The organism is Arthrobacter sp. StoSoilB20 (assembly GCF_019977295.1).
In the GTDB taxonomy this organism is placed as follows: Bacteria; Actinomycetota; Actinomycetes; order Actinomycetales; family Micrococcaceae; genus Arthrobacter; species Arthrobacter nicotinovorans_A.
The window spans coordinates 3,677,575-3,735,245 of record NZ_AP024651.1 but is presented as its reverse complement, the minus strand read 5'-3'; the positions used below and the strand labels follow the sequence as shown (position 1 = coordinate 3,735,245).

The 57,671-nt window shown below is 62.2% G+C and carries 49 protein-coding genes (2 of these 49 only partly in view); 34 read left to right on the top strand and 15 right to left on the bottom strand.

All coding sequences use genetic code 11. The annotated features are described in order from the left end of the window. The 9 genes from LDN85_RS16960 to paaZ form a co-directional block, all read left to right on the top strand. Positions 1-615, top strand: the 3' portion of a protein-coding gene (locus LDN85_RS16960) for a pentapeptide repeat-containing protein (RefSeq protein ID WP_223943614.1). 42 nt of this gene lie to the left of the window's left edge; 615 of the gene's 657 nt are visible here — the last part of the coding sequence; its start codon lies off the left edge, out of view; its stop codon occupies positions 613-615. Between the two features lie 132 nt (positions 616-747). Continuing rightward, a complete protein-coding gene (locus LDN85_RS16955; RefSeq protein WP_026541285.1) occupies positions 748-1,974 on the top strand; it encodes an acetyl-CoA C-acyltransferase in 1,227 nt (408 codons plus the stop codon). Further along, entirely contained in the window at positions 1,974-2,789 is an 816-nt protein-coding gene (locus tag LDN85_RS16950; protein ID WP_026541284.1) for an enoyl-CoA hydratase/isomerase family protein, read from the top strand. The genes LDN85_RS16955 and LDN85_RS16950 overlap by 1 nt, the downstream gene beginning before the upstream one ends. After that, a complete protein-coding gene (locus LDN85_RS16945) occupies positions 2,786-3,649 on the top strand; it encodes a 3-hydroxyacyl-CoA dehydrogenase family protein (RefSeq protein WP_223943613.1) in 864 nt (287 codons plus the stop codon). The genes LDN85_RS16950 and LDN85_RS16945 overlap by 4 nt, the downstream gene beginning before the upstream one ends. 36 nt (positions 3,650-3,685) lie before the next feature. Next, positions 3,686-4,282: a GNAT family protein gene (locus LDN85_RS16940; RefSeq protein ID WP_026546487.1), complete on the top strand. Its 597-nt coding sequence runs from the start codon at positions 3,686-3,688 to the stop codon at positions 4,280-4,282. Positions 4,283-5,020: 738 nt separating this feature from the next. Then, positions 5,021-5,908, top strand: coding sequence for an SGNH/GDSL hydrolase family protein (locus LDN85_RS16935; RefSeq protein ID WP_223943612.1), 888 nt, complete (start codon positions 5,021-5,023; stop codon positions 5,906-5,908). A 342-nt stretch (positions 5,909-6,250) separates the two neighbouring features. Further along, positions 6,251-6,991: a tyrosine-protein phosphatase gene (locus LDN85_RS16930; protein ID WP_091549734.1), complete on the top strand. Its 741-nt coding sequence runs from the start codon at positions 6,251-6,253 to the stop codon at positions 6,989-6,991. Further along, positions 6,988-8,004, top strand: a complete 1,017-nt coding sequence (locus LDN85_RS16925) for a glycosyltransferase family 2 protein (RefSeq protein ID WP_223943611.1) — start codon at positions 6,988-6,990, stop codon at positions 8,002-8,004. Before LDN85_RS16930 ends, LDN85_RS16925 begins: the two co-directional genes overlap by 4 nt. Before the next feature lie 139 nt (positions 8,005-8,143). Then, a complete protein-coding gene (gene paaZ / locus LDN85_RS16920) occupies positions 8,144-10,243 on the top strand; it encodes a phenylacetic acid degradation bifunctional protein PaaZ (RefSeq protein WP_223943610.1) in 2,100 nt (699 codons plus the stop codon). Between the two features lie 690 nt (positions 10,244-10,933). On the opposite strand, the gene LDN85_RS16915 is transcribed toward paaZ, so the two are convergent. Genes LDN85_RS16915 through LDN85_RS16905 form a run of 3 tightly spaced genes read right to left on the bottom strand, consistent with a single transcriptional unit; the run spans position 10,934 to position 13,390 of the window. Further along, positions 10,934-11,536: a TetR/AcrR family transcriptional regulator gene (locus LDN85_RS16915; RefSeq protein WP_026546483.1), complete on the bottom strand. Its 603-nt coding sequence runs from the start codon at positions 11,534-11,536 to the stop codon at positions 10,934-10,936. 30 nt (positions 11,537-11,566) lie between these two features. Continuing rightward, on the bottom strand, positions 11,567-12,916 hold the full coding sequence (gene paaK, locus LDN85_RS16910) for a phenylacetate--CoA ligase PaaK (protein WP_223943609.1): 1,350 nt from the start codon (positions 12,914-12,916) through the stop codon (positions 11,567-11,569). A 9-nt stretch (positions 12,917-12,925) separates the two neighbouring features. After that, positions 12,926-13,390, bottom strand: a complete 465-nt coding sequence (locus LDN85_RS16905; RefSeq protein WP_223943608.1) for a hotdog fold thioesterase — start codon at positions 13,388-13,390, stop codon at positions 12,926-12,928. 108 nt (positions 13,391-13,498) lie between these two features. On the opposite strand from LDN85_RS16905, the gene LDN85_RS16900 reads away from it, so the two are divergent. Next, the gene (locus tag LDN85_RS16900) at positions 13,499-14,077 is read left to right on the top strand and encodes a GNAT family protein (protein WP_026541274.1); all 579 of its coding nucleotides are present in this window, start codon (positions 13,499-13,501) and stop codon (positions 14,075-14,077) included. Here the strand turns inward: LDN85_RS16900 and LDN85_RS16895 are convergent. Further along, entirely contained in the window at positions 14,070-15,623 is a 1,554-nt protein-coding gene (locus LDN85_RS16895) for an EAL domain-containing protein (RefSeq protein WP_223943607.1), read from the bottom strand. The two genes, LDN85_RS16900 and LDN85_RS16895, sit on opposite strands and share 8 nt — an antisense overlap. Positions 15,624-15,625: 2 nt before the next feature. Continuing rightward, the gene (locus LDN85_RS16890) at positions 15,626-16,678 is read right to left on the bottom strand and encodes a hypothetical protein (RefSeq protein WP_035760890.1); all 1,053 of its coding nucleotides are present in this window, start codon (positions 16,676-16,678) and stop codon (positions 15,626-15,628) included. A 107-nt stretch (positions 16,679-16,785) separates the two neighbouring features. Between LDN85_RS16890 and LDN85_RS16885 the strand changes: the two genes are divergently transcribed. After that, entirely contained in the window at positions 16,786-16,956 is a 171-nt protein-coding gene (locus tag LDN85_RS16885; protein ID WP_162150362.1) for a hypothetical protein, read from the top strand. Positions 16,957-17,117: 161 nt separating this feature from the next. Here the strand turns inward: LDN85_RS16885 and LDN85_RS16880 are convergent, their stop codons facing one another. Continuing rightward, on the bottom strand, positions 17,118-18,755 hold the full coding sequence (locus LDN85_RS16880) for an ATP-binding protein (RefSeq protein ID WP_223945481.1): 1,638 nt from the start codon (positions 18,753-18,755) through the stop codon (positions 17,118-17,120). Between the two features lie 216 nt (positions 18,756-18,971). Here LDN85_RS16880 and LDN85_RS16875 point away from each other — a divergent pair, with 216 nt between their 5' ends. Further along, a complete protein-coding gene (locus LDN85_RS16875) occupies positions 18,972-19,355 on the top strand; it encodes an STAS/SEC14 domain-containing protein (RefSeq protein WP_026541270.1) in 384 nt (127 codons plus the stop codon). Between the two features lie 19 nt (positions 19,356-19,374). After that, positions 19,375-20,184, top strand: a complete 810-nt coding sequence (locus LDN85_RS16870; RefSeq protein ID WP_223943606.1) for a class I SAM-dependent methyltransferase — start codon at positions 19,375-19,377, stop codon at positions 20,182-20,184. A gap of 12 nt (positions 20,185-20,196) precedes the next feature. Here LDN85_RS16870 and LDN85_RS16865 read toward each other — a convergent pair whose 3' ends face one another. Continuing rightward, positions 20,197-22,416, bottom strand: coding sequence for a S9 family peptidase (locus LDN85_RS16865; RefSeq protein WP_223943605.1), 2,220 nt, complete (start codon positions 22,414-22,416; stop codon positions 20,197-20,199). Positions 22,417-22,685: 269 nt separating this feature from the next. Here LDN85_RS16865 and LDN85_RS16860 point away from each other — a divergent pair, with 269 nt between their 5' ends. From LDN85_RS16860 to LDN85_RS16830, 7 genes are all read left to right on the top strand, one after another. After that, a complete protein-coding gene (locus tag LDN85_RS16860; protein WP_035760889.1) occupies positions 22,686-23,408 on the top strand; it encodes a glycosyltransferase in 723 nt (240 codons plus the stop codon). Beyond that, positions 23,405-24,847 carry a glycosyltransferase family 4 protein gene (locus LDN85_RS16855; protein WP_223943604.1) on the top strand — a complete coding sequence of 481 codons (1,443 nt, stop codon included), beginning with the start codon at positions 23,405-23,407 and terminating at the stop codon, positions 24,845-24,847. Before LDN85_RS16860 ends, LDN85_RS16855 begins: the two co-directional genes overlap by 4 nt. A gap of 34 nt (positions 24,848-24,881) precedes the next feature. Next, the gene (locus LDN85_RS16850) at positions 24,882-27,920 is read left to right on the top strand and encodes a hypothetical protein (protein ID WP_026541265.1); all 3,039 of its coding nucleotides are present in this window, start codon (positions 24,882-24,884) and stop codon (positions 27,918-27,920) included. Positions 27,921-27,922: 2 nt separating this feature from the next. Next, entirely contained in the window at positions 27,923-29,068 is a 1,146-nt protein-coding gene (locus LDN85_RS16845; protein WP_223943603.1) for a glycosyltransferase family 4 protein, read from the top strand. Positions 29,069-29,098: 30 nt separating this feature from the next. Further along, positions 29,099-29,878 (top strand): PIG-L family deacetylase, encoded by a 780-nt coding sequence (locus LDN85_RS16840; protein ID WP_035760927.1) that lies wholly within the window; start codon positions 29,099-29,101, stop codon positions 29,876-29,878. A 193-nt stretch (positions 29,879-30,071) separates the two neighbouring features. Then, on the top strand, positions 30,072-31,262 hold the full coding sequence (locus LDN85_RS16835; protein ID WP_026541262.1) for a glycosyl hydrolase family 28-related protein: 1,191 nt from the start codon (positions 30,072-30,074) through the stop codon (positions 31,260-31,262). 197 nt (positions 31,263-31,459) lie between these two features. Continuing rightward, complete coding sequence (locus LDN85_RS16830; RefSeq protein WP_026541261.1) at positions 31,460-32,698, top strand: hypothetical protein; 1,239 nt, start codon at positions 31,460-31,462, stop codon at positions 32,696-32,698. A 57-nt stretch (positions 32,699-32,755) separates the two neighbouring features. Here the strand turns inward: LDN85_RS16830 and LDN85_RS16825 are convergent, their stop codons facing one another. Together LDN85_RS16825 and LDN85_RS16820 are read right to left on the bottom strand one after the other, a co-directional pair. Next, the gene (locus LDN85_RS16825) at positions 32,756-33,667 is read right to left on the bottom strand and encodes a diguanylate cyclase (protein ID WP_026541260.1); all 912 of its coding nucleotides are present in this window, start codon (positions 33,665-33,667) and stop codon (positions 32,756-32,758) included. Then, positions 33,664-37,122 (bottom strand): response regulator, encoded by a 3,459-nt coding sequence (locus tag LDN85_RS16820; protein WP_223943602.1) that lies wholly within the window; start codon positions 37,120-37,122, stop codon positions 33,664-33,666. Before LDN85_RS16820 ends, LDN85_RS16825 begins: the two co-directional genes overlap by 4 nt. Positions 37,123-37,331: 209 nt before the next feature. Between LDN85_RS16820 and LDN85_RS16815 the strand changes: the two genes are divergently transcribed. Next, on the top strand, positions 37,332-37,745 hold the full coding sequence (locus LDN85_RS16815) for a VanZ family protein (RefSeq protein ID WP_223943601.1): 414 nt from the start codon (positions 37,332-37,334) through the stop codon (positions 37,743-37,745). Here the strand turns inward: LDN85_RS16815 and LDN85_RS16810 are convergent. Together LDN85_RS16810 and LDN85_RS16805 are read right to left on the bottom strand one after the other, a co-directional pair. Continuing rightward, positions 37,742-38,371: a low molecular weight phosphatase family protein gene (locus LDN85_RS16810; RefSeq protein WP_223943600.1), complete on the bottom strand. Its 630-nt coding sequence runs from the start codon at positions 38,369-38,371 to the stop codon at positions 37,742-37,744. The genes LDN85_RS16815 and LDN85_RS16810 overlap by 4 nt on opposite strands. Beyond that, positions 38,368-39,897 carry a polysaccharide biosynthesis tyrosine autokinase gene (locus LDN85_RS16805; protein ID WP_051420711.1) on the bottom strand — a complete coding sequence of 510 codons (1,530 nt, stop codon included), beginning with the start codon at positions 39,895-39,897 and terminating at the stop codon, positions 38,368-38,370. The genes LDN85_RS16810 and LDN85_RS16805 overlap by 4 nt, the downstream gene beginning before the upstream one ends. A 232-nt stretch (positions 39,898-40,129) precedes the next feature. Between LDN85_RS16805 and LDN85_RS16800 the strand changes: the two genes are divergently transcribed. The 10 genes from LDN85_RS16800 to LDN85_RS16755 all read left to right on the top strand — a co-directional run bounded on the left by LDN85_RS16800 (position 40,130) and on the right by LDN85_RS16755 (position 49,403). Then, a complete protein-coding gene (locus tag LDN85_RS16800; RefSeq protein WP_223943599.1) occupies positions 40,130-40,918 on the top strand; it encodes a helix-turn-helix domain-containing protein in 789 nt (262 codons plus the stop codon). 189 nt (positions 40,919-41,107) lie between these two features. Continuing rightward, entirely contained in the window at positions 41,108-41,752 is a 645-nt protein-coding gene (locus LDN85_RS16795; RefSeq protein ID WP_223943598.1) for a hypothetical protein, read from the top strand. Between the two features lie 147 nt (positions 41,753-41,899). After that, entirely contained in the window at positions 41,900-43,024 is a 1,125-nt protein-coding gene (locus LDN85_RS16790) for a hypothetical protein (protein ID WP_223943597.1), read from the top strand. Between the two features lie 107 nt (positions 43,025-43,131). Continuing rightward, positions 43,132-43,752, top strand: coding sequence for a signal peptidase I (gene lepB / locus LDN85_RS16785; protein ID WP_263422069.1), 621 nt, complete (start codon positions 43,132-43,134; stop codon positions 43,750-43,752). Continuing rightward, positions 43,749-44,996 carry a polysaccharide pyruvyl transferase family protein gene (locus LDN85_RS16780; RefSeq protein ID WP_223943595.1) on the top strand — a complete coding sequence of 416 codons (1,248 nt, stop codon included), beginning with the start codon at positions 43,749-43,751 and terminating at the stop codon, positions 44,994-44,996. Before lepB ends, LDN85_RS16780 begins: the two co-directional genes overlap by 4 nt. A gap of 71 nt (positions 44,997-45,067) precedes the next feature. Continuing rightward, a complete protein-coding gene (locus LDN85_RS16775) occupies positions 45,068-46,210 on the top strand; it encodes a hypothetical protein (protein WP_263422068.1) in 1,143 nt (380 codons plus the stop codon). Positions 46,211-46,213: 3 nt separating this feature from the next. Then, positions 46,214-47,158: a nucleotidyltransferase family protein gene (locus tag LDN85_RS16770; RefSeq protein ID WP_223945479.1), complete on the top strand. Its 945-nt coding sequence runs from the start codon at positions 46,214-46,216 to the stop codon at positions 47,156-47,158. Continuing rightward, entirely contained in the window at positions 47,155-47,439 is a 285-nt protein-coding gene (locus tag LDN85_RS16765; RefSeq protein ID WP_223943594.1) for a PqqD family protein, read from the top strand. The genes LDN85_RS16770 and LDN85_RS16765 overlap by 4 nt, the downstream gene beginning before the upstream one ends. 184 nt (positions 47,440-47,623) lie before the next feature. After that, positions 47,624-48,643, top strand: a complete 1,020-nt coding sequence (locus LDN85_RS16760) for a glycosyltransferase (protein ID WP_223943593.1) — start codon at positions 47,624-47,626, stop codon at positions 48,641-48,643. After that, positions 48,636-49,403: a WecB/TagA/CpsF family glycosyltransferase gene (locus LDN85_RS16755; protein WP_223943592.1), complete on the top strand. Its 768-nt coding sequence runs from the start codon at positions 48,636-48,638 to the stop codon at positions 49,401-49,403. The genes LDN85_RS16760 and LDN85_RS16755 overlap by 8 nt, the downstream gene beginning before the upstream one ends. Before the next feature lie 13 nt (positions 49,404-49,416). Here LDN85_RS16755 and LDN85_RS16750 read toward each other — a convergent pair whose 3' ends face one another. From LDN85_RS16750 to LDN85_RS16735, 4 genes are all read right to left on the bottom strand, one after another. Further along, on the bottom strand, positions 49,417-50,712 hold the full coding sequence (locus LDN85_RS16750; RefSeq protein ID WP_223943591.1) for a hypothetical protein: 1,296 nt from the start codon (positions 50,710-50,712) through the stop codon (positions 49,417-49,419). Between the two features lie 52 nt (positions 50,713-50,764). After that, the gene (locus LDN85_RS16745; protein ID WP_223943590.1) at positions 50,765-52,228 is read right to left on the bottom strand and encodes a sugar transferase; all 1,464 of its coding nucleotides are present in this window, start codon (positions 52,226-52,228) and stop codon (positions 50,765-50,767) included. A 483-nt stretch (positions 52,229-52,711) separates the two neighbouring features. Then, the gene (locus LDN85_RS16740; RefSeq protein ID WP_051420707.1) at positions 52,712-53,788 is read right to left on the bottom strand and encodes an LCP family protein; all 1,077 of its coding nucleotides are present in this window, start codon (positions 53,786-53,788) and stop codon (positions 52,712-52,714) included. A 193-nt stretch (positions 53,789-53,981) separates the two neighbouring features. Continuing rightward, on the bottom strand, positions 53,982-55,655 hold the full coding sequence (locus tag LDN85_RS16735; RefSeq protein ID WP_223943589.1) for an alkaline phosphatase D family protein: 1,674 nt from the start codon (positions 55,653-55,655) through the stop codon (positions 53,982-53,984). Between the two features lie 125 nt (positions 55,656-55,780). On the opposite strand from LDN85_RS16735, the gene paaA reads away from it, so the two are divergent. The 3 genes in view from paaA to paaC are tightly spaced (each overlapping or abutting the next) and all read left to right on the top strand, a layout consistent with a single transcriptional unit that may run on beyond the window. After that, the gene (gene paaA / locus LDN85_RS16730; RefSeq protein ID WP_026541248.1) at positions 55,781-56,776 is read left to right on the top strand and encodes a 1,2-phenylacetyl-CoA epoxidase subunit PaaA; all 996 of its coding nucleotides are present in this window, start codon (positions 55,781-55,783) and stop codon (positions 56,774-56,776) included. Then, on the top strand, positions 56,773-57,201 hold the full coding sequence (gene paaB / locus LDN85_RS16725) for a 1,2-phenylacetyl-CoA epoxidase subunit PaaB (protein WP_026541247.1): 429 nt from the start codon (positions 56,773-56,775) through the stop codon (positions 57,199-57,201). Before paaA ends, paaB begins: the two co-directional genes overlap by 4 nt. Beyond that, positions 57,198-57,671, top strand: partial view of a 1,2-phenylacetyl-CoA epoxidase subunit PaaC gene (gene paaC / locus LDN85_RS16720; protein ID WP_223943588.1) — the 5' portion only. It continues 456 nt past the right edge of the window; the window shows 474 of its 930 coding nt (coding positions 1-474); it begins with the start codon at positions 57,198-57,200; the stop codon falls past the right edge of the window. The genes paaB and paaC overlap by 4 nt, the downstream gene beginning before the upstream one ends.

Below are 57,671 nucleotides of genomic sequence, written 5' to 3'. Positions count from 1 at the left end.
CGCCTGGAAGAACTGCGCGACGACGACGCCCCCGACTTCCAGCGCGGCGAACGGTATGACGGTGTCCGGTGGACCAAGGTCTCCGCTGACGGGGAGGAACTGAGTGGTTCGGACTTTATCGAGTGTGAGCTGAACGGTGTCTCCTTCAATGAAGCCCAGCTGCGCGGGGCCACGTTCCGTGAGTGCATTCTGGCCGAACCTTACGCGCCCATCTTCACAGCGGCGCGAAGCTCGTGGCAGGACGTGGAGATCAGCAACCCGCGATGGGGTTCGGCCGAACTCTACGAGGGAAACTGGCGCTCCGTCCGGATCGACGGCGGCAAGCTGGACTATGTAAACCTCCGGGGCTCCAAGCTGATGGATGTGCAGATCTCCGATTGCATCATCAATGAGTTGGACCTCGGTGCCTGCGCCGGGACCAGAATCGCGCTGAAGAACTGCACCATCGGCACCTTGGATGTCACGGGAGCCAAGCTGAAGGACGTGGACCTGCGGACCTCCGAGTTCCGGGGCATCAACGGACTGGCTGGCTTGGCGGGCGTCATTATTGACGACTATCAACTGAGCCTCATGGCGCCCCTTTTGGCGGGCCACCTGGGGATCCGGGTGGTTTGATCCGGCTGTGGGCCGGTGCAGCAGATGACGCCAGCTGTTGACCGGTCCGCCTGGCCGTGTAACCTTTATAGAACGAACGGTCGGTATATTATTCCGCGCCGGTCCCTTTCACTTTTCGCGAAGGATGTTCTCATGGTCGAGGCTTTTCTTGTTGGCGGCGCACGAACGCCTGTAGGTCGCTATGGCGGGGCTCTGTCCTCGGTCCGTCCCGACGACCTCGCAGCACTGGTGGTCCGGGAAGCAGTGGCGCGTGCCGGCGTCGACCCTGACTCCATCGATGAGGTGATCCTCGGCAACGCCAACGGCGCCGGCGAGGAAAACCGGAACGTTGCCCGCATGGCCACGATCCTGGCCGGACTTCCCCTCCACATCCCCGGCATCACCGTGAACCGCCTCTGTGCCTCGGGCCTCAGCGCGATCATCATGGCCAGCCACATGATCAAGTCGGGAGCGGCGGACATCGTGGTGGCCGGTGGCGTTGAGTCCATGAGCCGGGCCCCTTGGGTGCAGGAGAAGCCGACCACCGCGTTCGCCAAGCCCGGCCAGATCTTCGACACCTCCATCGGCTGGCGCTTCGCCAACCCGCTCTTCAGCAAGGGCGAGCTCTCCCGGGACGGCAAGATGACCTACTCCATGCCCGAAACGGCGGAGGAAGTGGGTCGTGTGGACAACATCTCCCGGGAAGACGCTGACGCCTTTGCTGTCCGCTCCCATCAGCTGGCCCTCGCAGCCATCGCCGGCGGACGGTTCAAGGATGAAATCGTTCCCGTGACCGTCAAGACGAGGAAGTCCGAGACCGTGGTGGACACCGACGAGGGCCCCCGCGAGGGCACCACCATGGATGTCCTGGCAGGGTTGCGACCCGTCGTCCCCGGTGGATCCGTGGTCACGGCCGGCAACTCCTCCTCGCTCAATGACGGCGCCTCAGCCATCATCGTCGCCTCCGAAGCGGCCATCAAGAGGTTCGGACTGACACCGCGCGCACGGATCATCGACGGCGCGTCTGCCGGGTGTGAGCCCGAAATCATGGGCATTGGCCCGGTTCCGGCCACGCAAAAGGTCCTGGCCCGCACCGGCCTCACCGTGGACCAGCTGGGGGCCGTGGAACTCAACGAAGCCTTCGCCACGCAGTCGCTTGCCAGCATGCGCCGCCTCGGCTTGAACCCGGAGATTGTGAACAACGACGGCGGCGCCATCAGTTTGGGTCACCCCCTCGGTTCCAGCGGCTCACGGATCGCAATCACATTGCTTGGCCGGATGGAACGCGAGCTCACCTCTACTACGGGACCGAAGCTTGGACTGGCGACGATGTGCATCGGCGTTGGACAGGGAACCGCGATGCTGCTGGAAGGCATGTAATGGCACTGAACCCGGAAGACTTCACCACCCTCTTGCTCGAGGACCGCGAAGACCGCCTCACGGTTCTGCTGAACCGCCCCGAGGTCCGTAACGCGATTGACCAGACCATGGTGGACGAACTCCACCAGGTCTGCGCCGAGCTGGAGAGGAACCCCAAAGTACTGATCATCGCCGGGACCGACGGTGTTTTCGCCTCCGGAGCCGATATTGGGCAGCTGCGCGAACGTCGCCGCGATGACGCCCTGCAAGGAATCAACTCCACCATTTTTGTGCGCATCGCCAAACTTCCCATGCCCGTTATCGCGGCCTTGGATGGCTATTGCCTGGGTGGTGGCGCTGAGCTCGCCTATGCAGCGGACTTCCGCATTGGTACTCCGAGTGTCCGGATTGGAAACCCGGAGACGGGACTGGGGATCCTCGCCGCGGCGGGTGCCAGTTGGCGACTCAAGGAACTCGTGGGAGAGCCAAAGGCCAAGGAAATCCTCTTGGCCGGGACTGTGCTGCGGGCAGAAGAAGCCCTCCGGATCAGCCTCATCACAGAGATTCATGAAGCTCCGGAGCTGATGGATGCGGCGCACAAGCTGGCCGACCGGATTGGACGCCAGGATCCCTTGGCGGTCCGCATCACCAAATCCGTCTTCCATGCCCCCGCCGAGGCCCACCCGCTCATCGACACTCTCGCCCAGGGAATTCTCTTCGAGTCCCAGGCCAAGTTCGACCGCATGCAGGCGTTCCTCGACAAAAAGTCGGCCAAGGCTTCGCAAGATTCCGCAACCGATGATGCCGACCCGACTCACGACAGGACCCAGAAATGACCGTTGTTCCAGCCATCCCGCACGTCGTTGGAGTCCTCGGTGGTGGCCGGATGGGTGCCGGAATCGCACACGCATTCCTCACTAAAGGTGCCACCGTGATCGTGGTGGAACGCGATCACGAGGCAGCAGCCGGAGCGCAGGATCGCGTTGCTGACGCCGTCACCAAGTCCGCCGCCCGCGGCACCCTGAATGAAACTCATGAACAGGCGATGTCCCGCTTCAGCACCTCCACGGACTACACATCGTTCATCCACTGCGGACTGGTGGTGGAAGCGGTGCCGGAGGATTACGATCTCAAAGTCAAGGAGCTGAAGGCTGTGGAGGAACACCTATCCGCCGATGCCTTCCTGGCGTCGAACACCTCCTCGCTTTCCGTCACTGGACTGGCCAACGAACTTCGCCGGCCCGCCAACTTTGTGGGGCTGCACTTCTTTAACCCGGTGCCCGCATCCACCCTCATTGAGGTGGTGCTGGCCAAGGAGACGTCTCCCGAACTCGCTGCTGCGGCCAAAAACTGGACTGAGGCACTCGGCAAGACCGCCGTCGTCGTCAATGACGCTCCCGGCTTCGCGTCCTCAAGGCTCGGCGTCGCCATTGCCCTTGAAGCTATGCGCATGGTGGAGGAGGGCGTGGCATCGGCCGAGGACATCGATGCCGCCATGGTCCTCGGTTACAAGCACCCCACGGGCCCGCTGAAGACCACGGACATTGTGGGCTTGGACGTCCGGCTGGGCATTGCCGAATACCTGCACTCGACTCTTGGTGACCGTTTCGCTCCGCCGCAGATCCTCCGGGACAAAGTGGCTCGCGGTGAACTCGGGCGCAAGACGGGCAAGGGTTTCTTCGACTGGAACGACTGACCTCCGGCTTGCCCCGCAGGCGGTTAGGCTAGCCGGGTGACTTCAATTGAACCCATCACCCTGACCGGAAAATTCGTGACACTGGAACCCTTGAGCCAGGAACACCATGACGGGATGGTGGAGGCGGCCCGTGATGGCGACCTTTGGAAGCTTTGGTACACCTCCGTGCCGACGCCGGAGGGCATGGCTGCTGAAATCGATCGCCGCCTGGGCCTCCAAGCGGAGGGGTCCATGCTGCCTTTTGCTACGCGATCCAACGCCACGGGCAAGCTCATCGGCATGACCACGTACATGAACATCGACGCTGCCACTCCGCGGTTGGAGATCGGCTCCACCTGGAACGCCGCGTCGGCGCACGGTACGGGGACCAATCCGGATTCCAAGCTGCTGCTCCTGGGGCATGCCTTCGAAACGCTGGGTTGTGTAGCTGTTGAATTCTGCACGCACTGGATGAACCAGCAGTCCCGCGAAGCCATTGCCCGGCTCGGCGCCAAGCAGGACGGCGTGCTCCGAAGCCACTCCCGCAGCAAGGACGGCGCCCTTCGCGACACCGTGGTGTTCTCCATCCTCGAGCACGAGTGGCCCGCTGTGCGCAACGGGTTGGAGTTCCGGCTGGCCAAGTACGCCGCGTAGGTTCTTGTCGCCCCGCCGAGGGGTGAGCTCTCGCCCCTTTACGTGCTCTGAGGGGTGAGTTCTCGGCTTTATGGGGTTGGGGATTGTGCTGGGATCTAACCCCTCGGCGAGCGTGGTGGGGGAGTACGTGCGCCGAGGGGTGAACTCTCGCCTTTATGGGGTTGGGGATTGTGCTGGGATCTAACCCCTCGGCAAGCGTGGTGGGGGAGTGTGCGCGGTGAGGGGTGAGCTCCCGCCCTTTACGTGCGCTGAGGGGTGAGCTTTCGGCTTTATGGGGTTGGGGATTGTGCCGGGATCTAACCCCTCGGCGGCCATGTGGAGGGGGTTGTATGTCGAGGGGTGAGCTCTCGCCCCTTTACGTGCGCTGAGGGGTGAGCTCTCGCCTTTATGGGGTGGGGATTGTGCCGGGATCTAACCCCCTCGGCAAGCGTGGTGGGTGAGTGCGTGCGGTGAGGGGTGAGCTCTCGCCTGTATGGGGTGGGGATTGTGCCGGGATCTAACCCCTCGGCAAGCGTGGTGGGGGAGTGCGTGCGGCGAGGGGTGAGCTCTCGGCTTTATGTGTGGGGCTATGTGCTGGGATCTAACCCCTCGGCGGCCAGGGAGGTCTGTTCGCAGCTCTCCCGCAGGCGTACTCTGGCCACACATTGCCCCGGTATGCGGCCGAATGGTGGGGCGAGCCGTGACCTCCGCACTTTCGGAGTGCCGGAGCCCCATTTGAGCATTATGAAGGGGAAAATCATGGCAACTCATCAAGCACGACGACGGCTGGCTGCTTTGGCGGGCGGGCTCGCTGTCCTGGGACTTTCGCTGGGGTTCGTGGGGAGTCCGGCTACCGCGGCTCCGCCGCCATCCGTTGACTATGTGGCCCTTGGCGATTCTTACACTGCAGGTACGGGAGCTGGTGGCCTGTACAGGGACGCGCCTTGCTGGCAGAGCCACCCTGGCTATGTGGACGTGGTTGCTGGTACTGGCCGGGTCAATCTACTGTCCAACCTCGCCTGCCACGGGGCACTGTTGACCTTTGATCCGGAATTTCCGAGTCCCTTCTATAACGGCGCACCAACGGTTCTGGAGCAGATCGCACTGGGCCAGACCGCACTCCACAACGCAGAACTAGTGAGCATCACTGCCGGGGCCATAGATGCTGGGAGCCTTCTGGCGCTCCAGGCCTGCGCGTCGCCGGATACTGTGGGTTGCGCAGGGACCGTTAATGCGATCATCGCCAACCTCCCGGTGCTCGAAGCCGGCCTCGAGGGTATCTACCAGACCATCCAGGCAACAGCCCCGCAGGCAACCATTGCTGTGGTGGGTTATCCGCGGCTCTTCGATCCTGCCAATGGTCTGCCGGTCATTCCCGTGGAGAACCAGGCCAACGTCAACAAGGCCACTGACGCCCTCAACTCGGCCATCGCCAAAGCAGTCGCTGACAGCCGGACCAACGCCAAGTTTGTTGACGTTACCAAGAGGTTCGCCGGGCATGCAGCGAATTCCTTGGATCCATGGATAGTGCTGGACTTCCGGCTGCCGCTCCCTGACGCCAACTTCCATCCGAATGTCGCCGGGCACCAGGCATACGCCGCGGCATTGGTCTCGACGGTCAAACCCGCCCAACTCGCGAAGCGGTAAGACCAACCCGTTCGCCGAGGGGCGGGCTCTCGGCAGTATGCGAGCTTGAATGTGCCGAGAGCTAACCCCTCGCGGGCCTCAAAGTGCCGAGAGCTAACCCCTCGGCGGCCAGGAGGGGTGAGAGCTAACCCCTCGGGGGCCAGGCGGGGTGAGAGCTAACCCCTCGCGGGCCTCAAAGTGCCGAGAGCTAACCCCTCGGCGGCCAGGAGGGGTGAGAGCTAACCCCTCGGCGGCCAGGAGGGGTGAGAGCTAACCCCTCGGCGGTCAGGAGGAGTGAGAGCTAACCCCTCGGCGCGCCTCATCACTCACGCACCCACTCGCGCATGTGCTTAGCTGGCTCCTATGGAGGGGACACCTGAAGCTCAACAAAGCGTCCACTGGGACGGCGCCGTGAATGCGTGGCGGATCGCCGGCGATGTCTACAGGATGGGCCGGCACGAGTGGGTCACCCAAGCCGGTTGGCAGCAGATGTACGACGACGGCGTCCGCACCGTGATCGATCTCCGTGCCGACCGCGAACGTCACCAACGCGACACCGATCCTGAGGTGCCGGAAGACGTGAAGGCGCGTATCGACGTCGTACATTGCCCTACGGAGGATCCGGACCATCGCCGCTTTAGCGAGCTGTTCGGCCCGTATCTGAAGGACCCGGCGCAGTATGGCGACTACGTGGACCTGTTCGCGGACAGGATCGCCCCGGTCTTCAAAGCCATCGCGGCCTCGCCCGGCAAGGTGGTGGTCCATTGCTCGGCGGGGCGGGATCGCAGTGGGGTGATCGCGCTGATGCTGCAGCGGCTTGCGGGTATGAGCGATGAGGCCATTGTGCGGGGCTATGAGCTCGCAGCCAGGGGAATCAATGAGCGGCATCGCACGCACGGAGCCCCGCATGCCCATGATCCGTTCCTTCCTGAGGACGAGCTCGAGGCCATCCTGGAACAGAAGAGGGCGGGCCTGCTCAGGTTCCTCGAAGGGCTGGATGTCCTGGAATTCCTGAAGGCCAACGGGGTCTCGGAACACGAGGTGGGCGCGTTGAAGTCCAAGCTCGGTTCCGGGGCCATCGCCGCTGCTAACATGCAGGATTGATCACACTTTCCCAACGGAATGGACCCGCCATGAACGCCGGTGCCCGCGTCACCATCGTGACCCGAACCAAGAACCGCCCAATCTTCCTGGCCAGGGCACTGGATGACATCTTCGCCCAGACGTTCCAGGATTTTGAGTTGGTGATTGTGAACGACGGCGGCAACCCGGCCGACGTCGACCATCTCACCGCCCAGCGGGCGGATGACGAGCGGAAGCGCATCACCACGCTTCACCATTCCGCATCCGTTGGCATGGAGGCGGCGTCGAATGCGGGAATCAAGGCCGGTTCGGGCGAGTTCATCGTGATCCACGACGACGACGATTTTTGGGCTCCGAACTTCCTCGAAAGCACTGTGGCGTACCTGGATGAGCCTGCCCATGGGGGCGAAAGCGGTGTGATGGTCCGGACCGAGATCGTCATTGAGGAGCTGAAGGGGGATCGCATTGAGCCGATCCGCCGGGAGATCTTCTGGGCGGACATGCAGCAGATCACCCTTGCGGACATGTTGAAAATCAACCGGGCCGTTCCCATTTCCTTCCTGTACCGCCGGGAACTGCACGACGCCGTGGGCTACTACAACGAAGACCTACCCGTGGTGGGTGACTGGGAGTTCCACTTGCGCGTCCTTAGCCACTCGCGTGTTGGCTTCCTCGACGGCGAACCCCTTGCGTTTTGGTCGCAGCGCCCCGAATCCCAGGGGCATGACGGCAACAGTATTTTCGCAAAGGCCGCGGAGCACGCCCGCTACGATGCTCTGGTCCGCGACCAGCATCTCCGGGAAGGTGTTGCCCAGGGTGGGCTGGGCGGGATGTTGTACCTGACCCGCGTCCTGGCTGAGCAGGAGGAGCTGATCCGGGACCAGCAGCGTCGCCTCGACGAGACCGGGGCCAAGCTTGACCATGTGCTGGAGCGGCTCGATGCCTTAAACCAGACTGTCATTTCGCGGACGAGCGTGGGGGAGTTCCTGAAGAAGCCGTTGTTGCTGGCGAAGAAGCTGGGCGGCCGGAGCTAAGGTCCCTCACGAAATACCTGCTGTACTCTTCCGGGCATTCATGTACCCTGTATATATTACCGAACGGCCGGTCAGTAATGTTGGCTCCAGTCAGCAGGGACCGTGCCGCTTTCACGTGCCTTGGAAGGACCCGTCGACGATGACCACTACAGCAGTCGCCCCGGAAACCACAGCCGTTGCAACCGTGCCCAGTTACGTTCAGGATGCCTGGTGGACGCCGGCCCCTGACGCCAGGAAAGTCCCGGTCCGCGATGCCAGCACCGGAGAAGTCCTGGCCAACGTGAGCACCGACGGTCTGGACCTCGCCGCCGTCGTAAATTACGGCCGGACCACGGGCCAAACCGAACTCGGGAAGCTGACCTTCCACCAGCGCGCCCTCAAGCTCAAGGAGCTTGCCCAGTACCTCAACGGGCGGCGCCAGGAACTCTACGAATCCTCTTCGCAGAGCGGCGCCACCAAGATCGACAACATGATCGACATCGACGGCGGCATCGGCGTACTCTTCACGTTTGGCTCCAAAGGCCGCCGTGAACTGCCCAACTCGCAGGTGGTGGTGGACGGCCCCATGGAGGTGCTCTCCAAGGACGGTTCGTTCGCCGGCGAGCACATTTACACCCGCATTCCGGGCGTTGCCGTGCAGATCAACGCCTTCAACTTCCCCGTGTGGGGCATGCTGGAGAAGTTCGCGCCCGCGTTCCTCGCCGGCGTCCCCACGATCGTGAAGCCAGCGACGCCGACAGGCTACGTTGCCGCCGCCGCGGTCAAAGCCATGGTGGAATCGGGCATCCTCCCTGACGGTTCCCTCCAGCTGATCTCCGGTTCCGCGCGGACCATCCTGGACGAACTCGACTACCGCGACCTCGTATCCTTCACAGGCTCGGCGTCCACGGCGAACTCGCTGAAGGGCCACCGGAACGTGGTTCAGGGCGGCGTCCGTTTCACCTCTGAGACCGACTCCCTGAACGCCGCGATTCTGGGGCCAGATGCTGTTCCCGGTACGCCCGAGTTCGACGCCTTCGTCAAAGCCGTGGTCACAGAAATGACCGTCAAGGCCGGCCAGAAGTGCACCGCCATCCGCCGCATCATCGTTCCGCAGGCCCTGACCGCAGACGTTGCTGCCGCCGTCGGAGCCCGCATCAACGAACGCGTCGTCGTAGGTGACCCCCGCGCCGAGGGCGTCACCATGGGTGCGCTTGCATCCCTGGAGCAACTCGCGGATGTCCGCGCTGCAGTGCAGTCAATGCTTGACGCCGGTGGGGAACTTGCGTACGGATCCCTCGATGCGCCGTCGGTCACCTCGGTTGGCGGTGCCGTGGGCGTAGTGGAGGACGGTGCGTTCATGTCGCCCGTGCTCCTGAGCTGGTCCAACGCCGAAGCCAAAGAAGTCCACTCGCTCGAAGCCTTTGGCCCGGTTTCCTCCGTGATGGGTTACTCGGACCTGGCCGACGCAGTCCGCCTCGCAGCCCGCGGCTCCGGTTCCCTGGTGGCCTCGGTATGCACCAACGATCCTTCAGTTGCCCAGGAGCTCGTGCTTGGCATTGCCGCCCACCACGGCCGCGTGCACATGCTCAACCGGGAAGATGCCCGCTCCTCCACCGGTCACGGTTCCCCGGTGCCGCACCTGGTTCACGGCGGACCCGGTCGGGCCGGAGGCGGCGAGGAGCTGGGTGGCATCCGCTCCGTGCTGCACCACATGCAGCGCACCGCCATCCAGGGTTCGCCGAACATGCTGACTGCCGTCACGGGCCAGTGGCACACCGGCGCCGACCGCAACTTCACGCTGGAAACCGAAGGCGAGCACCCGTTCCGGAAGTCGTTGGCCACCCTGCGGATCGGTGATGCCGTTCGCTCCGGGCTGCGCGAGGTGAAGCTCGAGGACATCACAGCCTTCGCCAACTCCACCGGCGACACGTTCTACGCCCACACCAACCAGGAAGCAGCCGAAGCCAACCCGTTCTTCCCGGGCATCGTGGCCCACGGCTATTTGCTGCTGAGCTGGGCTGCCGGGCTCTTCGTGGAGCCGGCTCCGGGCCCCGTGCTGGCCAACTACGGCTTGGAGAACCTGCGCTTCATCACCCCCGTGGCTGCGGGCGACTCCATCCGGGTCACCCTGACGGCCAAGAAGATCACGCCTCGTGAGACTGATGAGTACGGCGAGGTGGCCTGGGATGCCGTCCTGACCAACCAGAACGAGGAAATCGTGGCCACGTACGACGTCCTCACCCTCGTGGAGAAGTAGCCTTCTCTCATGTCCCGCGGGGTGTGGGGGATCGCTCTCTCATGTCCCCCGGGTTTGGGGGGGTGACGCTCTCTCATGTCCCGTGGGGTGTGGGGGATCGCTCTCTCATGTCCCCCGGGGTTTGGGGGATCGCTCTCTCATGTCCCCCGGGGTTTGGGCCGGTCCATCTATCACATCCCTCCGGGTTGGCCGGTCCCTCTTGCAGCAACGACAAAACGCCTTTCCCCTTCAATGGGGAAAGGCGTTTCGTCGTTCCGCCTGAAGGTAGTCAGGAGGAACAACACGACGACGACGGCACCTGGCTTCGCCACGCCCGCCACCTTGGGGGATGTGGAAGAGGGTTTGGTTCAAGCCCGGGGGAGGTGGAAGGGGAAGGGGGTCACGCTCAAGCGTGGGGGATGTGGAAGAGGGTCACGCTCAAGCCCGGGGGATGTGGAAGAGGGTCACGCCCAAGCCCGGGGGATGTGGAAGAGGGTCACGCCCAAGCCCGGGGGATGTGGAAGAGGGTCACGCCCAAGCGTGGGGGATGTGGAAGAGGGTCACGCCCAAGCGTGGGGGATGTGGAAGAGGGTTTGGTTCAAGCCCGGGGGATGTGGAAGAGGGTCACGCCCAAGCCCGGGGGATGTGGAAGAGGGTCACGCCCAAGCCCGGGGGATGTGGAAGAGGGTCACGCCCAAGCGTGGGCGGCCGTCAGGAGGCCGTGTGGAGGCCCTCGAAGGCCATGGTGATGACGTCGTCTGCCAGCTTCTCCGGCGACAGCGAGCCGCCGGGCTTGTACCACTCCACGATCGAGTTGATGGTGCCGAACAACAGGCGCGTGACAGTGCGGGGATCGATGTCCTGGCGCAGGGACCCGTCCTCGCGGGCGGCGGAAATCAGGGCAGCTACCTTGTGGTCGAACGCACGGCGCCGTTCCAGGGCATCGCGCTCGATCTCCGTGTTTCCACGCAACCGCAGCAGCAGGGTCACGAACGGGAGGCGATCCACCAGCACGGCGATGGTTTGCCGCAGGACGAACTCCAGGCGCGCATCTGCTGGTCCGGAGGTAGCCGAGGGTTCCTCGAGAATGGCTTCCAGGCCGCCCAACGCGTGGTCCAGGGCGAGCTTCAGCAGATCGCCCTTGGACGGCACGTGGTGGTAAATGGCTGACTTCGAGATCCCGAGGTTTTCAGCCAGGATGCCCATGGACGTTGCGTCGTACCCGTGGCGGTTGAAGACGTCGACGGCGATGCGGAGCACCGACTGCTGGTCGTAACCGGGCCGTCCGCGCTTGGTGGTGGTCTCAGTAGGCATGCTGGCATTTTCTCACGATCTCAGGGATGGTCAGCCCTTGGGGCGCAGGTCGTAGATGCGGCGGAGCTTCCCGTTGGACCGCTCAAGGGAGCCCGGCTCCACCACGTCTACTACGCACGATGACCCGACATGAATCTTGATCTGCTCCCGCAAGGTGTGGGCCGCCGTCGTGCTTGACTCGGGGGACACTGCCTCACGCCGCTCGATCCGGACCGTCAGCGAATCCATGCGCTTGCCCTCGGGGCGGGTGATTTCGAGCTGGAAGTGCGGGCTGAGTTCGGGGATGCGGAGGGCGATTTCCTCGATCTGGGACGGGAACAGGTTCACGCCGCGCAGGATGATCATGTCGTCGCTGCGGCCCGTGATGCGGCCCATGCGGCGGTGTGCCGGGCGCGCGGTGCCCGGGAGCAGGCGGGTGAGGTCCTTGGTGCGGTACCGGATGATCGGGAGCGCTTCCTTGGTGAGGGACGTGAAGACGAGCTCGCCGGGTTCGCCGTCGCCCAGGACTGTGGAGTGATCGAAGGGGTCGATGATTTCGGGCCGGAAGTGGTCTTCCCAGATGTGGCAGCCGTCCTGCGTTTCAACAGCTTCGCCGGCGACGCCCGGCCCCATGACCTCGGAGAGTCCGTAGATGTCGGAGGCCTTGATGTTCATGGTGACTTCGAGCTCGTGGCGCATTTCCTCGGTCCACGGTTCGGCGCCGAGAACAGCGTATTTGAGTGAAGTGGATGTGGGGTCGATGCCTTGTTTTGCCATGGCGTCGGCGATGGTCAGCAGGTAGGTGGGCGTGGCCAGGATGGCGTCCGGTTTGAAGTCCTGGATGAGCTGGATCTGGCGTTCGGTCTGGCCGCCGGACATGGGGATGACGGTGCAGCCCAGCGCTTCAGCGCCGGCGTGCGCTCCGAGGCCGCCGGTGAAGAGCCCGTAGCCGTAGGCGTTGTGGACCTTCATGCCGGGGCGGACTCCGGAAGCGCGGAAGGAGCGTGCCACCAATGTTGCCCAGTTGGCGAGGTCCTGCTTGGTGTAGCCAACCACGGTGGGGCGGCCGGTGGTGCCGGAGCTGGCGTGGATGCGTGCTACCTGGTCCTGCGGGACGGCGAACATCCCGAACGGGTATTCCAGGCGCAGGTCTTCCTTGGTGGTGTAAGGGAACTTGCCGAGGTCGCTGAGTTCGCGGAGGTCGGTAGGGTGCACGCCGGCGTCGTCGAACTTGCGCTTGTACAACGGCACGCGATCGTAGGCGTAGGCCACGGCGTGCTGGAGGCGGGTGAGTTGGAGGGCCTCGAGTTCGTCGCGGGAGATGGTCTCTTCACGGTCCAGCACGGCGTCAGTTGCCTTGGTGGGGGAAGCTGCGGGTGCGGCCACGGTGTTCTGCGTCATGGGATTTTCCTACTTCTTGGAGATGGTGCGGCTGCGGCCACGGAACTCGGCAATGAGCTCCCCGGGCTGGGTGTCGGTGTTGGAGGGGGCGTCGGGCGAGGCCGCATAGATCTGGATGTCGTAGAGGCCGCTTCGGCCGGTGCTCGCGCGGCGGTTTGCGACGGCGGTGATCACCTGGCCTTGGAATGCCGGCTTGATGAAGTTGATGTCGACGCCGGACGCCACCGTGATGTTGGCGGCTTGCTGGGGCGTGGGGTTGGCCGGGTTGCAGGCCAGGGCGAAGGCTGTGTCACCGAAGGCGAAGATCATTCCGCCGTGGGCCATTCCGAATCCGTTGAGCATTTCCTGGCGGAGGTGCATGCGGATGGTGGCGTGGCCGTCGTCGAGCTTGAGGACCTCGATGCCCATCCATTCGGACGCGTAGTCGTTCGTCAGGATGTGGTGCGAAGCACCGGAGAGGGTTGTTTCAACCATGCGTCATTGCCTCCAGCTTTATTTACCGAATGTTCATTAGGTAATCCCAGATCGCGCCACGTGTCAAGACTGGACCAGTATCTGCTCCCACCTAGTAGCCTCGAAGACATGCCCGAAATTGAGCTCCCCATCATCACAGACCGACTCATTCTGCGCCGTTTCGACGCCGAGGACCTTGAGAGATTCCACGGCTACCAGTCCCTTCCCGAAACGGCCCGCTTCCTTTTCCGCAACGAACTGAGCAAGACCAAGGCCATGGAAGTCCTGGGCCGCTACGCGAACTTCGAGTTCAAGCAGGAAGGCGACTGGGTGTGCCTGGCCATCGAGCGGAAGGACCAGCCTGGCCTCCTTGGCGAGGTAGTGCTGAAATGGCTCGAAGGGACCGGACAAGCCGAGGTTGGCTGGATTCTCCACCCGGATGCCCAGGGCCACGGCTTCGCCACAGAGGCAGCGGAGGCGGTCCTGCGGCTTGCCTTCGAAACGCTGTCATTCCACCGGGTTGACGCCAAACTGGACGCCCTCAACGAAGGATCGGCCGGAATTGCCACGCGCCTGGGCATGCGGCTTGAAGCCACCCTGGTGGATAACTGGCATTACAAGGGCCAGTGGGCAACGGAAAATATCTACGCGATTCTCGACTCCGAATGGCGCACCCGGCACCACCCCTGGACCCGGACCATCAACTGACGGGCCAGGTCTTGTGGTGCTTCAGCTGCTCGGTCAGCTGCGCCTCGGGCAAGGGCCGGCTGAAGTAGTACCCCTGGCCGCTGGTGCACCCGATGCTGAGGAGATACTCGGCCTGGTCGGCAGTCTCTACGCCTTCCCACACTGCAGCGAGGCCACAGGCGCGGATCAACTGCAGCACGGCGGCCAGCAGCGCGGGCTGGGACGGGTCGCTGCCCAGCGCCGAGAGCAGGGTCCGGTCCACTTTGACCGTATCCACTGGGAGCTGGCGCAGGTAGCTGATGGAGGAGTAACCGGTGCCGAAATCGTCGATTTCCAATCCCACCCCCAGCCGGCGCAGGCTGTTGAGCGTGTAGCGGTCAAGGTCGTTGCCTTGGATGACGGCGCTCTCGGTAAGCTCCAGGACCAGCAGCGACGGGTCCAGACCAGCCGACGCCAAGGCCTCGCGGACGTCTTCGATGAACTCCAGCCGCTGCAGGTCCGCCGCTGAAACGTTGATGCGCATGCTGAAGTTGTGACCCGCCGTGAGGGGGTCGGTACGCCATTGCTTCAATTGCTCGACGGCGGTGCGGAGCACCCAGCCGCCCAGGTCGGAAATCATTCCCGTTTCCTCGGCAATGGGAATGAACTCGTCCGGCATGATGAGCCCACGGGTGGGGTGGTTCCAGCGGACCAACGCTTCCACACCTTCGATTTCGCGGGTATCAAGCCGGATGATGGGCTGGTAGAACAGCACCAGTTGCGAGCCGGTGATTGCCTCTTTGAGCTCACCCACCAACTGGTTCCGCATCTGCCGGGCATGCAGCATGGCTGGCTCGAACACCTTGAGTTTGCCGCGACCGTCAGCCTTGGACTCGTACATGGCGATGTCCGCTTCCATCATCAATTCCTCGGCGCGGTGCCCGGGGTCCGCCATCCGCAGGCCCATGCTGGCCCCACAACGCAGGTGTTGCCCTTCAATCTCCATGGGGCCTATGACGGCAGCGAGGATCCGGTTGCCAATGGATGCCGCTGCGGCCGGGGTGACGTCGGGAATAAGCACGGCGAACTCGTCCCCGCCCATGCGGGCCACCATGTCCTGCTCGCGGACGGCCCCGGTGATCCTGGTGGCCACCGTTTCCAGGACCTTGTCCCCAATGGTGTGCCCCAGGGAGTCGTTGATTGTTTTGAAGCCGTCCATATCCAGGAGGAGGATGGCTGCTTTGAGGCCGCTCTCAACACCGCGTGCCTGTGCTTCGCTAAGCGCCGTGGCAAAAGCTGATCGGTTGTTCAAGCCGGTCAGGGGATCCGTCATGGCCATGTGCTGCATCGCCAAGTGGGCTTCGTTGAGCTGCCGGGTGCGCGCCTGGACCCGCTGCTCCAGTTCCTCGTAAACGATCTGCAGGTCCTCAGCCAGGAGGTTGGTACCCATGATCACGGCGTCGATTTCGTCGCGTGCGTTTGAGACTTCGATCCTCGTGTGGAGGTCACCGGCTGCCAGCTTGACGATGCCTTCCAGGAGGAGTCCCAGGCGCGGGTCGTTGCCGGAGTACATCTTTCCTTCGGACATGCTCACTCCCCGTGTGGCCCGCCTCGTTGCTCGTCGCTATGACGACGGTACTCCCTGACGGCCGCGCTGCGGTCAGGCAACGCTGCCTGCTCGAACAAAGTGGCGGCTTCCTCGAACGCAGCCAACGCATCCTCCCGTCGACCGGAGGCGAGCAGTGTCTTTGCCAAAAGGAAATGTGCTTCCGCCGAGGTTTGCGTTGCCAGAATGGAAGACCGGGCGCACAAGGGTTCAAGGATGGCGATGGCCTGCAGAATATCGCCGCCAAGGAAATACCAGTGGGCGCGGACCAGCGACATTTCCAGGTGGTCCCGCTCGGAGCCGCCCACAATGTCCGTTGCCAGCTCAGCCCTTTCAATGCAGCGAAGGGTTGCGGCGTCACTGAGTTTGGCCTGAAGGCGCATTTCCGCTGAAGCCCGGTTGAATCGAGCCCACAAATCAACGTCTTTGGACGGCGACAGCCTTTCGGCCGCGAGGTCGTGATATCGGCCGCCGTCGGCAACGCGATTGACCAGGAATGCCACATTGCCGATCACCCAGTAGCCCTTGCCGGCGGTGTCTTCATCGACGTCGTCGGTCAGCAGGGTTTCCAGAACCAGGGATTCGCGCCAGGCATCGTCCAGGAGCCGGCTCTCGGCCAACGCCGCGATCAGGGCACGCTGGGCCAGGATTTGGACGTACAGCAATTCGGGATCCCTGGCCGCGAGTTTCGCCGCATCAGCAGCCATGGTGGCCGCTTCGGGGAGCCTGCCCAACCCTTGGAAAGCCACGGCAACCATGGTTCCTGCCTTGGCTCCAAGCTCGGGCGAGGACGCGGTCAGGGCGTGGTCGTTCAGTTCCAGGGCGACGTTGAGGTATTCATCGATCCGGCCCTGGTCGCGGAGGCACTCTGCCTGCAGATACCGCATGTTCCACCAGGACTCGTCATCTCCGGCGATGGTGGCCAGCCCTGCAGCGTCTCCGGCAAGGCGGTAGGCCTCGTCGAAGTCCCGTTCCTTCCATTTGGCGCGTGCCGTGAGACCGGCAACGAGGTGGGAGGCGAGGTGCGGACTTTGCATGTGCCCATTATCCATGTCATTGCGGAAGAAAAGCTCGTATAGTTTGCAGCGTGACTTTATTCAAGTCACAGACAACAAATTCGCATCAGTACGAAAGGGCATAGCGGATGAAAAAATTTGCGGCAACCCTGCTCATGGCGGCGGTTCTGGCAGTAACGGGATTCGCTGCCCCGGCTAATGCCGAGCCTTCGCAGGACAGCACGGCAATCGGCTGGTGGCCGAACAGCATCACCACCACCAAGACGAGCACAACAAGCATCGGTTGGTGGCCAAACTAAACATTGGGGGAGAGCCTCTCAAGGCCAAATAACGTCAATTGATGCCCCGGGCTGCTGCCCGGGGCATCAGTTTTTGTTTAGCAGTATGTCGAGCATTAGTGACCACAGCGCACTAGCGCCGGCCCCGCGTTGACAGGGCTGTCACAGCGCGGGGCGGGTGATTACGGACCGCCCACGGGCAGCTCCACGGACACCGTGGTTCCGGACCCCAGGGTGGAATCCAGGAACATGCGGCCCATGTGCCGGCTGATGATGTCGTGCGCTATCGCCAGTCCCAGGCCACTGCCGGGGACTGCCGCGGACGTAGCATTGGAGGCCCGGTAGAAGCGGGTGAAGATGTGGGGAAGATCGTGCTCGGGGATGCCCAGGCCGTTGTCCGCGACCTCCACCAGCGCCAGTCCGCCGCCTTCGGAGTCCGAGACCGAACTGGTGATGCCCACCCGGCCACCCTCGGGGGTGAACTTGATGGCGTTGGCAACGATGTTGGTAAAAACCTGTTCCAGCTTGGCCTCGTCAGCTGTGACTTCGATGTCGTCCGTCCCCTCGGTAAAGGACAAGGAGACATGGCGGGATTCGGCCAGTGGCCGGAGGGTAGCCACCACCACCTGGAGGAGTTTGGCGATGTCCACCGGCTTGAGGTCCAGGTTGCTGCCATCCTGCATGGACACCGTGAGCATGTCCTCAATGAGCCGCCGGAGCCGGGTGGAGTTCCGGGCGATGACTTCAAGCATCTTCCTGATTCCGTCAGGAACCGGCCCGCCGGATCCGTCCTGGATCATGTCCAGGTAAGCGGTGATGGAGGTCAAGGGTGTCCGGAGTTCATGGTTGACCGTTGCGAGGAAATCGGTCTTTGCCTTGTCCAGCTGCCGCAGCTGGTGCAGGACCCGCTGTTGGGCGCTGATGAGGTGGCCTTGGATGAGCCCGTGCGCCACGTTTCCGGCTACGTGCTGCATCAGCGCGATCTCGGGGCGGGTCCACTCATGGCGTTCCTGGACGGTGGAGAGCAGGATGATGCCCATAGCGGACGCGCCCTCACCCACGGGGAGCAGGACCGTGGACACGGGCTTCAGCTCGCCGGACCATTCACGCAGAGCCTTGGCAATGCCGGAGTCCGGGTCTTCGCGGTGGTCCTCGACCGCCAGCACGTCCGCGTCGGCCCACAATCTGTTGGCTGCCTCGGCAATGGCGTTTTCGCTCTCGCCCAGCCTTGCCGGAAGCATCGAAAGACCGGGGCGGTTCCACTGTGCACGAATGCTGGGAACGCGTTCATCGCGGAAAGTAGCGAACCAGACGTGGTCCACGTCCAGAGCCTCCCCGAATCCACTCACCACGTGGTCAGCTATCAACTGGGGATCGTTGGTTTCCCGGATGGCCGAGGAGACGTTCCTGAGGCTTTCGCGCAAGGCTTCAATCTCGCTGCGGGAGCGTGAGCGCTCGGCGGCCAGGCCGATCAGCGTTTCAACGCGGTGGACCAGTTCTCCGGATCGGATGGGACTGACGACGTAGTCCGTCACGCGCCAGGATTCCACTTCCTGGAAGTCCAGGGATTCCTGCGGGGCAAGGATCAGCAGTATGGGAACCCCGGGGTTGCGCAGTCCGTGGGCCAGCGGGCTCTCAGCCACCACTACCGATGGGGTGGTGTGCTGGAGATGGGCGGCCAGGGCTGCCGCATCCGGGGCATGGGAAACGTTGAATCCCGCTTCGGCAAGGGCGGCCGTTGTCGCGGCCAAACGGTCCTTGTCTGAATCCGCCACTACGGCGGAGCGGGCATGCTGTACGTCGGCAACGGTCTCGCCCACTGAGCCCCTTCCGTTCCAACGTTTCATTCGCGGTGTTTCACGATGTGCCAACACACTATCAGCGGCTTTGCGGACAAAGGTGCCTGTGCGTCCATTGTGCCTGATGAGTCCTGGTCCATACCTTTACATTGCCCTTGGGATTCGACAGCCTTGAGGATGTCAGCAGGGGAGCATCGCCCGCCTCCCTTGCAGCAGGATCAATATGCAAGGAGCACTGTGGACCACCCAGCAACACCGCAGGATCACCAGAACGTATCGTTCGACCTTGAGCTTGAGGAACCGGGCATCCTTCGCCTGACGTGGCCCCGCGGAGCCCGGATCCAGGAATCCGATGCCCAGCGGGCCATGGACCGGGTGAACGAGCTCTGCGGGGAAGACCGCCATCCGATGATCGTGGACATGGCCACCACCGATGATGTGACCCGCGGTGCCCGCTCGGTCTTTGCCAAACCATGCCAGGCAAACCGGATCGCGCTCTGGGGCTCTTCGCCGGTGGACAGGGTCATTGCCAACTTTTTCCTCGGGATCATGAAGCCCCCGTGCCCCACCAAGTTCTTCACCTCTGAAACAGAGGCGTTGGAGTGGCTGGTGGAGGCCTAGCGCCACTTATATTTGGAGGATGTTTAGCGCGCTGCAGAAGTACCTGCTGATTCCCCGCCTCATCAGGCTCTCTTCCGCCGCCCCCAAGGATCCCCGCACTGCCTGGGATCGGTTCTGGGGCGATATTGGTTCCACCGGTGCCACGGGCGATGTCTTGTGGGATTCTGGCAGCGACCACGAACTCAACGGCTACCTCCCCAAACTGGCGCAGCTGGACCGTTCTTTGCCTGTGGTGGACGTCGGATGCGGCAATGGCAGCCTCACCCGTCTGCTGGCAGGCCACTTCCCGCATGCGCTGGGGCTTGACTACTCCGCGAACGCCGTCGAGCGGGCGCGGCAGGAATCAGCGGGAATCCCGACGGCGTCCTACGCCGTGTGCGACATGACGGCACCTGACGCCGCACTAACGGTGGCAACGGCCTTGGAAGCAGCGGGCTGGACCGGGGATGCGAACGTCTTCATCCGTGGGGTCCTGCACGTTCTGGACCGAAACGGCCGCTCTGCGTTCGCTGCGAACCTGTTGCCCGTCGTCGGGACCCGCGGCGGCGTCTTCCTGGCCGAAACCAACTTCCCCGGCACTCCGGTGGATTACGTCAGCCACCTTGGGGCCACCCGCAAATTTATCCCTGGCCCTTTGGAGTGGGCCATTCGGGGGCTGCCAATGCCTGGCCGGTTCGGGGCGGCCCAGCGGAGCAAGGCCTTCCCGACGGCGGACTGGACCCTGGTCGAGGAGGGCGCCACGAGCATTGAGACGCGTCCGCTGAGCAGCCCGTCCACCCCGGACCTGATCCCGGGATACTTCGCGCTGCTCCGGGCCCGCCGAGCCTAAGAGGACAAACTCCTACCTCAGGCCGGCGCCAGGCAGGAGTTCGGTGGCTCCCACGGAGTCGGCCACGAACGCATAGTCCCAGGCCCGCTCACGCCACTGCACGTACCTGCCCGAGGCTCCGCCGTGCCCGCCGTCCATTTCGATCTTCATGATGATTGGTTCCGAACCCGTGGACACTGAGCGCAGCGCCTGGACCCACTTGGCAGGCTCGACGTACAGCACACGGGTGTCATTGAAGGATGTCACCGCAGCGATCTTGGGATAGGCCGCAGCGGCCACATTCTCGTACGGAGTGTAGGACTTCATGTAGGCGTAGGCCTCGGGATCCGTGATCGGGTTGCCCCACTCCTCCCATTCCAGGGCGGACAGGGGAAGCTCGGGATCAAGGATGGTGGTCAGGGCATCCACGAAGGGCACCTGCGCTACCACTGCAGCGTATTTTTCCGGAGCCATGTTCGCCACGGCGCCCATGAGCAATCCGCCGGCAGACCCACCCATCGCTGCGATGCGCGACGGGTCAACCCAGCCCGACCCGGCCAGCCAATCCGTTGCGGCGATGAAGTCGGTGAAGGTGTTCTTCTTGGTGAGCTTCTTGCCGTCCTCGTACCATCGGCGGCCAAGTTCGCCGCCGCCACGGATGTGGGCGATCACCATGATGATGCCGCGGTCAAGAAGGGACAGCCGGGCCACCCCGAAGCCCGGATCCATGCTCATTTCGTAGGAGCCATAGCCGTACACCAGCCCGGCGTTCCTGCCATCCTGCCGGACCGAGGCGTGACGCAGCACTGACAGCGGGACCCGGGTGCCGTCGTCGGCGATTGCCCATTCGCGCGTGGCGACGTAGTCCTGCGCGGAGTAGCCGCCCAGGACAGGGCTTTCCTTGCGGAGGAGGAGCCGGCCCGCGGGCAGTTCGGAGGTGGGAAGGACAAAATCGTAGACGCGCGACGGCGTGAAGTAGGACGTGTATCCCATCCGGATCACGGGGGCCTCGTAGTCGGAACCGGCCACCCCGGCGGTGTAGAGCTCCTCGTCGAAGGCCGGCTCCACCGGGCGGCCCTGGGCCCCGGTGCCAAGCCCGGCCAGTGGCAGCACCTGGACCCGTTCAATGGTGTCCTTGCGGACGGACAGCACCAGATGCGTGGACGTCACGCCGGCGCCGTTGACGCGGACGTCGTCGGAATGTTCGACGACGGTACGCCAGTCCTGCTCTGCCAGCGGCTTGCTGAGCTCGGCCGGGTCCACCAAGCTGACCATCGAGTTGATGGCGTCCTTGTTGTGGGTCAGGAGGAGGGTTTCCTTCCCGTCCAGGACGAAGGGCTCGGCCTCGTACAGAAGGTGGTGGTCGCGGGAGATCACGGTGCTGAGGCCGGCGTCGTAATCGGCGAAGCGGAGCAGCCGCGTCTCGCTGAACTCCGAGCATCCGATGCTGAGCACCAGGTGGCGGCGGTCCGCGGAGAGATCGAAGCCCAGCCACATGGCGACGTCGTCCTCCTGGTAGAGAACCTCGTCCTCGGCCACAGGCGTACCGAGAACGTGGGCCTTGACCTGGTATGGCCGCCATGAATCATCCACCACTGTGTAGAAAAGGCGGGTGCCGTCGGGGGAGAAGGCCACCCCGTAAAAAATGTCCTCAATGACGTCGGGGAGCAGTTCGCCTGTCCGCAGGTCCTTGATCCTCAGGGTGAACCGTTCATCGCCTGAGTTGTCCACGGCGTAGGCGTAAAGGTTGCCGTCCACCGTCACCGCAGCACCGCCGACGCTGAAGAACGGTTGGCCCTCAGCTTCGATGTTGCCGTCCAGGAGGATCTGCTCGCCGTCGATTTCCACGCCGGGCTCCACGGACGGGGGTGTCCAGTCAGCTACGGGGTCTCCGGTGTTCGAAGCCAGGACGCGGCACTGGATGTTGTACTCCTTGCCTTCCACCGAACGGCTGTAGTACCACCAGCCGTCCTTGCGGCTGGGCACGGAGAGATCCGTTTCCTGGGTACGGCCCTTGATCTCCTGGAACATGGCCTCACGTAAGGGCTCCTGGTGCGCGGTAACAGCTTCCTGGTAGGCGTTCTCTGCCTTCAGGAGGTCCACCACTTCGGCGGATTCCTTGTCCCTGAGCCACTCGTAGTTGTCCACGAAAACGTCACCGTGGTGTTCACGGCGTGTGGGGATCCGCTTGGCGACAGGAGGCACTGCTGTGGATTCCGGAGCAGCGGCAGGGACCGAAGATGTGTGGCTCATGTGGCCACTCTATAGACGGGCCCGGACAACGAACCAGCAATTTCGCTCAGAGCGCCGGGCACGGTTTCCGGTATTGAGAGTGGCTTATGACTTGGAGCACTACGGCTGGGATTGGCGTCATGACTTCCGGGGTGCCCCCACTGCTTATATTGCGAGCACGTTTTTGTGCCGTACCCGGATATATGGAGGTTCAGATGGTCCTTCTTCAACAGCACAGTGTGCACATAGGCAAGAGAGGGAGTCTTCAAGCACGCCGACATTCAGACTCATTGCGCCGCTCGAGCGTGGACCTTGAGGTAGTCATTCCTGCCTACAACGAGGCCGCGAGGATCCCGGACACCCTGAAACAGACCGTCGATTTCCTGGCCGGACAGCCGTGGTCGTCGCGGATCGTCGTGGTGGACAACGGCAGCGTTGATGAAACCGCCGCAGTGGTCCGCCGGATCTCCCAGGAAGAGGGAGACGCCGTACCCATTTCCGTGGTGGGGTGCTCCCGTAAGGGGAAGGGCGCCGCAGTCCGCCGCGGCTTACTCAGCGGAACGTCCAGGTTCACTGGCTTTTTCGACGCCGACCTCGCCACACCCTTGGAAACCCTCACCGAGACCATGGCGCACCTCTCCGATGGCGCAGCAGCGGTGATCGCTTCCCGCCACGCACCCGGCTCAACCCTGGTCCGGCCCCAACACCTTGGACGCCGGGTGGGAGGCACTGCCTTCCGCGCGCTGACCAAATCAAAGGTCAAGGGCATCCGGGATACCCAGTGCGGATTCAAGTTCTTTGAACGGGATGCCCTCACCGCAGCGATGGTGCAGTGCCGCAGTACCGGGTTCGCCTTCGACGTTGAGCTTCTGCTGCGCCTGCAGGACAACAACGCCAGCATTGTCGAACTTCCCGTGGCATGGACTGATGGGGCAGCATCAACGTTCCGCCCCTTCCAGGATGGGGTAGCCAGTTTTGCCTCGGTGATCCAACTTCAGCGGGCAACCCCATGACGTCCGGCCTCACCGCGTTGAATTCTCCCGACCTCCTCGCAGGAAAGCACGTGCTGGTCCTCAACTGGCGCGATGTCCAGCACTCGCAGGCCGGGGGCGCTGAGCAGTACATCCATGAGATTTCCAGGAGGTGGGTGCAGAACGGCGTCCAGGTCACCTGGTTTACAGGTCGCGACGACGGCCAGGCGCCGGAGGACGTCATCGATGGCATCCGTATCCTGCGGGGAGGCGGAGCCCTGTCCATCTATGGACACGCCGCGCTCCGCCTTCTGCGGAGCGGCGGCCAATTTGATGCCGTGGTGGATTGCCAGAACGGGATACCGTTCTTTTCGCCGTTGTTCCTTCCCCGGGAACTGCCGATCATCCAGGTGATACACCATGTCCACCAGGAGCAATTCCGCACCAGGTTCTCACCGCCCCTGGCTGCCGTTGGCCGGTTCCTGGAAAGCCCGGGAGCCAAAGCAGTGTACGGGCAGCGGTCCATCGTTGCGGTCTCGCCCTCCACCCGTCTGGAACTGCGGAAGCTCGGGTTTTCAGGTCCTGTCCATGTGGTGCCCAACGGCACCATCGACATTCCGGATGCCGTTGCCGATCGAGCGCCGGAACCGACCGTCGCCGTCGTCAGCCGCTTGGTGCCGCACAAAAGGCTGGACCTGCTGGTGGGCCAGTTCGCTGTGGCGGCGCGCAGCATTCAGAACCTGAGGATGGACATTGTGGGGGACGGTCCCGAGCGTGCCAGGCTGCAGCAGTTGGTGATGGACCTTGGCCTGGACCACGCAGTAACCTTCCACGGCTACCAGCCCAATGACGTCCGGGACAGATTGTTGAGCCGGGCCTGGCTGACGGCCTCCACCTCGGCCTCGGAAGGCTGGGGCTGCTCGGTGATCGAGGCCGCTGCGTGGGGAGTTCCCTGCCTTGCCCTGCGGGTTCCCGGGATACGGGATTCGGTAGTGGACGGCAGGACCGGCTGGCTGGTGGACACCCCCAAGGAATTCGGAGTGGCGCTGGTTGAGGCGCTGGTGGCCATGAGTGAGCCCGACGCGGCGCTGGACGTTTCGGTGGATTGCCGGGAATGGGCGCGCTGTTTCACCTGGGACCGTAGCACCAGACTGCTCACTGGAGCCCTGTTGGAAGAGGAAAAGATCCGGCGTGATGGCGGGGACCCTCGTTCATGCCACTCGGACCTGTCCACCCTGGTGCGCTTCGAGCAACCCGAGGGTGTCGATCTTCAGTCCATCCTCCACAGGACGGACGAAGTTGCTGTCACCGAGGACGGACACCTCGCTGTCCTGATGAAGGGACGGGACGAGTTCGAGGCCTTCGCGGCCATGCAAAGAATTGGCGTGACGTCTGCAGAAGCCCGTTCCGCCGGACGCACTGCTTTGCTGGCCGGTCCCGGGAGCGCCTTCACTCCCGCCGACGCCTTTGACGGCCAGTAACGGGCGTACATCCATGGATCCATCCCAGAAAACAATGACTCTTGATGTACAGGAAAGGCCCAGGGCAAACCGCAGGGCGTCGGACAAAGACCCGGGAATTGCCGCGAACAGCGGCTTCCTTGCCGTGTCTGCAGGGGTTGTGGGCGTCATGAGTTACGCCTGCACCCTGCTCATGGCCACCAAGCTGGACACCGCGGACTACACCATGTTCGCCGCAGCGGCCATGATCCTGGGGGTTGTGGGAATCGTGGCCAATGCCTTGGTCCCGCTTCCTTTGTCCCACGTTGTTGCCGTTCACCCGGCAGGCTCCGAGGAACGCCGTAATGGCGTTGCGTTCTCGGTCTTCGTTTCCTGCCTGGCGGGACTTGCCGCGGCAGCGATCTCAGGCAGCGTGACGCTCGCGCTCGCGGACCCCGGCCTGGCCGCAGTGGTGGCGCTTGCAGCCTTTGTCATCTTCATGGCGAATGCACCCGCGGGGTGGTTGCAGGGTGAACTCCGTTTCAGTTGGTACGCAATCTCCACCGTTGGTGAGGTTCTCCTCAGACTCATCTTCAGCGTCGTGGTGATCGCCATGGCCTGGGGCGCGGGGGGAGCGGTCTTGGGCTTCGTCGTGGGATGCCTTGCGCCCCTGGTGGTGCCGTGGTCCTTCTACCGGGACCTGCGGTGGCGTCCGCGGGTTCTGCTGGAGAAGTGGAGATGGGCCGAAACCAGTGACATCGCCTCCGTTCTCGGCGTCGTCTCTGTGTTGGTGGGCGTCGACGTCGTGGTGGTCGGCTTCCTGGCCGGCGGCTCGGCCGATGCCGCGGGCTTCCAGGCGCTTGCGACCATCGCCAAAGGGCCGGTCTATGTGGCAGCCGGAACCGCATTGGTGGCCTTCCCGTTGCTGCGCACGCCCGGCGCCAAAGCAGGTGAGGTCCTGGGTGCAGCCTTTGCCTCATTCGGGCAACTTGCCGTGGTGGCCTTCGCCATCATCGCTACAGCCCCGCCGTTGATGGCCGGATTCATTGTTCCCCAGAAGTACCACGGCTCCTTGGGGCTCCTGCCCTGGTTGGCTGCTTCCGGCCTGGGGTACGCGGTCCTCATGGTTCTGTCCACGGTCCTGCTTGCTTTGCGGGCCTATCGCCGATGCCAGATTGGCTTGGCCTGCGCGTGTGTGTTGGTGGTGGGTGGCCTGTGGGTTGGCTGGCAAGTCAATGCAGTCACCGGCATGGCTGTGGGCTCCGCAGTGGGAGCCGTCATGGCCGGTGGTGTGCTGGCTCTCCTGGCACGCCCGGTCCTCATTGCGGCTCACCCCGGCCGGGGCGCCGGCCCGTTCCTGCTTCTGGCCGGCGCCTTGATAGTGGCGCTCGCTGTGACCGCCCAGATCCAGCCCTTGGTGTGGCTGGCCCTGGCCACTGTCAGCGGCCTCATGGTTCTCGCCCATCAACGGGGGCTGCTGCCGCACAGAAACGACTTCAAAATTTCACGACGACGCCGGGCCGGCACATCCGGCCAAACCATCGGCCGCCGGGTCAAGCCTCAAGCACCTTCAACGAGCCTCTGGGCCAGTTGGGTCGCACGGGCGCTTTCGGGCAACCTGACCGCATTCATTGTGGTTGTTGCCGCCGCCTTCGGTGTCCGCGCGCTTGGCCTTGAGCGGGGCTTCGAACTGTGGGTGGACGAGATGCTGTATGTCCGGCTCGGTGAATCCGTCAGCGCCGGAGAATTCCCAACCTTGCCTGATGGGCCGTTCTTCCTCCACCCACCGGGGTACTTCCTGCTGGAGGCCGGGGTCATCAAGGTTTTCGGAATTACCGGCGAGATCATCGAGGTGACGCTCCAACTGCGCTGGCTCAACGGCATGATGGGTGCCCTGACCGTTGGCCTTGGTTTCCTGCTGGTGCGCAAGCTGTCCACTCCCACCGCCGCGTGGCTCGCTGCCGTGCTCTTAGCCTTCGAACCATTCATCCTGAGGAACAACAGCCATGCGTTCCTGGAGACCTCGGCCATGGTGCCGGGGCTGGCAGGATTGCTGCTTCTGGTGGACCATCGGCAGCCAAAGAGCAAAATGCGTTCGTTTCTGCGGCTGGCAACGGCCGGACTACTTCTTGGCTACTCCATCCTGTGCAAGGACTTCTTCTTCATCAGCACCGTAGCCCCCGTACTTGCGGCCATCGTGTGGAAGAAAACACTCCAGTGGCGAAAGGGACTCGTTGTTGCCGGCTTGGGCTTCGTGCCCTATGTGATCTACCTGATTGTCGTGGCCGGCCACGGTCACTTTCCCAGTTGGGTGTGGGCCAAGAGCAACGGGCTGCTGCGCATGTCAGGTGTAGAGAAGAGCACAGGCTTCACCTCCGAGGGCTCACCGAGCCTGGTCTCGCGGCTCATTGAGCAGAGCGGACACTTCGCTACCAGTTACATCCTGCTGGGCTTGTGCCCAGTGGTGGGCTTGCTGCTGTGTTTCAGCCATCATGCCGGGCGGCGACTCATTGGGCTGGGAGGCCTGGCACTGGGCGCCGCCGGTGCTTACAGCGCCGTCTTCGGGACGTTTGAGGAACAGTACGGGTACGGCGTCATGGTGTTCGGAGTAATTTGTTCGGTCCTGGCGGTGGTGGAACTCCGGGAGAGGTACCCCAAGGGCCGCAATGCACTTGCCATCGTCAGCGTGATCTATGTGGTGTTGACCGTAGTTTTGGGACTCCGGACCGCGCTGACAGTGGACAACGGCTTTGTCAGGGCCAACGACTGGGTGCGGGCCAACCTGCCTGCCGATGCACGGATCAGTGTCACCAACAGCACCGGGCACTTCGCGTACATGCATGATCCCCGGTTCGGCATTTGGCCATCGGCGCCGCTGATGAAAGAGCAAGGGGTGAGCTACATCCTCACCCAATCCAAGCCCACCAGCCAGGGCTATGGTTACGCCAACCCCACCATGCTGGCCTGGTTGAAGGACCATGCAACTCCCATGGTCACCACACTTGGTCCCACCAACGGCGAGACCACCATTTGGTACGTGGATCCCGTTGCTTTGGAGGCAGCGGCTACGGCCAACGTTGGGGTGCCCTACAAGGACTACGGGACGGAACGGTAACAATGAAAGTTCTCCATTTGGGCTTTGAAGATCCACGCATGCCCGGGGCGGGCGGGGGTTCAGTAAGGACCCATGAGATCAACAGGCGGTTGGCTGCCCTTGGCTTCAGTGTGACGGTTTTGACCACACGGTATCCCGGTTGGCAGGAACGGGTGGAGGACGGCGTGCACTATGTACCCATCGGCTTCGGAAAGGGCGGCAACCGTTTGACCAGGTTGCTGGCGTACATTGCCTGGCTGCCTGTGGAAGTACGTAAGCGCCGGTCAACTGTTGAGTTGGTGGTGGAGGATTTCTTCGCTCCCTTTTCCACCATGGCCGCCCCCCTGTGGACCAAGCGACCCACGATCGGAGTTGTGCAGTGGCTTCATGCCAGGGATAAGGCACGGCAGTACAAACTCCCAATGCATTGGATTGAGCGGCTGGGTGTCCGGAAGCACCGACGCCTCATCTCGGTTTCGCAGGGAATCGGCGACCGCTTGAAGGCGCTCAACCCGGACCTTCATGTTGACGTGATCGGCAACGGTGTGGATCCCGCCGTCTGGAACAGCGAGCCCCTCGTGGGGAAGGATGTCCTCTTCATCGGGCGTCTGGAGTACGGGCACAAGGGCTTGGATCTGCTCTTGGAAGCCTGGGCGCACGCCTGCGGCAGGGTTGACGGGAACCTGCTGATCGCCGGCGCCGGTCCGGACGAGGATCGATTGCGCAAGGCCATCCGGGACGCCGGCCTTTCCGGGCGCGTGCAGATGCTCGGGTGGCTGTCCGGGGACAGGAAGTTCCAAGCGCTCAGCGAAGCCCGGCTTCTGGTGGTGCCTTCCCGGCACGAGACATTCGGCTTGGTGGCCATTGACGCCCTAGCAGCGGGCACTCCGGTTATTGCCTTCGATATCCCATGCCTGAGGGAGATCATTCTGCCGGGCACAGGATGGGTGGTTGAGGCCTTCGACGCCCAGGCGCTGGGAGACGAGATCGCCCGCCGGTACCCGCAGGCAGATCTGGCGGACGTTGCTGCGCAAGGACGGACGTTCGCCGCCGGTTACAACTGGGATGCGCTCGCTGACATGCAGGCACACGCTTATAAAACGGCAGTCAAGGAATTAAAGAAACCTCCAACCCGGCGGTCGAAAGCCCGTCACCCTGAAAGGGCTTGAATGCACGTGCAATCCAGAGTTGAACGTTCCATGGCAGGGGATGCGCCTTGGCTGTTCCTCTCACCCCACTTGGACGACGCAGTGCTGTCCTGCGGCGCTCTCATGGAAGCCGAAGCACAGGGACGCGAGATCATCGTCGCTACTCTTTTCACAGAGTCAGGGCCGGCACCGCACACGCGGGCCACCCGGTCCTTTCTGCGCCAATGTGCCGTGCCCGACGCTGCGGAGCTCTACCAAGCCAGGCAGTCGGAAGACCGCGCCGTACTGGCTGGCATGGGAGTTCAATCCATTCATCTTGGCGAAGTGGATGCGCTGTTTCGACGCCGCCGCAAGCCACCGATGCTGGGGAGCAGTGCTTGGGACAGGCTTCTGCCGGAGCTCAACCACCGCTACGCCACCTACCGGTTCGACATCGCCTTGGGCAGGATCGCCAGGGGCGATCAGGCGCTCATCCGCCAACTCCGGGGCGATGTTGCCGGGCTCATGGCGCAAACGCAAGCCGAGCTGCTCTTCTGCCCCGCAGGAGTAGGAAGGCACGTGGACCATCTGATCACCCGCGAGGTAGGTAAGGGGCATCCGGACAACGTGGTGATGTACTCAGACTTTCCCTATGACCTGACGACAGCTCCGGACCAGCCGCATTTGTCGAAAATGGGGTTTGTTCCGTGGACCTGGGATACGGGACTGGACGCCAAACGTGGGCGGATCAGAGAGTACGCTACACAGTCCGACGCCCTTTTCCCTGGCGGGGAGATTCCACGGAAACCGGAAACCTACTTTGTGCCGGGGCCCACCCAGAATGCCGCATGACGACTCCGCGGACCCTATCCACAAGTCAACGCCCAGCGTTTTTCCGGTACGTGCGCCCAAATGTAGACTCCAGCCGACGACGCCGACGGTGCGTCCTGGCACCTGGGGGATCGCAGTGGGAATAGCCGAGAACGACTCGGGACAGTCGCTACGCCGCGCTTGGGCGAAGCTACGACGGCGGTGGTCAGCTTTGGTGGTTGCTGCCGCCGCCGCGTTGCTGACCTTGGGCGGGTTCTCTACTGCTCCGGCTGAGAACATGCCGCCGGCAACCCCCGGCCAGGCACCTTCTGCATCAGCAACATCCACGGCCACGAATGCGGCGGCAGCATGCACGAAGAGCGGTGCGACGGGCAGCAGTGCGACCACGGCCTACAACGTCTCCACCACCGTAAACGATGCAACGGACGACACAAGCGCCATACAGAACCGCATCAACGCCGCAGGGGCAGCCGGGGGCGGTGTCGTCAAACTCGTAGCCGGAACCTACATCATCAACGGCAAACTCCGGATGGCGAACAACGTCAAACTGCAGGGCGCAGGTCCCGGCACTGTTCTCAAGGCCGGCCCCAGGTTCCTGTCCACAAAGGGCCCGTCGGGTGGCTACCCCATCGTGACGACCAACAGCGCGACGAACACCACGATCACTGATCTCACGGCGGACCATTCAGGAAATACCCTCCCGGCCAGCGTCAACCTGAGGGGGCGCCTGGACGAGTATGTTGTTGATATCCGGGGCGGCTCCAACAACCTCGTGGACGGAGTGCACGTCCGAAACCCCTTCACTTACTCCATCGTCGCCGTCGGTACCACCAGGTTCTGCGTGAAGAACAGCTCCACCATCGTCGCGACAAGCGGCAAGTACAACCAGCTCGATGGCATCCATGTCCTGGACTCATCGTTCGGCGACGTCATCGGCAATACCATTGACCAGCGCATTGGAACCGACGGCGACGACGGCCTTGTGGCCCACACCATCAACGGAACAACCCACGACATCAACTACATCGGGAACAAAGTCCGGGGCGGACACCGGGGCAGCAGTATGCAACTTGCCGTCGGTAACCACTCCATCTACAACCTGAAAATCGCCGACAACGAGTTCTATGGGGCGCCGTACGGTATCCGCACCGGGTACTACGACGACGGGACCGGCGCGGTCAACGGCGTGACCCTGAGCGGTAACTACATCCACGACCTCGAAGTCGGTCACATATTCTTCGACGGCAGCTACGACGCCATCCACATCGGCGACTTTGACGGCCAGGGCCCGATCACGAACGTGGTTGCCACCAACAACAGGGCGTGTGCAGCAGGGAATGTCCACGTCGCACCCGGCCCCGGCAACATGACCCAGAACAACACCGTTCAGACAGGAACATGCTGAGTATGGCAAGAACCTACCGCCGCAGGAATGAAGGCTTGGAATGCCTGCGTTGATGGTCAGTACGCCGGTTGTTGGCCCGGCACCGACGGGCGGAACTTATCCACAGGTCAATGCAGCAGGTTTTCCCCAGAATGCGTGTCAAACATAGACTCCTGCCAACGGCGCGGACCGAGCGACCTGGCACATAGGGGATTGCAGTGGAAACTGTTGACATTGGTTTGGGACCGTCCATACGCCGCACCTGGGCGAAACCACGACGGCGGCGGTCCGTTTTTGCAGTTGCTGCCGCAGCCGTGTCACTCGCACTGACCGGGGTTCCTGCGACACCCGCCACGGCGACGGCATCAGCTGCGGCCACAGCCACCAATGAGGCGGCGGTATGCACGAAGAGCGGCGCGACGGGCAGCAGCGCAACCACGGCCTACAACGTCTCCACCACCGTCAACGACACCGGGGACGATACGAGCGCCATACAGAGCCGCATCAACGCAGCAGGGGCAGCTGGCGGCGGGGTAGTGAAACTCGTAGCGGGAATCTACATCATCAACGGCAAACTCCGGATGGCGAACAACGTCAAACTTCAGGGCGCAGGTCCCGGCACGGTTCTCAAAGCGGGACCCAACTTCCTGTCCACAAAGGGACCGTCAGGTGGCTATCCCATCGTCACCACCAACAGCGCGACGAACACCACGATCACGAACCTCACAGCGGACCATTCAGGAAATACCCTCCCAGTGAGCATCAACATGGGCGAACGCCTGGACGAGTATGTCGTTGATATCCGGGGCGGCTTCAACAACCTCGTGGACGGAGTGCACGTCAGGAACCCCTTCACTTACTCGATTGTCGCGGTGGCGACCACCAGGTTCTGCGTGAAGAACAGCACCACCATCGTCGCGACGAGCGGTAAGTACGACCAGCTCGACGGCATCCATGTCCTGGACTCATCGTTCGGCGACGTCATCAGCAACACCATCGATCAGCGCGTTGGAACCGACGGCGACGACGGCCTTGTGGCCCACACCATCAACGGAACCACCCACGACATTAATTACATTGGGAACAAAGTCCGGGGCGGACACCGGGGTAACAGTATGCAACTTGCCGTTGGCAACCACTCCATCTACAACGTGAAAATCGCCGACAACGAGTTCTATGGGGCGCCGTACGGTATCCGCACCGGGTACTACGACGAAGGTACCGGCGCGGTCAACGGGGTGAGCTTGACTGGTAACTACATCCACGACCTGAAAGCCGGTCACGCGTTCCCCGACGGCAGCTACGACGCTATCCACATCGGCGACTTTGACGGCCACGGCCCGATCACGAACGTCGTAGCCACGAACAACAGGGCGTGTGCAGCCGGGAATATTTACATCGCACCCGGAACCGGCAACATCAACCAGAACAACACCATACAGACAGGAACATGCTGACTATTGACGAGGACCACGCCATAAGGCCATCGTCACCCAGCTACCATCCCTGTCCGTTCATTCCGCGAGGGCATCGGCCAGAGTCACCCGGTTTCGGCCGGAGGCCTTCGCCGCGTAGAGGGCAAGATCGGCTTCACGCAGGAGTTGCTCGCTGCCCGCCCGGTGCCCGTCCGTGAAGGCCGAGACTCCGGCGCTGATGGTCAGGACACCGTCTGGATCCCCGGAATGCTCGATCCTCAGGGCATGGACGGTGGACCGGACACGTTCCATGACGGCCGCGGCGGTTGCCGGGGACTGGTCGTAGAGGACCAGGAGGAACTCCTCGCCACCAAAGCGGTAGACGGCGTCGGCTTTCCGGACTTCGCGGGCAAGGGTTGTTGCGATCGCCACCAGCGCGGCATCACCGGCCTGGTGCCCGTAGATGTCGTTGTAGCTCTTGAAGTTGTCCACGTCCACCATCGCAAGGCAGTAATCGTGATCGTCGAGGCTGTGCAGGAGGCCCAGGTCCTCCGTGAGTTTCAGGCGGTTGCGCAGCTTGGTGAGGGGGTCCGTGCGCGCTTGCTCGGTCAGTGCCGATCGGTAGCGGGCAAGGTCTGCGTGCAAGGAAGTGATCCGCTGGGCAGCCAGGAGCCTGATGTGAAGGCTGAACGGGTCCAAGGGCTTGGTGACGTAGTCGTCCGCACCGGCCTCCATGCCTGCCAGCACATCCTTCCGGGAACCGTGTGAGGTCACCAGGATGAGGTACGTGTAGCCGTCCGCCTCGGATGCACGGATGGCGCGGCAGAGGTCCAGGCCGTTGAGGCCGGGCATCATGAGGTCCGTAACTACGGCTTCGGGGCCGTGCTCCTGGTACAGCTGCCAGGCCGAGTCGCCATCCTCCGCCACGATGCACTCATGGCCGGACTGCTCGACGGCGGCCTTGGTGATCATCCGGGAGATCTGGTCGTCGTCGGCGATCAGGACTTTCATGAAGCTCCTTGGAGAGTGCGTTCGAGGGCAACGTCCACCTGCTCGAGTTCTGACTGCAACCGCGTCAGCACCGGTATGCCGAGCGATGCCAGGTCCGGCACTGCCTCGCGGCCCAGCCGTTCCAGATCCTTGCAGAGTGCTGCGGCGCCGGCGGCTCCGATGTTGGAGGCTGCGCCGGCGAGTTTGTGGGCGGCCGCTTCGACGGCGGACGCTTGCCCGGCGCCCAGTGCGGTACGCAGGGCTTCCATGGTGGTTTGGGAGTCCTGTCGAAAGGCCCGGACTGCCTCGGGCAAGAGGCCCAGACCGTCGGCGGGACCGAGCTCGCGGAGGATCTGCAGTCTGTCGGCGTCAAGGACCACGGCGTCAAGAACAGCGGCGCCAGCAAGGACGTCACCGTCAACACCAACGCCGTCAACGCCAACGTTCGACGCCGATGCTGCCGCCGGCACCTGCGCGACGCCCACCGCAGCTCCGGGCGCAAAGCCGCCCACCGCCGTCGACGTTTGCTCTTGTTCCGGAACCCAGCGCGTCAGCACGGCAGCGAGCTTGGCGAGGTCCACGGGCTTGCTGATGTAGTCGTCCATGCCCGCGGCGAAGCAGCGCTCGCGGTCCTCGTTCAAGGCTCCAGCGGTCATGGCGATGATGGGAATCCGGGCCGCGTGACCGTTCCTGGCCCGGATGGCCCGGGTGGCATCAAATCCGTCCATGACCGGCATGTGGCAGTCCATGAGCACGGCTGCGTACTTTCCGGAGAGGGCTGCGGTCACTGCTTTGGCGCCGTCGTCCACGATCTCAACGTCGTAGCCCAGCCTGTTCGCCATGCCGCGGGCCACCAACTGGTTGACCTCGTTGTCCTCTGCCACCAGGAGTTTGCCCAGGCGCGGGACCGGCTCTGTCAACGCAACTGCCTCCACTTGCACCGGCTGTGCAGGGGAACCCGGAATCCGGGTGGCCATCAGGCGCAGGAGCCGGTTGTAGAACTCTGAGCTTCGCACGGGTTTGGTGAGGTATTCGCGGATCCCTGCGCTGAGGAGGTCGCCCCTTTCCACTTGCATGGTGGAGGTCAGCAGGATGATTCCCGGCGACCCGGCGCCGTCGTTTTCGTCCTTGATTTGGCGTGCCAGTTCCAAGCCGTCGGTGTCGGGCATGCACATGTCCACCACGGCAATGTCATAAGGGTGGTGTGTTAACACGGCTGTGCGGTACTCGTCCATGGCGGAGGCGGCATCGGCAACGGCTACCGGCTCCATGCCCCAACTGGCGAGCTGCTTTTCCAGCACCAAACGGTTGGTGGCGTTGTCGTCCACCACCAGGACCCTGCGGCCGGCCAGTGTGGCGGGCAAGGTTCCTGTGTCCGTTGGCGCCGGACCGATGGGAAGTTCAAGGACAAACCAGAATTTGCTGCCCGAGCCCGGTGCGCTTTCCAGACCGATCCTGCCACCCATGACCTCGGTGAGCCGCCGGGAGATCGCCAGCCCCAGCCCGGTGCCTCCGTAGCGGCGGGTGGTGGAGGCATCTGCCTGGGCGAACGATTCGAAGAGCCGGTGATGGTCCGCGGCGCTGATTCCAATGCCCGTGTCCCGGACTTCGAACCTCAGGGACGCGTTGTCCGAATCGCGGCTGACCACGGAGATCTGGATTTCGACCTCGCCGGCGGGGGTGAATTTGACGGCATTGGAGGACAGGTTCAGGAGGATCTGCCGGATACGGCCGGCATCGCCCATCAGGCGTTCCGGGACATCAGGGTGGCAGTAGGAGATGAGTTCCAGGTTCTTTCCCTGGGCTGCCTCTGCAACCAACCCGGCCACCTCGTCCACCAGGGCCCGGGGATCGAAGGCGTTGACGTCCAGATCCACTTTCCCGGCCTCCAGTTTGGAGAAGTCCAGGATGTCGTTGATCAGCGTCAGCAGGACTTCGCCGGCGCCCTTGACTCCTTGGGCGTACTGCCGCTGACCCTCGCTGAGGGGCGTGTCCATCATGAGGGAGGTCAGCCCGATGACGGCGTTGAGGGGAGTCCGGATCTCATGGCTCATGGTGGCCAGGAACTCGGACTTGAGCCTGCTGGCTTCCAAGGCTGCTTCACGTGCCGCCAGCAGTTCAACTTCGGCAGCCCGGCGTTCGGTAATGTCGCGGGAGATGGTGGCGACGCCGCGGATTCCGTTCTCGCTGCGGACGGGGGACAGGGTCACCGAGACGGGGATGGTGGCACCGTCACCACGCTTCCGCTCGGTTTCGTAGTTCTGCACTTCGCCGCTCCGGGCAGTGGATTCCAAGGCTTGGCGTTCTTTTTCCAGCAGGTTGGCCGGAACAAAGAAGTCACCCTTCCTGCCGATTGCTTCCGACGCCGGATATCCGTAGATGCGTTCGGCTCCGGGGTTCCAACTGGTGATGACGCCCTCCGGTGTTTCGCCAATGATGGCGTCGCCGGAGGAGTTGACGATCGCCCCGAGTCCTTCCAGCTGGGCAGTACGTTCTGCCACTTTCGATTCGAGATCGCGGGTCAGCGTCACATTTTCGACGACGATCAGCACCTGTCGCACAATCACGAAGACCACTACCACCAGCCCGGTGACCAGCAGGATGGGGTCCTCGCCAATGGGACGCGTGCGGGAGAAGAACACCGCACTGAAGACGGGCACGTAGGGGAGCAGCTCAAGTGCTGCGGCGTAGGCCCGCCCGTCCTTCCGCGTGCTGTCCGCTTCGGGGAGCAGGGGGCTGAGCCCTACCAGCAGGAAGGCCAGCACCCAGCCCAAGGCCAAGGGGGAACCTGTAACCCCGGTGATGCCCTGGAGGGTGAGGCTCATATATGTCAGGTCGGTGATGGCCAGGATCCAGAAACCGAGGGCCATGCTCAGCCACGGCAGCCGGCGTCCGCGGGCCGCTCGCATGGTCAGGACGATGACCACGGAGACCATGAGGACGTCCGCGATGGGGTACGCCATCTGGGTTATTCGGGAGAAGGCATCCTGGTCCGTGGCTGACGCCAATGGCCCCAGAACGGAACTCCAGGCGATGAAGAAGGTGGAGCTGGCCACCACCCCGGCATCCAGGATGGTGCGGCGAAGGGGCAAGCGCAGCCCCTGGCCCCTCAAGAGGAGGACCAGGCCAATGGAGGTGGGCAGGGCGTACCAAACAAAGCCGATATCCGCGAACGACGGGAAGGGATACTGGTGGTCCAGGGCGATGCCGTTGATGGTCCACACACTTTGCCCGGCGCTCCAGGCGGCCAGACCGGCCACGATGAACCAGCGGCCAGCGGAGTTGTCCTTCCGGCGACGGGCCGCGAGCGTGTGGGTGGTCAGCGCGGCGAGTGCAGCGAGAAGGATCGCCAGGTCACCGGCGAGTTGCGCCGTCGTCGTTCCTGATCCGCTTGCCAATCCGACGGCCAGCAACACCAGGCACAGCATTACGGGCACCAGGAAAAGTAGCCATCCGTGCCGTGCTGTCGAGCGCATCGGAAGAACCCCGTGCTTCACTCCTGCCACTGAACCCCTGCCTTAGAAAGTGGCCCCACCAAAAGCGAACAACGCGTCTTGCCTGCGCTGAGGAGAGCATACGCCGAAAACGCCCGCGGAGAGCAGGACAGGCCGGAGGAAACCCTGGGGGCAGGGGCAGGACCTATAGTTGATGGCTGCAGGCACGCGCGATCCGGAGGAGGTTGGTGGTGGTTTACCCGAAGATCGCCCATCGGTGGATCCAGGCCTCGTTCGGCGTATATCTGGTGGCGTTGGCCTTGGTGGTTTTCCTCCCGGCGCGTGAAGCCAGCACCGTGACGGGGTTCGTGGGGGTCATCGCCGGTTGGCTTTCGCTGCTGGGCCTGCCACTCGAAACCGCTGCAGTGGGCGTGGAGTTTGCTGCCAACATTGTCCTGTTCATCCCGTTCGGAGCGTTTGTGCGCCTTCTTGGGCCCAGGCTGTGGACCTGGTGGACAACGGGGCTGCTCGCCGTCGGGTCATCGGCGTTGATCGAAACGGTGCAGCTGGTGATTCCGGGCCGGGTGACGGCGATCTCGGATGTCGTGGCGAACACCGCCGGGGCCTTGGTGGGCCTCTGGTTGATGAAAAGACTTGCCGCCTAGAGGTGTTTGCGCAGGATTTCCGCGACCTCGTTGCTGTGGCCGGCGATGCGTCGGGCGACGTCGCGGTGCACAGCTTCGGTGGCGTTGATGGGATCGGGAATGTCGTCCTCGTCCCGCAAGCCGGCCGTTGACCGGACCGCTGCAGCACGGCTGACTAAGCCGGCCAGGGGTGTGTTTGTCGCTGCGCCGGTCACTGACGCCCAGCTGGCGGCGGCAGGAGCTGCCGTGCCTTCGCCCGCCGGGAGGTTCGCTGCCGAGCGGGCGAACTCGGCCATGGTGAACGCGCGCTGCGCGGCGCCGGGATATTTCTTCACCAGCTCGTCCCGCTGCTTTCGGGTCATGGTCAGCACCAGGGCGGCGGCGTCAACCATTTCGGCAGAGATCTGCCGGCCCACAGAGCCCTCCGGGTTGCCGCCGTACTCCCTGGACAGGGCGGCGGGAAAGGGCTCCATGGGTGCCCCAACGGCCGCATGCAGGCCGGCGCTGACTACCTCGAAGGTGGTCACTCCGAGGTCCTGGAGCCGCGTACGGATCAGTTGCCCGGCCAGCGGTGACCGGCAAATGTTGCCGGTGCAGACGGTCAGAATGGACGACGGCGGCTGGGCACCTTGGCCGGTCACGCTCACAGGGCGTTGGTACTTTCGCGGCGGCGGCCACGACGCTGGTCGGTGAGTTGGACCTGCTCCGTGGCAGCCACTGGAGTGGACTCAGCTGCTGGAACGTGATTGGCCTTTGCAGCTTCCTCGCCGGTGTCCTTGCGGTTGTAGTACGTGTAGTACTGGTACCCGTAGTCCTCGCCCTTGGAGGATTTGCGCGAAACGCCGTTGATGATCAGACCCAAGGGCCTGCCCTTGACTCGTTCGAGGTTCTGCAGTGCACGCTTGAGTTGGTCGTAGGTGGTTTTGCCTGCGCGGCTGACCACCAGGGCTCCGTCCGTGCGGGCAGTAAGGATTGCTGCGTCCGTCACCGGCAACAGCGGCGGGGCGTCCACCAGGACGATCGCGTGTTTGGCGATGTCTTCCAGCAGCGTCCGCATGACGTTGGAACCCAGAAGTTCGCTGGGGTTCGGGGGTACTGAGCCGGCACCGAGCACAAAGAGATCGCCACTTTCGCCCCATGGCTGCAGGACGTCGTTGAGCGTGGCCCTGCCGATGAGGACATCGGTGAGGCCTACGTTGGTCAACAGTCCGAAGGTCTTGGCAACGGTGGGGCGTCTGAGGTCGCCGTCCACCACAACGACGCGCTGGCCGGAGGCTGCGATGGTTTGGGCCAGGTTGGCCACTACCGTGGTTTTTCCTTCACCCGGAAGTGCGGAAGTGACAACGATGATTCGGGGCGGCTCGTCAACGTCCATGAACTGGAGGTTGGTCCGGAGCTCGCGGATGGCTTCGGCTACGGCGTAGTCCTGGTGGTTTTTGTTCTCAAGATCGTTGCCACCGCGGGACATCACGAGGCGGTTGACGCCGTCGAAGTTGTTGTGGAACGGGACGGTTCCAATAACGGCGACGCCGGTTTCGGCTTCCAGCTGGACCGCGGAACGGACCCGGCGGTCAAAGATGTTCCTGAGCAGTGCGTACCCGATTGCCAGCAGCAAGCCGGCAACTACGCCAATCATCAACGCGAGCCTGGTGTTGGGGGAGGTCGGGGTAGTGGGAAGCTGTGCAGCATCCAGCGAGCGGAAGCTGACAATGGAGGTTTCGCTGCTGTTGCTGCCCTTTTCAAGCTCGGCAACCTGCTTTGCGACGCCCCTGACCCACGCCTCTGCGAGGTCGCGTGCACCTTCCGGGCTGCTGGCTTGCGCGGAGAATTTCAGGGTGGCGGTGTCCTGCGGATTCTGGGCGGAGATCCGGCTGATCAGCTGCTCAGGGGAGGTTCCTTGGAGCTTGAGGTCCTGGATAACGGTTTCTGCCACTGACCGTGATTTGGCGACGTCAAGGTAGGACTTTGCCCGGGATTTGGAGTAGCTCTCACCGGCCATGGCCGTTCCCAGATCCTTATTGACACCCACTGAAATGATGCCGCTGGCATCGGCGCTGAAGACCTTGGTTTGAGTCAAAGTCCAGCCGAAAGCGACTATTCCACCCAACACGGTAATGGCAATCACTGAAATCCAGTGCGCCCGCAGGACCTTCCAATAGTCCGTGAGCTCCATGAAATTGTCCCCCTGATGCAGTGTGGCGTCGACACGTCGACACAAAAAGAACGCAGTTCTTGCACTGCGTTGTAAGTATCGTAACGTGCTGACCTAAAGGGGATACCCACCTTACGGTGGGATGGGGGGTTTATGAAAAATGCAGGATACTGACTTTCTCCAAATGGGAGCGGTGTACTTCGCGCAGGATCAACAGGGTCTTCAGCGGCATGCAGAATGCGTGTTCGGCGAGTTGACTATCAGTTCGCTTTCCGGGGATTTCAACGCCCTCGATGTCGGTTTAGACGACACTGTGGACATTTATTTCGTAGCGTCCGGACTCATTCGGGACCCCCTTTCAGGGGCGCAGCTTCCCGCCAGCCAGTCGGTTGTTGTGGTCCCCGGCGGCAGGGGATTGCCGTCTCCGTTCATCGGCGAAGCGGACGCCAAACGAATCAGGATCCAGAGAAGTGCGGCGGAGACCTTCGTCCCGCACGCGCTGGACAGCGTCACCATCACCCCCGTCCGCTCACGGCTCGATGATGCTGCTGAGGCCTTTATCGGGGCAATTCTGAACCAACCCGCCCGGCACGGTTCAGCCATTGAGCTCTATGCCACGGAGCAGATCCTCCTGGAACTCACGGGCAGCCTCCTGCTCGATCATTGCGGTGTTTCCTGGAATTCCACGTCATTGACCTCAGTGCTCCGCGACCAGGCCATGGCGGTCATTGCCCAGCGCTGTGCTGATCGGGAGCTGAACCCCGAAGCTGTGGCCAAGGCCGTCCAGTCGTCGCTGCGGCGGGTCCAGGCCGCGTTCGCGGAAGTGGGAAATTCCATCGCTGCGGAGATCCGCAGGCAGCGCGGCAGGCTGGCGCGGACGCTGCTCACGGATGCGCGCTATGACGTTCTCAGCGTCCAGCAAATCGCCGAGCAGACCGGCTTCGGGACAACGGCTGCCCTGCGCAGGGCCTTGGATGAGCTGTATGGCTGCGGGCCGCGGGACCTCCGGGAACGCCGTGGGAGTGAGGCTGCAGCGTCCTGAGCGCCACGTACCGGTAACGGCAGAGGACGTTTCGCGCAGACCTTGAACCGTTCAGCGACAAAGTTCCCGCAAGGGGTGAATCTGTCGCTTTCAGCCAAAAAGGCGTGGGTAATGTCTATTCCTGATGGGGGAACTCGGCATGTGCTGGATTCCAACCGATGGTTTTCATTCCGAGTTGAAAGAAGAGCAATGAGCGACGAAGTTACCGTTTCCAAGCCGCACTCCCGCCGCGCAGTCGTCAAGGGCGCCGCCTGGTCCGTGCCCGTTATCGCCGCCGCCGTGGCTGCTCCGGCCGCTGTAGCGTCCGTGAACACGCTGAGCGTGGCCTTCTCGGCCTCCTCGACCAGCCTCCTCAGCCTCAACCTGCTTGACGGTGGCGGCACGCTCACCGCTCAGGCCTTGGTTACTGTCCCGACGACGGTCACCTACACCAATGGCCCTGGTGCAGTTTCCCAAACCGCCACAGTCACCGTAACCGTTGCGCGTCCCTTGGGCATCAACCTTCCTCTAGGACGTGCTCGCGGCTTCGGTGTCTACTCCTACGACGGAGTCGTGACAAGCGCCGGTCAGAGGACCACGACTTACCAGACCACTCCGATTATCGGTACGCCATACGGTTTCCCGATCACGACGTGGACCGGCACGCAAACCGTGACAATTGCCAGCGACGGCAGCCTGTCACTCCCGATTGTTTTCGGTCTTGCTGGCACCAGCGATCTCCTTGCCATCAGCGCTCTTGCCACGTTCCCCGTGACTATTTCCGTGAACCTCGGCACAAGAACTATTACGGGCAGCGGAAGCATTTCCGTACCTGTCGGGGCCGGTCTGCTCTAGTTCACACTCCGGTACATTTCATGCGAAAACGCGTGGGCCATTTGGCTTACGCGTTTTCGCATGTCCGGATTGTCTGAAATATGATCGTTCCGGGCCTGGTGCTTGAATTCTTCCAGTACGCCGGGCCGATGAATTTGGGGTGGATACATGCAGACCAGTGACATGCTGGTGAATGCCTTGGGTGGCTTGGTAAGGATCCGCCTTGATCTTGCCGGACATGCTTTTGATATGAATTTGGCCAAGCAACTTCAAGAGCCATGGAAGGATGCTGAGGTTGGACGCGAAGCCGTGATTCAGGGTACGGAGAATGACATATCGGAGTTGCTATGGCCCTTTCCTGATCAGGATGGATTTGCGGGCTCGGTGGCTGAGTTGTCGACCCACACAACCTTGGCTGCCATTGAAGCCCAACGGGGCACCCTTCTTATGTTGCATGCAGCCGGAATCGCGGATGATTCCGGACACGTCCTGGCCTTCATCGGTCCATCCGGCAGGGGCAAGACAACCTTGGCCCGAGAGCTCGGCGCGGTGTACGGCTATGTCACCGATGAAACTGTGGGAATAGACCTCGACGGCACAGTCCATCCGTACCGCAAGCCGTTATCGGTGATCCAGCCCGGCGAAATCTACAAGGCGCAGGTGGCACCTTCTGACCTGGAGCTCAAGGGGCTCCCGGCCAGGCCTCTGCAACTAGCTGGTTTGGTGCTTCTTTCGCGCGTTCAGGAAATAATCGCCAAAGCCGACGTAACAGACGTGGGTCTTTGTGAGGCGCTTGCCGCGCTGGTACCGGAGGCCAGCTATCTGGCTGATCTAGACAAACCGCTTCAAACCATCGCCAAGCATGTGGATCGGTGCGGAGCAATCCAGCGATTGACTTACACAGACGCAGTGCAGGTCCTTCCTGTCATTTCAAAGCTCATGCGGCGGTCGGTACCGGAGGCTTGGGTTGCGGTTCTTCCCTCTGACTCTTCCGGGGTCCGGAATCCCTTCGCGGCAGAACGCTTCGTACCGGCGCCGGTCATGGATGCGGTGGAAGCCGACGGCCAGACAGCCATCCTGGACGCTGACCGCGTGGTCCACGTCCTTGACGGTGTTGGCCCTTTGGTCTGGAGGCTGCTGTGCGAAGGCTTCGATTTCGAATCCCTTGCATCAGAGGTGGATCACAGGTTTGGATCGCCGCCGGAACAGTCGCTCAACCGAGCTGTCGTTGGAGTCTTTGATGCCCTGGTGGATGCTGGCCTGGTTGTCCGTGTTTCGGTGCCAGCTCCTTGAGCCCTGAATCAGTGAAGGTAGCTACTCGTCGTCGACGGCTACTTCGCTCGCCATGGATCCACGTGCTTTTCTCCTTGATTGTCGTAGCGCTGATTCAAGGCTTCCTAGTGAAGATTTATCACGTTCCATCAGCGTCCATGGAGCAGACATTGGAGATTGGTGACCGTGTTCTGGTGAACCGTACGGCGTACTTCTTCTCCGAACCGCAACGCGGGGATGTGGTGGTTTTCCGTAAACCGGCCAGTTGGGGATCTTCGCCGGAACACGGAGCGCTGCGGACAGCTGTCGGCTGGTTCGGCGATCTAACGGGCATTGGCCCGGGCAACACCGAATTTCTGGTCAAGCGTGTCGTGGGCTTGCCGGGGGATACCGTGGAATGCTGCTCGGATCGGGGACAAGTCAGGGTCAACGGTGAGGCGATCAACGAACCGTATGTGTTCAAGGACCTGGCCTTCGAAGCCACCGCATTTGATTGCTCATCGCAGGCAATTTCACCCCGTTGTTTCGATCCCATCAGACTCGACCAAGGCCAGTATCTGCTTCTGGGTGATCACCGCTCCAACTCGGAGGACTCTGTCTCAGGGTGCCGAAGCGCGGACGCGGCGGGCGCATGTTTCAAAACGGCTCATCGATCCGATCTGGTGGGCACGGTGGATGGGTTCCTCTATCCGTTCAACAAATGGGGCAATGACGAATACCTGACGATCAGCCATGGGGGCACGCAATGACAATTGGCCTGCAGACCACGCTGGGCGGCAAGAAACGGGGAAACGGCTTGGGTAACTTCAACCGGTTGGTGGCCGGGCAAGCGGCGCCCACCCTGGTCACCGCACAACGACGGTTGCTGGGGTTGGAAAAACCAGCCAAGACGGCTCCGGCACGCACCGCGGTCCTCTCTCCAGCGAGTTACGGCTCCTTCGGTGATGAAGGAATGATTCAGGGGAGCCGTGACAGCATTCTGGCTGCCTCCGGAACCCCACATTTGCTGACTCCCGGCTCGGCGGAACCGTGGTCGGAAATGGGAGTCGTCGGAATGGAGACCTTTGACGATGTCATTGGGCTCGGGCGGATGCACGTTAATGCACGAAAACTGAAGACGCTGACGGACGCCCAAAGGATCGTCGTCCTGGGGGCCGACTCCGTCGATGGGGCCTATGGGATCCGATCCATCACCCAGAGGGTCAGCCTCCTCAACGTTGCTGCGGCCCAAGGCCGGAACGCGGAACTCGCCAATTTCAGTTTTCGCCGCAACGCCAGCCAAGATGCCTTGGCAGCCTTGCGTCGTCTGGACCCACGAGTCCGGTTGACCGCAAGAGATACGAATTCGCAGGCCCGGGTAGTCGAGGCGCTTCAAAGGAAAGTGAATGTCTTCCCGGATGTCGCGGCCTACATGAAGCCCGCATCGACGCCGGCTGTTGAACAGTTGGGCGCATGGGTCAGTGCGCAGGATGGACCTACAGCCATCGTGGTTCCCAATGCGCACCTTGCGGCGTTCAATGGGATGGGTATCCACGAGGTCACTTCACGTTTCAAGGCCTACACGAATGCATTGTTGGGGGCCGGTTTTTCTGTCGTCGTCCTCGCGCACGATGTCCGGCAAGATCCGGGCGATATTGCCTTGTCCGAAACCATGGTTCGAGGCCGGTCCGGTGAGAGGCTGATATCGGCCGTCCCCCGGAATGCCCAAGAGGCCAAGGGCATGTTGGCTTTGGCCACCGTGGTGGTCACAGCGAGGATGCATGCGGGCGTGGCCGCCCTTAGCCAAGGCGTGCCGTGTGTGGGCCTTGATTACGTGGACAAGTTCTCCGGCCAATTCAAATGGTACGACGCTGACCGGTTCGTGCTCTCCTGGGAAAGCCACCCTTCTGCCCAACGCATAGTGGAACTCGCCAAACAGGCCGTGGGCGACGCAAGCCATGCTGCACGGACCACCCCGGCTTTTGTGAGCCGTCCCCCATCATGGTTGCTCTAGCAACTGTCAAGCGCCGGCACCATGTGATGAATGCACTGGGCTCGGTGCTCGTGCCTCTAAGCTCGTTGCTGGTGGCTCCGCTTCTTACTCGATCGCTGGGTCCCTCTGGTCAGGGTGACTTTGCAACCAGCCAATCGATCATCGTGGTGGCCGCATCGATCCTAGGACTGGGAGCCTCTGATTCACTGGCCGTCTACGGCAACTATTGGCTCCGAAGGTTCCGACTGGGTGTCTGGGTTGCCGTGATACTGGGTGCGTTCGCCATGGCGTTCTGCGCAGCGCTGGCATTTGCTCAAGCCGGTTTTCTTCACTCTGAGTTGTTGTGGGTGCTCGGAACCGGGGCGGTAATCTTTGCTGCCGCGGTGCTCCAACGCGGGATGGCCCTGAACCGGAACATGATCCTGGCGATTTCCATCGAGAAGTGGGTTACGGCTCTATCCCGCCTGATGTTGACCGCGGGGCTCTTTATATCGGGTCATCTCACCCTGAAAAACGCGGTAGTGACACTGATTCTCCCGCAGGTACTCGGACTTCTCTATCTCTCCTTCGCCGCAGTCAGTGTTCGCCGGGCTGGATCGTTTGAACCAGCCAGGACCATGCGAAGGGCCACCATCAGGCCCCTGAAAACTCTCAACTGGGCCGTGATAGGCGGACTTGGCGGAGTGCTGCTGGTTAACCTGGACCCGATTGTCCTACGGCCTCTTATCGGCGCTGAGCAACTTGGGTACTATGCGATCGCCCTGCTGGTAGCGGAGCTTTTTACTGTCGCAGCCAAGCCGTTCCGGGATGCAGCCATGGCTGGCAGCAACGGACTGCGGAAACCTGCTGAATTCGTTACGGTCGTCAAGTGGTGTTCTTTGGTCATGACAGCCGGCGTGTTGCTGTGCATTGGAACGCTGTGGTTCATCATCCCGTGGGTCTTCGGGCAGGAATTCCAAGGTGCTGTAGTACCCGCGGCTATCTTGGCTCTGGGGGGATGGGCTAAAGGGCTGGGCTTCCTGGTCAATGGAATTCTTGTTAAGACCGGTCATGCCCGTATCCGGGCTTTCGCCACACTGACCGCGGTTTGCTTCAGCGTTGTGGGAATGGTGCTGTTGTCTCCATGGGGAGCCGTTGGTGCCGCCGTAGCCGGAACGGTTGCATATGCCGTAATGCTGGTACCGGGTCTTGCGTTCCTCCGGTCAACACGGACAAGCAGAAAGGGACGAGCTTAAGTGATGGAACCGGATGCTGACGTCGTTGACGAAGTTTCTGTGACGCTTCCTGTGGCGGTGGCTACTCCTCTTGCCTACGCCCTCGTCGATCGGATTGCCACCGTGCACGGGGTGAGGGTCCTGGCCATCAAGGGGCCGCTCCTAGAAAAACTGGGACTTCGCACTCACAAGATTTCCACTGACGCCGATATCTTGGTGGAACCCGCAAAGATGTCCGAATTCTGCGAGATCCTGGCCCGGCATGGGTGGAACGACCGCGATGTGCGGTTTTCTCCCAGCATTTTGGAACCGCACTCGAGAACACTCATCCATGAAAAATGGCCCAGCGACATCGATGTTCACAGCTACTTTCCTGGCTTCTTTGGACCGGCGGGCGAAGTCTTTGATCTTCTGTGGGAGACCCGTACGCAAGTCGAGTTAGCCAATGTCAGGGTCAACACCGCCAGCCGGGAAGCAAATGCTGTGATCGCTCTTCTCCACCTTCACCGGAACTCGCCCAACGTTGAAGAACACAGGCAACACGATGAGATTATGACTGCCTTGCGAGCGGACAAAGTCCCCGCTCAGGCTGCGGCATTGAGCCTGTTGGCCGACGTCGGGCGCTTTAGAAGCATCCTCGAACGCGAGTTGAGGGAGTTGGGCGTCGGCGGAACGTTCGATGATCTGACGCCCCAGGAACAGTCACGCTGGGAAATTAACCGGCAAACCAGTTCGGAAGCCACCACCGGCAGCTGGTTGTATGCGATAACTGTGGCTGGCTGGAAGTCCAAGATAAAGGTGTTCTTCCGGGCTATCTATCCCAGTAACGACGAACTTCGCAAGGATCCAGGCATGGCGGAATCGGATTCTTCCAGGCTCGTCGCGGCCCGTGTGAGAAGGCTTGCCAGAGGTATCAGGACATTGCCCTCAGCTGCCCTCAGTATTCTCAAGAACATGGGGACCAAATGAACAAATGGTATAGGCCTGTGGACGTGGCTTTCGAAGTTCGCGATGGCGCCGTCTACGTACTCGATCTCCGTGACATCGACGCTGAGCTTTCGCCCCGGGCGCTTCAAGGAGCGGCTGGGGCCATATGGCTTGCTCTTGGGACTGCTGATGCGCCAAGAGCCGAACCGGACATTGTCCGCAGCGTTGCGGACGAATTCGGAATCGAGCCTGAAGAGATCACGGAACAAGCGATTGCCTTTCTCACCGAATTGAAGTCAGCGGGTTTGGCTCACGTGATTTGATAGGTCCGAAGAAAATGACACGAATAACGTAGAATTGCCAAGGGGACCAGATCGCGGTTGTCCAGTATGTCGGCCGGAAAAATGATCTGTCCACGCCGGCCAATTTCATGGGGGAGAAATCTATGAAAACGAAGCTCCGGCACCGCCGTGCCCGAAATGCTGAGTGCATAGGGGTAGTAGGCCAATGAGTACCTCGCTCACGTCCGGTGCCATCGCCGCGGGGGAGAAGTCCCCGGTTTTTGTGAGCTGGATTGATTTCCATGGCAGAAGTGAAGGAATCGCTCGTACTCTCGGCATCCGTGAGTGGTCTGACGGTGGAGGAACAGGGCCGCTGCCCCTGAGGTATCTGCGTCTGTGGACGTCCACCTGGAAGTATCTACGTAGCCAAAAGCCGTCTGCCGTGATCGTTATGCAACCGCCGGTTGTTGCCCTTCTCGCGGTGAGGGCCGCCGTCGGAAAGAACGTGCGCATCTGCGGAGACCTGCATACCGGGACCTTCCACGATCCCAAGTGGAAATGGTCCACCAATCTTGTTGCCAGGTTGCTGGGCGGATCGAATCTCGCGATCGTCACCAATGAATCATTGGCCGGCAAAGTACGGAACCAAGGAGCTGAAGCTTTGGTTCTTCACGACCTCATCGAGACGTACCCGGATGTCGACAGCCTTGGAGCGTTCGAAGACCCGGCACTGACGTATCTCGTTCGCGGCAGCTACGCGCTCGTTCCCATCACATACTCCTACGATGAGCCGCTCGATGAGCTCGCCGCCGCAACGCACCTCGCAACTGATATTTCATGGGTTTTCACTGGCCGGGCACCCAAGGACTTCGTTGAGGCCTGCAATCCGGCCAACACTGTTTTCCCTGGATTCGTCTCACGGGATGAATATCTGAGGCTCCTGGGTCACGCCAATGTTTTGCTGGCCCCGACAACCGAGGAAGAGACCATGCAGCGGGCAGGCTATGAGGCCATGTGCGCGGGCAAAGCTTTGGTCACTTCTGACACCGACGTGCTGAAGGATTTTTTTGGTGAATCGGCGTTGACCGTCTCACCTGAGGCCGAACGATATGCCAGCGCTGTTCTGGAAGCGGCCCACAGGCAGGCCGAGTTTGAAAAACGAATTACTGAGCTGAGGACCGACAGGGTGTACGAGCAGAGCAGGGCTCTCGCCCGACTTTCGGAATGGATTCACGGAGATGACTGAGCAGCAACTGACGGACGCGGTTCACGAAGGACAGCGGAAGCGCGTCTTCGACCTGCCCCTTGATACCTTGACCATGAGTGAATCCGTTCAACTGTGCCATCGGCTCATCGCTGAACGCGGGCACTGGCGGGCAGACCTGAATGCCTCCATTGTTTTGGCAGCATTGGAAGACCAGAGACTCCGGGAATATGTGGAGACCAGTGCCATCAGCAATGCCGATGGCCAGTCGATTGTCTGGGCAAGCCGCCTGTTGGGAGCACCAGCTCCGGAACGTGTTTCCGGAATTGATCTCTTTTTGGAGCTCATCAAGTCCGCCCCTGAGCGCGGCGACCGCGTTTTTCTGCTGGGTGCCCGGCACGATGTGGTGCAGGCTGTGGCTGGGATATTCACTACCCGCGGCGTGGATGTGGTGGGATTCCGTGACGGATATTGGACCCCGGCGGATGAACTGGACGTGGTGAGGGAAATAGCCGCGGCCAGACCGGACCTCCTTTTTTTGGCACTGCCCAGTCCCAGGAAGGAACACTTCGTCCTTGAGCACAAGCACCGACTCAACGTCGGGCTGGCTTTCGGCGTCGGCGGATCGTTTGACGTGATCTCGGGGCGGCTGAAACGAGCCCCTCTGTGGATCCAGAAGCTGGGTCTTGAATGGTGCTACAGATTTGTTCAAGAACCGCGCCGGCTCTTGAAACGATACCTGGTGGGGAATACTCAATTTGTCCTGCTGACCCTCAAGACCAGAATTAGCCAGCGCTCCTAGAATCCTCAGGGGGTCAGCGTCGTCTGACCAACGGTGCTTCCGCTGCTGAGCTTTCAGGTTGGTCCTGTGTGGCCGCAGGCTCAACGGCCTTCTTGCCGGCGCCGAATGCAGCACCGACCAGAAGCCACAGCGGGACAGTGGCGTTCATGGAGCCCGCAGTCTCCGCCAACATGGCGATGACCAGTGCTCCGAGTGCGAGGTAGAACTCCCACCTCCGAGGCTGTCTGAGTATGGCGAAGATGGCTACAAATAGCGCCGCGGCGTAGATGGCGACGGTAACCAGGCCCGCTGCAGAGAAGGCAATCCCGGCAAGGCTTTCAGATGCTTCCTGCAGCTCACCGGCCCTCCCGGCAAAGTTCCCGACGTAGCCGAACCCACGTCCTATCAAGGATTCAAATGCGTGCTCAATGCCTACGGTCAGGCCATCGACGTGGGAGTCCGAGTTACCCAAGTCAGCGATGTTGTTGCCAGCCATGAGAACCGGGACGCCGAGCAAGGGAAGCGCAAGCAGGGGATGGATCTTGCGGGCGAGCAAGGGACCTACGATGGCGATCAACATCAGGAGGATGCCGGCGCGGCTAATGGTGGCAACTGTGGCCAGTCCTAAGGCCACAACCAAGAGCATCCGCCCCCGTAAGCGGAGTGCATGGAAGGCCAATGCAGCAGCAGCCCCTGTGGCGATGCCGGTGGTGGGTGGATTGAGGTAGAGGCCGCCTGCGCGGACGGCCAGCTCACCATTTAGGTCGAACGACATGTAGTAGCCGGGTAAGCCGTTGGGATAAATCGCGGTCTTACTCAAGACGGCAAATGGGGTGGGATCCACCAGACGAACGCCTAGAGCCTCCAACCCGATGTAGGCAGCATTCAGTGTTCCAATGGCAAGGACCACGAAAAGAATCCACCGCCATTCCCGACGGGTCATCACCAGGCCGCAGACGATGACCAGGACCGGCATGCATACCTGACGGAAGAGGAAGAAGGCTGAATCTCCCGGGATGATGCTCTCGTCACTAGTCCGCCAAAGAGCAATTATGCAGGCAATGATCCAGATGACGGCCAGCAGGGCGGGGACATTGAAGCGGTTCGCGAGGCGCGTGAGGGCGACAAGGAACATCAACGAAATGAACACGTCATCCATGAGGTTAAAACCCCCGAAGGATGAGTAAGTAAGAAGGACGTTTTGTCCCAGTCCCGTGATCAATGCCCCAATTGCCAGCACCCCAACCAACCAGCCTGGCTGCGCTGGGGTAAAGGTCAATCCACGGAAATAAGCGATCCTGCTTGAGCGCTCCGGACGTTCGAACGTCAAATCTGTCCATCCCCTCGTCCGCTGCGTGAAGACCCTTGGCAGCCTGCGGACATTAGTAAGCGCCGTCTCGTGCGAGCACGGCCCGGAGTGTCCGGAACAGGATCATCAGGTCCTGCGCCGGAGACCAGTTTTCCACATAGTAGAGATCAAGGCGGATTGATTCCTCCCATGACAAGTCACTGCGCCCGCTGACCTGCCACAAGCCGGTAATTCCGGGTTTGACCATGAGTCTGCGATGTTCGTGTTGCTCGTAGGCTGCCACCTCTGTTGGCAGTGGCGGACGTGGTCCTACCAAACTCATGTCCCCCTTCAGCACGTTGATGAGCTGGGGAAGTTCATCGATGGAGTACCGGCGGATCCACTTGCCTACCCGTGTAACGCGGGGATCATCCTTCATCTTGAAAAGTACGCCGTTGCCCTCGTTCTGCTGGGAGAGCGCGTGGAGTTGGGCTTCTGCATCAACTCGCATGGAACGGAACTTATACATCTTGAACGATTCGCCGGCTTTGCCGATGCGCTGCTGAAGGAAGAAGAGGGGTCCGCAGCCATCGAACTTGATGAGGAATGCTACGACGGCCATCGGAAGGCAGAGCACCGCGAGGATGGCGGCGGATGCGACGATATCAAACCCACGCTTCGCGATGGACTGCAAGCCTTCAAGCTTTGGCGTGGTGACGTGGATCAGTGGAAGTCCGGCAACGGGCTGCATGTGAATTCGGGGGCCGGAGATATCCGTGAGGGCCGGGGCCACGATCATCCCGATATCGCGGGCGGAAAGTGCCCAGCCCAGCTGCCGTAGGAAGGCGGGGTCAAGGTGTGCTCCGCCGCAGACCGCCACTGTGTCCGCTCCGGTCTGGTCGATGGAGCTCAGGACCATGTCCACGCTAGGAGAGGAGCCAAGCACGGGCAAATTGGTGGCGGCAGTCGACACTGAATCGGAGAGCAAGGCTGCCACTGGCTTGTAACCGGAAACGATGTGCTGGTTCAGCTTGTCTGAGAGGTGGTTGACGTTGTTCGGCGCACCGATCAGGAGGACCTTGTGAAGATTCTGTCCTTCGAGCCGGCTCCGGTGCAGGCTCCGGCGTTGAGCGAAGCGGACCGTTAGAAGGAGAATGACGCCCAGGGGGAGTGCCACTGAGACGTATCCCCGGGCTGTTTGCAGTTGAAAGACGTAGGAGACCACGGCCAAACATCCAAACAACCACAGGGATGAAACGGCCACGCGTTTGTATTCGTCACTGCCTGTGCCAAGGACCTTGGGGTCCCTCGTCCCGCCGAACTCCAGCGCGGCCGTCCAGGTCAGGATCAGGACGACGGACAAAGTTGTGTAGGACAACTCCGTGTCCCCGCCGGCAACGGTGACATCAGCAGTGCCGAATCGGAGCAGGTGGGCCCCACCCACCGCGATGACAATGCAGGCGAGATCAAGGAATCTCATCTTGATGCTTTGGGCACGCAGCCATGTAGAGCCTGGAGCAAAAGCGACTTCGCGAGTGGCGGAGACAAAGGTGGTCATGGGGTTAGCCCTGGAATTGCAGGGTCGTATTGCCGGGCTGCCTTGCGGCTGACCGCGATATCTCGTTCCACAGCACAACGGTTTTAATCACGATTCAGCCCCCATAGCCATACCCCCAACGCCCCAATGGAGCGAATGAAACCAAAGACGCCCGGAACACCTGATGGTGTGACTTGACGTTTCAAAGGTAATCGTAAAGGGGCGCCAGAGGCATCCCAAATTAGGCGAATTGGTAATGGTCGATTCGCATCTGAATCTCGACTGCAAGGCTGCTGCCAAGATCCATTATGCGCAGAAAGACCTACTAATTGCGCAATCCAAGGCTGCTGATAAATTGGCTGACGTGCAATTCGGACCATTTATCCGGGGCTATAGGGTCTCGCCGATCCATTTCGCGCAAACTTTAGTAGTTTGCGCGCAAACTTGGCTGATGGGCAACGACAGTGCCTGGAGCAACCCCGCGGCACCCCGGCCCGTGAGGGCTCAGTTGCCCTTTTCGAGCCCGTGAGCCGTCACATACTGGCCCAACTGGTCCTTTGACAGGGCAGTTGCGATTTCGGAGATCGCGTTGGTGTCCGCCACCACAATGGACTGTCCGTCAGCTGAGGTGCCCGTTCCCAGCGTGGGGAGGGTGAACATCACGGTATCGGAGGCCCGGAGATCCTTCATGCCTAGCGCGAGGCTTCCAATCGCGGCAGCGTCCAGGCTCTTATCTACGCTGATGAACGGTGATACTGAGGAAACCATGTTGTTGACGGTGACCGGATTGGTCAGGGTCTCCCGGGCGATGGTCTTGCTGATGATCGCCTTGAGATAGGCCTGCTGGTTGCGCACCCGCTGGTAGTCCCCGTCGCTGAAGGATTTACGTTCGCGGACAAAGGCGAGGGCCTCGTCGCCATTGAAGGTCTGTTTGCCTGCCGCGTACACGTGCCCCTTCATGGGGCCGGAGTTGGGCGAGAACGGGATTTTGACATCGATTTCCACTCCGCCCAGGGCGTCTGTCAGGCCTTTGAAGCCCTCGAAGTCCACCATGGCCACATGGTCTATGCGTTGCTGGAAGAGGGATTCCACCGTCTGGACCATCAGCGGGACGCCGCCATAGGCAAGGGCGGCATTGATTTTGGACTCGCCCTTCCCGGGGATATCCACCCAGAGATCCCGCATCAGGGACACGGCATAAACGTTCTTCCGGTCAGCGGGGATATGCACCAGCATCAGGGTGTCGGCCCGTTGATCGGTGGAAGCGTCGGTTTCCACGTCCACTTCGGAGGACCCCCGGGTATCACTGCCCATCACGAGGATATTCATTGCAGCTGTGCCGTTGATGGGTTCGGTCTTTTGGGGGCGGGTGGACTCGTCCGGGAATGCGACATCGATCTTGGTAGTCCCGGAGTTGAAGGTCTGTGCCAGGTTGAATACATAGGCACCTGCAACAAGGCCGATCACCAGTACCGCGGCGGCGAATCCAATCAGGACGTTCCGTGCGGTCTTTTTGCCACTTTTCCGATGTCCGGAAGGGGACACCTCAGGGGAATTGTCAGTATCAGTGGGGAGAGTCATGTGTTCCTAGGTGTCGGCATCAGCAATGTTGATTCTATCAAGTGCCAAACCCGCGGCTTCAGCTGGAATGTATTGGCACAGCTGGACCCTGATCCCACTTCCCGGCAAATTGCCCTATTGGTTGAACCTAATGCGGTCCCGGCCCCGGACAATCAGCATTCGTCCGGGGCCCACCCAAAGGAATATTCCCTGCTCAGGCCTGCGGAGTAAGTGCTTTTGAATACAACACCGCACCCTTGGCATTGCGGAGGCTCACGGTAAACGTGCCATCCGCGGCCAGGTCCACGTGCCCGAAGTACTGGTTCTCTCCATCGCGCGGTGATTCTCCCGGGAAGCGCCCGGCCTTGGCAAAGAGGACCTCAGGCCCGAACGTTCCATCCATCTCGTTTGGCCCGAAGGAGCCGGCGTTGATCGGTCCGGCCACGAATTCCCAGAAGGGGTCGAAATCCGTGAAGGAGGCCCTTTCCGGGGAGTAGTGGTGGGCGGCGCGGTAGTGGACGTCTGCCGTCAGCCATACTGTGTTCTTCACGCCAAACTTCTTGAACGCCGAAAGCACGCCCGCGATCTCCAATTCGCGGCCCAGGGGAGCGCCGGGATCACGGTTGGACAGGCTTTCCTGGTTCACGGCGCCGTCGGGGACGATGATGCCCAGCGGGAGGTCTGCGGCGATCACTTTCCAGGTTGCCTTGGACCTCCGTACTTCCTTGATCAGCCAGTCCACTTGCTCCTGGCCCAGGATGTTGGTGGCGTAGGGTTCCTTGCCGTCGGTGTTGGGTGACTTGAACGTCCGCATGTCCAGGCAGAAGATGTCCAACTGCGGGCCGCGGGAGATCTTCCGGTAAATGCGGGCAGGCTGGTACTGGCCGGCGTCGAACTTTCCCGGGCGCCAGAGCGCCGCAGCGTCGGCGATCGGCATGTTCTCCTGCCACGCCTGGCGTCCGCGCGCGGCCAGGACGTTGACGTTTCTTTCGGTGTAGCGTGGGTCGTCCAGAATTTCGCCGGGATACCAGTTGTTGGTGGTTTCGTGGTCGTCCCACTGCGCAATCACAGGAACGTCGGCGAACATGGCGCGCATATTGGCGTCAAGGGAGTTGTAGCGGTGGCGGCCGCGGTATTCCTTGAGTGTCTCGGCCACCTTGCTGACTTCTTCGGTGACGATGTTCCGCCACACCTGGCCGTCCTTTTCAGTGACAGTGGCGGTGATCGGTCCGTCGGCGTAGATGGTGTCGCCTGAATGGATGAAGAAGTCGGGCCGGGTGTCGTGCATGGCCTTGTAGCCGCGCATTCCGCCCAGTTCCTCGTTGATGCCCCAGCCTTGGCCGGCGGTGTCGCCGGTCCAGACGAAGGACTGCGCGGACGACGGCGACCTGCCGCCTCCGCGCCCGTCTTCAGTGCCGCCGTCGTACTTTCCCCGGGGGGATCCGGGCGCTGTGGTGAACGTGCCACGGACGGCCTCGCCGGCTCCGTTTTCATCCTCGAAGTTCAACTCCAACGCGAACCTGGTGCCGGAGGGGAGACCGGTGGCGTGGATTTTGGCAGTGAAATCGCTGGCTTCGGTAGCAAGCGGGCCGCGGATGGTCCGGTTGAAACCGTAGCGTCCGCGCAGGATGTCCCCGGCTTCATCCACGGCCTGGAGGGTGGCGGTTAGCCGGCCAGGGCCGGAGGCGCGGGACCAGAGCACGGCGGAGTCGGTGGTGACGTCCCCCGTGGCCAGCCCGGTGGGGAGCGTCAGGCGTTTGCGGACCAGGGGCACAGCCGAGGGGGCCCTGGTAGCGGCGGATGCAGGGGCTGCGCTGGTGGCAAGGCCGGTCAGTGCCAGGCCCGCGAGGGACGTCTTGACGAGGGTGCGGCGGGTGAGGTCAGTCATGCGGTCCACTCTTCTCCGCGGTGGTAAACGGAGAGTGAGGTTGAGGTAAAGGGCGCCGGACCTTGACTGAAAACGTCCGCTCCGCATATTCTGAACGAACGGTCGGTAATTTATTAGGAGCAACCATGGCATCGCAGAATCTGCAGTCAGTGCCCGCTGAGCTGTCCCCGGAAGAGCAGGAGCGGGAGGCAGCCGGAGAGGCGTATTTTGATCGCATCATTTCGGAGGACTCGCGCATCGAACCGCGCGATTGGATGCCTGCGGCTTACCGCAAGACTTTGCTGCGCCAGATCTCGCAGCACGCGCACTCTGAAATCATCGGCATGCAGCCGGAGGCAAACTGGATCACCAGGGCGCCGAGCCTGAAGCGCAAGTCCATCCTCATGGCCAAGGTCCAGGACGAGGCCGGTCACGGTCTGTACCTGTACTCGGCTGCCGAGACCCTGGGCCAGTCCCGGGACCAGATGATGGAAGACCTGATCGCCGGCAAGGCCCGGTACTCGTCGATCTTCAACTACCCCACGATTTCCTGGGCAGACATGGGAGCCATCGGCTGGCTTGTTGACGGCGCGGCCATCTGCAACCAGGTGCCCCTGTGCCGTGCCTCGTATGGTCCTTATGGTCGCGCAATGGTGCGCATCTGCAAGGAAGAGTCCTTCCACCAGCGCCAGGGTTTCGAGATCCTGCTGGAGCTCTCCAACGGCACGCCTGCGCAGAAGCAGATGGCCCAGGATGCCGTGAACCGCTGGTACGCGCCGTCGCTGATGATGTTCGGTCCGCCGGATGACGATTCACCTAACTCCAAGCAGTCCATGGCCTGGAACATCAAGCGCTTTTCCAATGACGAGCTGCGCAGCCGGTTCGTCGGCATGATGGTGGAGCAGGTGCGGGTCCTCGGCCTGACCCTGCCCGATGAGGACATCCGTTTCAACGAAGAAACCAAGAAGTGGGAGCACGGACCCCTGGACTGGAACGAGTTCAAGGAAGTCCTGGCCGGCCGCGGTCCCTGCAACTCGCAGCGCATCGAGCGCCGCCGCGAGGCACACGAAAACGGTGCCTGGGTTCGCGAAGCCGCAGTGGCCTACGCCCGCAAGCAAGCACAGAAGGAACACGCAGCATGAGCCCTCACGGCAACCCGGAAGCACCGGCCAGCGCCGCCAGCGAAATCAACCGCGAGGCCCCCAAGGTAGCGGCAACCAACGCTGAAAGCACGACGACGACACCCGCCTCAGCCCCGGCCGTCACCCCGCGTGGCGCCCATGAAGAGTCTCCGTGGTCCCTGTGGGAAGTCTTCGTCCGCTCCAGCCGCGGCCTGTCCCACGTCCACGCAGGTTCCTTGCATGCGCCCGATGCGGCCATGGCCCTCCGGAACGCCCGTGACCTTTACACCCGCCGCAACGAGGGTGTCTCCATCTGGGTTGTCCCGGCCGAGGCGATTTCCTCCAGCGATCCCGACTCCAAGGGCTCTTTCTTCGAGTCGCCGCAGGGCAAGGACTACCGCCACGCGACGTACTACACCAAGAGCGAAGGCGTGAAACACCTGTGAGCACTCAAGAGACTGCTAAAGACACCGACTTCGCCATCGAAGGCCACGGCGACATTTCCGTTGGCGTCCACGGCGCCGGTGCTTCCGGCGACGGCTCGGCCAGCGCCACCCGCATTACGCCGGGCAACGCACTGCGTCCGGAGGACATCGCGCTCGAGATCAGCCGCGGGCAGGTCAAGCCCAGCGAGGATGTTGCAGAGTTTGCCCTGCGCATCGGCGACGACGGCCTGATCCTCGCCCAGCGCCTGGGCCACTGGATTTCCCGTGCTCCGGAGCTTGAGGAAGACATTGCGCTGGGCAACATCGCGTTGGACCAGTTGGGACACGCGCGCTCGTTCCTGACCTATGCCGGCGCAGCCTGGGGCAAGTCCGAGGACGACCTCGCCTACTTCCGCCGCGAGCACGAGTTCCGTTCTGCCCACTTGTTCGAGCAGCCCAACGGCGACTTCGCAGTAACCATCGCCCGGCAG

Excerpts from the sequence above, each read along its gene's own strand:
- LDN85_RS16955 (WP_026541285.1), top strand. The coding sequence starts at position 748 with ATGGTCGAGGCTTTTCTTGTTGGCGGCGCACGAACGCCTGTAGGTCGC.
- LDN85_RS16950 (WP_026541284.1), top strand. The coding sequence starts at position 1,974 with ATGGCACTGAACCCGGAAGACTTCACCACCCTCTTGCTCGAGGACCGC.
- LDN85_RS16945 (WP_223943613.1), top strand. The coding sequence starts at position 2,786 with ATGACCGTTGTTCCAGCCATCCCGCACGTCGTTGGAGTCCTCGGTGGT.
- LDN85_RS16935 (WP_223943612.1), top strand. The coding sequence starts at position 5,021 with ATGGCAACTCATCAAGCACGACGACGGCTGGCTGCTTTGGCGGGCGGG.
- LDN85_RS16930 (WP_091549734.1), top strand. The coding sequence starts at position 6,251 with ATGGAGGGGACACCTGAAGCTCAACAAAGCGTCCACTGGGACGGCGCC.
- paaZ (WP_223943610.1), top strand. The coding sequence starts at position 8,144 with ATGACCACTACAGCAGTCGCCCCGGAAACCACAGCCGTTGCAACCGTG.
- LDN85_RS16915 (WP_026546483.1), bottom strand. The coding sequence starts at position 11,536 with ATGCCTACTGAGACCACCACCAAGCGCGGACGGCCCGGTTACGACCAG.
- paaK (WP_223943609.1), bottom strand. The coding sequence starts at position 12,916 with ATGACGCAGAACACCGTGGCCGCACCCGCAGCTTCCCCCACCAAGGCA.
- LDN85_RS16905 (WP_223943608.1), bottom strand. The coding sequence starts at position 13,390 with ATGGTTGAAACAACCCTCTCCGGTGCTTCGCACCACATCCTGACGAAC.
- LDN85_RS16900 (WP_026541274.1), top strand. The coding sequence starts at position 13,499 with ATGCCCGAAATTGAGCTCCCCATCATCACAGACCGACTCATTCTGCGC.
- LDN85_RS16895 (WP_223943607.1), bottom strand. The coding sequence starts at position 15,623 with ATGTCCGAAGGAAAGATGTACTCCGGCAACGACCCGCGCCTGGGACTC.
- LDN85_RS16890 (WP_035760890.1), bottom strand. The coding sequence starts at position 16,678 with ATGCAAAGTCCGCACCTCGCCTCCCACCTCGTTGCCGGTCTCACGGCA.
- LDN85_RS16885 (WP_162150362.1), top strand. The coding sequence starts at position 16,786 with ATGAAAAAATTTGCGGCAACCCTGCTCATGGCGGCGGTTCTGGCAGTA.
- LDN85_RS16870 (WP_223943606.1), top strand. The coding sequence starts at position 19,375 with ATGTTTAGCGCGCTGCAGAAGTACCTGCTGATTCCCCGCCTCATCAGG.
- LDN85_RS16865 (WP_223943605.1), bottom strand. The coding sequence starts at position 22,416 with ATGAGCCACACATCTTCGGTCCCTGCCGCTGCTCCGGAATCCACAGCA.
- LDN85_RS16855 (WP_223943604.1), top strand. The coding sequence starts at position 23,405 with ATGACGTCCGGCCTCACCGCGTTGAATTCTCCCGACCTCCTCGCAGGA.
- LDN85_RS16850 (WP_026541265.1), top strand. The coding sequence starts at position 24,882 with ATGACTCTTGATGTACAGGAAAGGCCCAGGGCAAACCGCAGGGCGTCG.
- LDN85_RS16845 (WP_223943603.1), top strand. The coding sequence starts at position 27,923 with ATGAAAGTTCTCCATTTGGGCTTTGAAGATCCACGCATGCCCGGGGCG.
- LDN85_RS16840 (WP_035760927.1), top strand. The coding sequence starts at position 29,099 with ATGGCAGGGGATGCGCCTTGGCTGTTCCTCTCACCCCACTTGGACGAC.
- LDN85_RS16825 (WP_026541260.1), bottom strand. The coding sequence starts at position 33,667 with ATGAAAGTCCTGATCGCCGACGACGACCAGATCTCCCGGATGATCACC.
- LDN85_RS16820 (WP_223943602.1), bottom strand. The coding sequence starts at position 37,122 with ATGCGCTCGACAGCACGGCACGGATGGCTACTTTTCCTGGTGCCCGTA.
- LDN85_RS16805 (WP_051420711.1), bottom strand. The coding sequence starts at position 39,897 with ATGGAGCTCACGGACTATTGGAAGGTCCTGCGGGCGCACTGGATTTCA.
- LDN85_RS16795 (WP_223943598.1), top strand. The coding sequence starts at position 41,108 with ATGAGCGACGAAGTTACCGTTTCCAAGCCGCACTCCCGCCGCGCAGTC.
- LDN85_RS16790 (WP_223943597.1), top strand. The coding sequence starts at position 41,900 with ATGCAGACCAGTGACATGCTGGTGAATGCCTTGGGTGGCTTGGTAAGG.
- LDN85_RS16780 (WP_223943595.1), top strand. The coding sequence starts at position 43,749 with ATGACAATTGGCCTGCAGACCACGCTGGGCGGCAAGAAACGGGGAAAC.
- LDN85_RS16770 (WP_223945479.1), top strand. The coding sequence starts at position 46,214 with ATGGAACCGGATGCTGACGTCGTTGACGAAGTTTCTGTGACGCTTCCT.
- LDN85_RS16765 (WP_223943594.1), top strand. The coding sequence starts at position 47,155 with ATGAACAAATGGTATAGGCCTGTGGACGTGGCTTTCGAAGTTCGCGAT.
- LDN85_RS16760 (WP_223943593.1), top strand. The coding sequence starts at position 47,624 with ATGAGTACCTCGCTCACGTCCGGTGCCATCGCCGCGGGGGAGAAGTCC.
- LDN85_RS16755 (WP_223943592.1), top strand. The coding sequence starts at position 48,636 with ATGACTGAGCAGCAACTGACGGACGCGGTTCACGAAGGACAGCGGAAG.
- LDN85_RS16745 (WP_223943590.1), bottom strand. The coding sequence starts at position 52,228 with ATGACCACCTTTGTCTCCGCCACTCGCGAAGTCGCTTTTGCTCCAGGC.
- LDN85_RS16740 (WP_051420707.1), bottom strand. The coding sequence starts at position 53,788 with ATGACTCTCCCCACTGATACTGACAATTCCCCTGAGGTGTCCCCTTCC.
- LDN85_RS16735 (WP_223943589.1), bottom strand. The coding sequence starts at position 55,655 with ATGACTGACCTCACCCGCCGCACCCTCGTCAAGACGTCCCTCGCGGGC.
- paaA (WP_026541248.1), top strand. The coding sequence starts at position 55,781 with ATGGCATCGCAGAATCTGCAGTCAGTGCCCGCTGAGCTGTCCCCGGAA.
- paaB (WP_026541247.1), top strand. The coding sequence starts at position 56,773 with ATGAGCCCTCACGGCAACCCGGAAGCACCGGCCAGCGCCGCCAGCGAA.